This is a genomic window from Xylanibacter brevis P6B11, from assembly GCF_000621825.1.
Classification (GTDB): Bacteria; Bacteroidota; Bacteroidia; order Bacteroidales; family Bacteroidaceae; genus Prevotella; species Prevotella brevis.
This window is the reverse complement of the sequence record NZ_KK211353.1, coordinates 1-57,671: the sequence shown is the minus strand read 5'-3', so window position 1 is coordinate 57,671 and position 57,671 is coordinate 1. Positions and strand designations below refer to the sequence as shown.

45 protein-coding genes are annotated in these 57,671 nt (G+C 50.2%); 20 read left to right on the top strand and 25 right to left on the bottom strand.

What is annotated here, in order from left to right; genetic code table 11:
- The first annotated feature begins 39 nt into the window (after positions 1–39).
- Positions 40–864 carry a sensor histidine kinase gene (locus T496_RS0111735; protein ID WP_081783650.1) on the top strand — a complete coding sequence of 275 codons (825 nt, stop codon included), beginning with the start codon at positions 40–42 and terminating at the stop codon, positions 862–864.
- 247 nt (positions 865–1,111) lie between these two features.
- The gene (locus T496_RS0111730; RefSeq protein ID WP_027450923.1) at positions 1,112–3,046 is read left to right on the top strand and encodes a polysaccharide biosynthesis protein; all 1,935 of its coding nucleotides are present in this window, start codon (positions 1,112–1,114) and stop codon (positions 3,044–3,046) included.
- Positions 3,047–3,300: 254 nt separating this feature from the next.
- Here the strand turns inward: T496_RS0111730 and T496_RS0111725 are convergent, their stop codons facing one another.
- Both T496_RS0111725 and T496_RS0111720 read right to left on the bottom strand, forming a co-directional pair.
- Entirely contained in the window at positions 3,301–4,551 is a 1,251-nt protein-coding gene (locus T496_RS0111725; RefSeq protein ID WP_027450922.1) for an L-rhamnose isomerase, read from the bottom strand.
- 86 nt (positions 4,552–4,637) lie between these two features.
- A complete protein-coding gene (locus T496_RS0111720; protein WP_027450921.1) occupies positions 4,638–6,122 on the bottom strand; it encodes a rhamnulokinase in 1,485 nt (494 codons plus the stop codon).
- Between the two features lie 191 nt (positions 6,123–6,313).
- Here T496_RS0111720 and nhaD point away from each other — a divergent pair, with 191 nt between their 5' ends.
- Positions 6,314–7,651: a sodium:proton antiporter NhaD gene (gene nhaD, locus T496_RS0111715; RefSeq protein ID WP_027450920.1), complete on the top strand. Its 1,338-nt coding sequence runs from the start codon at positions 6,314–6,316 to the stop codon at positions 7,649–7,651.
- 194 nt (positions 7,652–7,845) lie between these two features.
- Here the strand turns inward: nhaD and T496_RS0111710 are convergent, their stop codons facing one another.
- From T496_RS0111710 to T496_RS0111695, 4 genes are read right to left on the bottom strand one after another with little or no spacing between them, the layout of a single operon-like run.
- Entirely contained in the window at positions 7,846–8,718 is an 873-nt protein-coding gene (locus T496_RS0111710; protein WP_027450919.1) for an AraC family transcriptional regulator, read from the bottom strand.
- A 35-nt stretch (positions 8,719–8,753) separates the two neighbouring features.
- The gene (locus tag T496_RS14550; protein ID WP_052342222.1) at positions 8,754–10,475 is read right to left on the bottom strand and encodes a PAS domain-containing sensor histidine kinase; all 1,722 of its coding nucleotides are present in this window, start codon (positions 10,473–10,475) and stop codon (positions 8,754–8,756) included.
- On the bottom strand, positions 10,472–12,454 hold the full coding sequence (locus T496_RS0111700; RefSeq protein ID WP_155808890.1) for a PAS domain-containing sensor histidine kinase: 1,983 nt from the start codon (positions 12,452–12,454) through the stop codon (positions 10,472–10,474). Before T496_RS0111700 ends, T496_RS14550 begins: the two co-directional genes overlap by 4 nt.
- A 25-nt stretch (positions 12,455–12,479) precedes the next feature.
- Complete coding sequence (locus tag T496_RS0111695) at positions 12,480–12,938, bottom strand: T9SS type A sorting domain-containing protein (protein WP_027450917.1); 459 nt, start codon at positions 12,936–12,938, stop codon at positions 12,480–12,482.
- 147 nt (positions 12,939–13,085) lie between these two features.
- On the opposite strand from T496_RS0111695, the gene frr reads away from it, so the two are divergent.
- From frr to T496_RS0111655, 8 genes are all read left to right on the top strand, one after another.
- Complete coding sequence (frr, locus tag T496_RS0111690; RefSeq protein WP_027450916.1) at positions 13,086–13,646, top strand: ribosome recycling factor; 561 nt, start codon at positions 13,086–13,088, stop codon at positions 13,644–13,646.
- The gene (gene rsgA / locus T496_RS0111685) at positions 13,646–14,566 is read left to right on the top strand and encodes a ribosome small subunit-dependent GTPase A (protein WP_027450915.1); all 921 of its coding nucleotides are present in this window, start codon (positions 13,646–13,648) and stop codon (positions 14,564–14,566) included. Before frr ends, rsgA begins: the two co-directional genes overlap by 1 nt.
- Before the next feature lie 260 nt (positions 14,567–14,826).
- Entirely contained in the window at positions 14,827–15,249 is a 423-nt protein-coding gene (locus tag T496_RS0111680) for a GxxExxY protein (protein ID WP_027450914.1), read from the top strand.
- 292 nt (positions 15,250–15,541) lie between these two features.
- Entirely contained in the window at positions 15,542–16,333 is a 792-nt protein-coding gene (locus tag T496_RS0111675) for a TrmH family RNA methyltransferase (protein ID WP_027450913.1), read from the top strand.
- A gap of 93 nt (positions 16,334–16,426) precedes the next feature.
- Entirely contained in the window at positions 16,427–19,363 is a 2,937-nt protein-coding gene (locus T496_RS0111670) for a glycoside hydrolase family 2 protein (RefSeq protein WP_027450912.1), read from the top strand.
- A gap of 60 nt (positions 19,364–19,423) precedes the next feature.
- A complete protein-coding gene (locus tag T496_RS0111665) occupies positions 19,424–21,868 on the top strand; it encodes an alpha/beta hydrolase family protein (protein WP_052342221.1) in 2,445 nt (814 codons plus the stop codon).
- 239 nt (positions 21,869–22,107) lie between these two features.
- Positions 22,108–22,302, top strand: coding sequence for a type II toxin-antitoxin system HicA family toxin (locus tag T496_RS0111660; protein WP_027450910.1), 195 nt, complete (start codon positions 22,108–22,110; stop codon positions 22,300–22,302).
- A gap of 16 nt (positions 22,303–22,318) precedes the next feature.
- The gene (locus T496_RS0111655; protein WP_027450909.1) at positions 22,319–22,729 is read left to right on the top strand and encodes a hypothetical protein; all 411 of its coding nucleotides are present in this window, start codon (positions 22,319–22,321) and stop codon (positions 22,727–22,729) included.
- 104 nt (positions 22,730–22,833) lie between these two features.
- Here the strand turns inward: T496_RS0111655 and T496_RS15395 are convergent, their stop codons facing one another.
- Positions 22,834–22,983: a type IIL restriction-modification enzyme MmeI gene (locus T496_RS15395; RefSeq protein ID WP_394331351.1), complete on the bottom strand. Its 150-nt coding sequence runs from the start codon at positions 22,981–22,983 to the stop codon at positions 22,834–22,836.
- Between the two features lie 402 nt (positions 22,984–23,385).
- On the opposite strand from T496_RS15395, the gene mnmA reads away from it, so the two are divergent.
- The gene (mnmA, locus tag T496_RS0111650; protein WP_027450908.1) at positions 23,386–24,480 is read left to right on the top strand and encodes a tRNA 2-thiouridine(34) synthase MnmA; all 1,095 of its coding nucleotides are present in this window, start codon (positions 23,386–23,388) and stop codon (positions 24,478–24,480) included.
- 85 nt (positions 24,481–24,565) lie between these two features.
- Here the strand turns inward: mnmA and T496_RS0111645 are convergent, their stop codons facing one another.
- The 6 genes from T496_RS0111645 to T496_RS14135 all read right to left on the bottom strand — a co-directional run bounded on the left by T496_RS0111645 (position 24,566) and on the right by T496_RS14135 (position 32,475).
- A complete protein-coding gene (locus T496_RS0111645) occupies positions 24,566–25,177 on the bottom strand; it encodes a polysaccharide deacetylase family protein (protein ID WP_027450907.1) in 612 nt (203 codons plus the stop codon).
- Positions 25,178–25,194: 17 nt separating this feature from the next.
- A complete protein-coding gene (locus tag T496_RS0111640; RefSeq protein ID WP_027450906.1) occupies positions 25,195–28,545 on the bottom strand; it encodes a protein O-mannosyl-transferase family in 3,351 nt (1,116 codons plus the stop codon).
- 277 nt (positions 28,546–28,822) lie between these two features.
- Positions 28,823–29,281, bottom strand: a complete 459-nt coding sequence (locus T496_RS0111635; RefSeq protein WP_027450905.1) for a YqaA family protein — start codon at positions 29,279–29,281, stop codon at positions 28,823–28,825.
- On the bottom strand, positions 29,269–30,240 hold the full coding sequence (locus T496_RS0111630) for a hypothetical protein (RefSeq protein WP_027450904.1): 972 nt from the start codon (positions 30,238–30,240) through the stop codon (positions 29,269–29,271). Before T496_RS0111630 ends, T496_RS0111635 begins: the two co-directional genes overlap by 13 nt.
- Before the next feature lie 12 nt (positions 30,241–30,252).
- Positions 30,253–31,521 (bottom strand): phosphoribosylamine--glycine ligase, encoded by a 1,269-nt coding sequence (gene purD / locus T496_RS0111625; protein ID WP_027450903.1) that lies wholly within the window; start codon positions 31,519–31,521, stop codon positions 30,253–30,255.
- Between the two features lie 99 nt (positions 31,522–31,620).
- Positions 31,621–32,475 carry a helix-turn-helix domain-containing protein gene (locus tag T496_RS14135; RefSeq protein ID WP_052342220.1) on the bottom strand — a complete coding sequence of 285 codons (855 nt, stop codon included), beginning with the start codon at positions 32,473–32,475 and terminating at the stop codon, positions 31,621–31,623.
- Between the two features lie 94 nt (positions 32,476–32,569).
- Between T496_RS14135 and T496_RS0111615 the strand changes: the two genes are divergently transcribed.
- The 3 genes from T496_RS0111615 to T496_RS0111605 all read left to right on the top strand — a co-directional run bounded on the left by T496_RS0111615 (position 32,570) and on the right by T496_RS0111605 (position 36,647).
- Entirely contained in the window at positions 32,570–33,883 is a 1,314-nt protein-coding gene (locus T496_RS0111615; RefSeq protein ID WP_027450902.1) for an OmpP1/FadL family transporter, read from the top strand.
- 125 nt (positions 33,884–34,008) lie between these two features.
- Positions 34,009–35,106 (top strand): porin family protein, encoded by a 1,098-nt coding sequence (locus T496_RS0111610; RefSeq protein ID WP_044111244.1) that lies wholly within the window; start codon positions 34,009–34,011, stop codon positions 35,104–35,106.
- Positions 35,107–35,129: 23 nt separating this feature from the next.
- Positions 35,130–36,647 carry a sodium:solute symporter family protein gene (locus T496_RS0111605; protein WP_027450900.1) on the top strand — a complete coding sequence of 506 codons (1,518 nt, stop codon included), beginning with the start codon at positions 35,130–35,132 and terminating at the stop codon, positions 36,645–36,647.
- Positions 36,648–36,669: 22 nt separating this feature from the next.
- Here the strand turns inward: T496_RS0111605 and T496_RS0111600 are convergent, their stop codons facing one another.
- Both T496_RS0111600 and T496_RS0111595 read right to left on the bottom strand, forming a co-directional pair.
- A complete protein-coding gene (locus T496_RS0111600; RefSeq protein WP_027450899.1) occupies positions 36,670–38,787 on the bottom strand; it encodes a S9 family peptidase in 2,118 nt (705 codons plus the stop codon).
- The gene (locus T496_RS0111595; protein ID WP_027450898.1) at positions 38,774–40,300 is read right to left on the bottom strand and encodes a THUMP domain-containing class I SAM-dependent RNA methyltransferase; all 1,527 of its coding nucleotides are present in this window, start codon (positions 40,298–40,300) and stop codon (positions 38,774–38,776) included. The genes T496_RS0111600 and T496_RS0111595 overlap by 14 nt, the downstream gene beginning before the upstream one ends.
- Before the next feature lie 109 nt (positions 40,301–40,409).
- Here T496_RS0111595 and T496_RS14130 point away from each other — a divergent pair, with 109 nt between their 5' ends.
- A complete protein-coding gene (locus tag T496_RS14130; protein WP_052342218.1) occupies positions 40,410–41,657 on the top strand; it encodes a sensor histidine kinase in 1,248 nt (415 codons plus the stop codon).
- 175 nt (positions 41,658–41,832) lie between these two features.
- Here T496_RS14130 and T496_RS0111585 read toward each other — a convergent pair whose 3' ends face one another.
- Genes T496_RS0111585 through T496_RS0111570 form a run of 4 tightly spaced genes read right to left on the bottom strand, consistent with a single transcriptional unit; the run spans position 41,833 to position 44,338 of the window.
- On the bottom strand, positions 41,833–42,798 hold the full coding sequence (locus tag T496_RS0111585) for a phosphatase PAP2 family protein (protein ID WP_044111242.1): 966 nt from the start codon (positions 42,796–42,798) through the stop codon (positions 41,833–41,835).
- A complete protein-coding gene (locus T496_RS0111580; protein ID WP_027450896.1) occupies positions 42,785–43,447 on the bottom strand; it encodes a CDP-alcohol phosphatidyltransferase family protein in 663 nt (220 codons plus the stop codon). Before T496_RS0111580 ends, T496_RS0111585 begins: the two co-directional genes overlap by 14 nt.
- A 16-nt stretch (positions 43,448–43,463) precedes the next feature.
- A complete protein-coding gene (locus T496_RS0111575) occupies positions 43,464–43,871 on the bottom strand; it encodes a GtrA family protein (protein ID WP_027450895.1) in 408 nt (135 codons plus the stop codon).
- Positions 43,859–44,338, bottom strand: coding sequence for a phosphatidylglycerophosphatase A family protein (locus tag T496_RS0111570; RefSeq protein ID WP_027450894.1), 480 nt, complete (start codon positions 44,336–44,338; stop codon positions 43,859–43,861). The genes T496_RS0111575 and T496_RS0111570 overlap by 13 nt, the downstream gene beginning before the upstream one ends.
- A 126-nt stretch (positions 44,339–44,464) precedes the next feature.
- Between T496_RS0111570 and T496_RS0111565 the strand changes: the two genes are divergently transcribed.
- The 4 genes from T496_RS0111565 to T496_RS0111550 all read left to right on the top strand — a co-directional run bounded on the left by T496_RS0111565 (position 44,465) and on the right by T496_RS0111550 (position 49,008).
- Entirely contained in the window at positions 44,465–46,975 is a 2,511-nt protein-coding gene (locus tag T496_RS0111565) for a DUF5686 family protein (protein WP_044111289.1), read from the top strand.
- Between the two features lie 14 nt (positions 46,976–46,989).
- Positions 46,990–47,670 carry a tRNA (N6-threonylcarbamoyladenosine(37)-N6)-methyltransferase TrmO gene (gene tsaA / locus T496_RS0111560; protein WP_027450892.1) on the top strand — a complete coding sequence of 227 codons (681 nt, stop codon included), beginning with the start codon at positions 46,990–46,992 and terminating at the stop codon, positions 47,668–47,670.
- A 103-nt stretch (positions 47,671–47,773) separates the two neighbouring features.
- Positions 47,774–48,241, top strand: a complete 468-nt coding sequence (locus tag T496_RS0111555; protein ID WP_081783649.1) for a DUF4890 domain-containing protein — start codon at positions 47,774–47,776, stop codon at positions 48,239–48,241.
- A 212-nt stretch (positions 48,242–48,453) separates the two neighbouring features.
- Positions 48,454–49,008: a DUF4738 domain-containing protein gene (locus tag T496_RS0111550; RefSeq protein ID WP_197018962.1), complete on the top strand. Its 555-nt coding sequence runs from the start codon at positions 48,454–48,456 to the stop codon at positions 49,006–49,008.
- A 24-nt stretch (positions 49,009–49,032) separates the two neighbouring features.
- Here T496_RS0111550 and T496_RS0111545 read toward each other — a convergent pair whose 3' ends face one another.
- Genes T496_RS0111545 through T496_RS0111520 form a run of 6 tightly spaced genes read right to left on the bottom strand, consistent with a single transcriptional unit; the run spans position 49,033 to position 57,375 of the window.
- Positions 49,033–49,746, bottom strand: coding sequence for an HAD family hydrolase (locus tag T496_RS0111545; RefSeq protein WP_027450889.1), 714 nt, complete (start codon positions 49,744–49,746; stop codon positions 49,033–49,035).
- Positions 49,747–49,751: 5 nt separating this feature from the next.
- The gene (locus T496_RS0111540; RefSeq protein WP_027450888.1) at positions 49,752–51,107 is read right to left on the bottom strand and encodes a glucose-6-phosphate isomerase; all 1,356 of its coding nucleotides are present in this window, start codon (positions 51,105–51,107) and stop codon (positions 49,752–49,754) included.
- A 39-nt stretch (positions 51,108–51,146) separates the two neighbouring features.
- Positions 51,147–52,142 (bottom strand): NAD(P)H-dependent glycerol-3-phosphate dehydrogenase, encoded by a 996-nt coding sequence (locus T496_RS0111535; RefSeq protein ID WP_027450887.1) that lies wholly within the window; start codon positions 52,140–52,142, stop codon positions 51,147–51,149.
- 21 nt (positions 52,143–52,163) lie between these two features.
- A complete protein-coding gene (gene lysS / locus T496_RS0111530; protein ID WP_027450886.1) occupies positions 52,164–53,951 on the bottom strand; it encodes a lysine--tRNA ligase in 1,788 nt (595 codons plus the stop codon).
- 60 nt (positions 53,952–54,011) lie between these two features.
- Positions 54,012–55,088, bottom strand: a complete 1,077-nt coding sequence (locus tag T496_RS0111525; protein WP_027450885.1) for an acyltransferase family protein — start codon at positions 55,086–55,088, stop codon at positions 54,012–54,014.
- Complete coding sequence (locus tag T496_RS0111520) at positions 55,078–57,375, bottom strand: alpha-N-acetylglucosaminidase (RefSeq protein ID WP_027450884.1); 2,298 nt, start codon at positions 57,373–57,375, stop codon at positions 55,078–55,080. Before T496_RS0111520 ends, T496_RS0111525 begins: the two co-directional genes overlap by 11 nt.
- Positions 57,376–57,671: the final 296 nt, after the last annotated feature.

Sequence of the window (57,671 nt, the reverse complement as noted above, 5' to 3'; positions counted from 1 at the left end):
TTAAATCTTAACACATTAATTAATTATTTCGGGATAACTATGAGCACAGTCCTTGTTATTGCCTTTATTTTGTTGGTAACCAATGCGTTAGCGTTCTATTTCGTGCGTCGCTATTATCAGCGTCTGCTCAAGCGTGAACTCGGCAAAGCACAAAAAAGCGAACGCCTGAAGTCTGTCTTCCTGGCCAATGTGAGTCGTTCGCTGCGTAAGCCGCTTAATGCCATCCTTGGCTACAGTAACATCATTCTGGCAGAAGAGAATAAAGACCTGCATGCTTCGCAGGTGAGAGACCTGGTGTCGTTGATCAATGCAGACAGTCAGCAGTTGCTTGGCTTTATCGGCCAGCTTCTGGAGTTGTCAAACTATGAGGGAAGCATGCCTTCGTTCACGCTGATTGAAGTCAACCTGGCCGAACTGATGGCCTCCTATCGTCGTGAGGCTATGAATGTGACCCGTCCCGATGTATCTGTGGTTCTTCGCAGCGACTTGTCGCCCCACTGCAAAGCCACCCTCGACACCAACTTCATGCACCAGCTGATGATGCATCTGCTGACCGAGGCTGCCAAGAACACGATGAAGGGTGATATCATGGTTAACTTTAAGTATGAGCGTCACGGTCTGAAGGTGGCCATCACCTATGGCGGGGTAGGAAAGACCGACCTGCTGACCGAGGATATCTACTCATTCCTGCAGAAAGAGGATGCCATGATGCTGACCAAAGACAACTCCCGATTCGGACTCTCCATCTGCAAGGCCATCATTGATGCTTTGGGTGGCGAACTCGATTTTGAGACGGGCAATGGCTCAAAGACGGTTGCCTCGTTCTGGTTTCCCTGTAAGATGCGCGACAAACATAAACGATAATCATCGTTACTTTCCCCCAAAAAACTTCGAGCAGAACGTCTCGAAGTTTTTTTTTATTTAATCCGTTCCAAGTGCCGTTTTTAGGCTAATATGTTTATAAACACCTTTGAAATTGTTTAGTTTTACGGAAATTATAGGCTAAAAAGGGAAAAATGTATTAAAAGATAGACATACATTCAAAAAAAATGTTTATTTTTGCACCGACAAATAAACCTGATTTAATTATATCGCTTAGGAAAGTCGGATTATGATAACGATTAATAAGATACTCAATTGGTATTTTAATAAGAAGTCTTTACCTTATTGGTGTATGCTTTTGCTGGATGCACTGATTTTGTTTATATCTGGAATATTTTCTTTCTGGCTGTACCGCAAGACCAACTTGCTCGTAGAAGACCGTTTCCAGGTGTTCTACACCATGCTGGTGTTCACCCTGTTTGGTTGCATCGGCTTCCGTATGTTCCGCACCTATTCTGGTATTGTAAGATACAGTAGCTTTGTGGATCTGTCGCGTGTGGCCTACGGCAACCTGCTGGCCATGGCGCTGTCGTTTGGATATACGCTGCTGATACATTGTTGTGGCTTCAACGATTTTGCAGTGTTCAACAAGACCGAGATTCTGCTCACGTTCGTGATAGCCACCGTCCTGATGTGGGCCATCCGTATTCTGGTGAAGAACCTCTACAACATTGCCATCACCGACAAGGGTGCCATGAGGGTGCTGATATTCGGTGCACTGAAGGGTGGCGTCGGTCTGGCCAAGAATATCAATACCGAGCGTCCTAAGCGCTTCAACCTGCGTGGCTTTATCTCGCACGACAGTCGTGCGCATCAGATTCAGTTGATGGGACTCAACGTGTATCATATATCCGATGATCTTGAAGAAATCATCAAGCACGAAGGCATCGGGGGTATCCTGGTGTCGCCACTGCGTGTCAAGGAATTCCGCGATGATACCGCCCTCCAGGACCGTCTGATTAAGGCTGGTTGTAAGATCTTTATGGCAGAGCCTGCCAAGGAGATGGACGAGATAGAGATGACTGAAGACGATATCCAACGCATGCAGTTGCGCGAGGTCCAGGTGGAAGACCTGTTGCCCCGTCAGGAAATCAAGGTAGATATGGACTCTGTGGGTGCCTTGCTGGCAGGAAAGACAGTGCTGATCACCGGTTCGGCGGGCAGTATCGGTTCGGAGATGGTGCGCCAGATAGCCATCTACAAGCCCGCCAAGATGGTGCTGATAGACCAGGCCGAGACGCCCGAGCACGACATCCGACTGATGATGGCGCACGACTATCCCAACGTGGACGCCGAGACCATCGTGACCAGCATCTGTAAGGCTGACCGTATGGAACAAATCTTCGAGGCGTTTAAGCCCGACTACGTGTTCCACGCCGCCGCCTATAAGCATGTGCCTATGATGGAGAACAACCCCAGCGAGGCCGTGCAGAACAACATCTATGGCACGAAGGTGATTGCCGATCTGAGTGTGAAGTATGGCGTCAAGAAGTTTGTGATGGTCTCTACCGATAAGGCTGTGAACCCCACCAATGTGATGGGTTGCTCAAAGCGCATCTGCGAGATCTACGTGCAGTCGCTCAACAACTCGCAGGCGGTGACCCAGTTTGTGACCACCCGTTTCGGCAATGTGCTGGGCTCTAACGGTTCGGTGATTCCTCTGTTCCGCGAGCAGATCAAGAATGGTGGCCCCGTGACGGTGACTGACGAGCGCATCGTGCGTTTCTTCATGCTGATACCCGAGGCCTGTAAGCTGGTGCTGGAAGCAGGTACCAAGGGACATGGTGGCGAGATCTTCGTCTTCGACATGGGTAAGCCGGTGAAGATTGCCGACCTGGCTAAGCGCATGATAGCCCTGAGTGGCGCGAAGAACGTGGAAATCAAGTTCACGGGTCTGCGCCCTGGCGAGAAACTCTATGAGGAAGTGCTCAACGAGCTGGAGGGCACCAAGCCATCGTTCCACGAGAAGATACGTATTGCCGAGGTGCGTGAGTACGACTATCAGGAGGTGAACAAGGAAATCTGTGAGTTGATAGACCTCTCCAAGCAGTATGACGATATGGCCACGGTGGCTAAGATGAAGCATATTGTGCCAGAGTATAAGAGCAACAACTCCATCTATGAGAAGTTAGACAGTGCGCCTTTGGCGCAAAGTGAGAAGTGAGAAGTGAGAAGTGAGAAGTGAGAGGTGAGAGGTGAGTGCGCCTTTGGCGCAAGATGAGAGATGAGAGATGAGAGATGGTGCGGCAGAGCCGCAAAGTGAGAAGTGAGAAGTGAGAAGTGAGAAGTGAGTGCGCCTTTGGCGCAACCTCAACGATGAGACTAAAAACGCCCCTCCATTACAGGGAGGGGTTGGGGGTGGGTCCATAAGCGGCACTATTCATTGCGAATAGTGCCGCTCTTTTTTATCTAATCCTTTTAGCGTTTGCTGGTAACGTCTTTCTCGTACTGCTGGATGGCAGCGATGTATTCCTCGCCAACAGGCACGTTGTTCTTCAGGTTGAAGTAGTCGAACACAGCACCGAAAGGCATAGACTTGGCCTCTTCCATCAGTGCCAGACGCTCGAAGTACTGACCGTTGTCCTCGTACTTGCGCAGCAGTGCCTTGGGTTCGAGCAGGGCCTGCAGGATGCACTTCTGAGTGGCACGTGTACCTACGATGTAAGCACCGATGCGGTTGATAGAAGCATCGAAGTAGTCGAGACCCACATGAGCGCGATCCAGAGCATCGCAGCGTACCAGTTCCTTGAACAGATCCAGTGTCTGATCGTTCATGATGGTCACGTGGTCAGAGTCCCAGCGCACGGGGCGGCTCACGTGGAGCATCAGCTCGGGCACGTACATCAGCAGCGTGCTGACGAAGTCGCTCACGTTCTCGGTCTGCTCGTAGTGGCCGGTGTCCAGAGTGTACATCTGCTTGCGGGTAGCGCAGTAGGCTGTGTAGAAGTCGTGTGAGCCCACGGTGTAGCTCTCCAGACCGATACCAAACAGCTTAGCCTCGAAGCAGTTCTTCACGCCGTCCAGCTTCTCTTCCATGATCTCGTCAAGAGAAGCAGCCAGGATCTCACGATATTTCTGACGCTGCACGGGCATGTCCTTGCTACCATCATGCACCCAGATGTTCATGATACAGGGATCGTTCTGTGCCTTACCCATGGCGTCGGCAATGCGACGACAGCGCTTGGTGTGCTCAATCCAGAAGTCACGGATAGACTTATCGGGGTTGCTCAGTGACAGGTCGCCACTCTTGGGATGCGAGAATGAGGTAGAGTTGAAGTCCAACTTCATGTTGTTCTCCTTGGCCCAGTCAATCCAGCTCTGGAAGTGCTTAACCTCCACTTGGTCGCGATCCACGAACTTGCCCTGGAAGTCGCCATAGATCTCGTGCAGGTTCAGACGGTGGTTACCAGCCAGCAGTGTCTTGACAAACTCAATGTCCTGACGCACCTCGTCGATGTTGCGTGCACGACCGGGGTAGTTACCTGTGGTCTGAATACCACCACTCAATGCTTCGTTGCGCTCGAAACCAACTACGTCGTCGGTCTGCCAGCAGTGCAGCGAGATCTGCTGCTTCTGCAGGAGGTCGAGCACTGCATCTGTGTCAACGCCAATGGCAGCGTAGCGGTCTTTTGCCACGGCATAGGCTTTTTCAATTAGTTCAGCTTTCATTTTCTTTCGTTGTTTTTAGAGTTATAATTATTTTTATAATGTCGTTATAGGGGGGACACAGCGTTGAACCTTATGCCAAGAGGCGTTTAGGCCTGTGCTGTGATGCCGAGGAACTTCTCGTAGGCCTTGTCCCAGATGGCCTTGTCCTGTGGCTCATACTTCACCATAGCTGTAGAGTTGGCGATGATGTTGCGCATCTGCCAGATGTCCTTCACCAGGGCCGATGCCTTGGCCTGCAACATGATGTTGCCAATGGCCGTGCATTCCTGTGGGCCAGCCAGCACGGTGGCACCGGTGGCATTGGCCGTGAACTGGTTGAGGTATTTGTTCAGGCTGCCACCGCCGATGATGTGCAGCGTGTTGAGGCGGACGTCAGTGAATTCCTGAAGCCATGTGAACACCTGACGATAGCGCAGAGCCAGCGAGTCGAAGATGCAACGACAGATCTCGGCAGGCGTCTCGGGAACAGGCTGATGGGTGTTACGGCAGTACTGCTGAATGGCTCCAATCATGCTCGATGGTGCAGCAAACACCGCGTCGTCGGGGTTGATGATAGAGCGGAAAGCCTCCACCTGCATGGCCGAACCCTGCAGTTCGGGGTGGGAGAGACGGCGCACCTCCTCGGGCCACTCCAGTCGGCAGCGCTCGTAGAGCCACATGCCGCAGATGTTCTTCAGGAAGCGGGTGGTTCCCTCGATGCCTCCCTCGTTGGTGAAGTTGCGCTCGTAGCTCAAGTCGTTGATAATGGCATCCTTGGTCTCGATGCCCATCAGGCTCCAAGTGCCGCTAGAGAGGTAGGCAAACTGCTCGTCCTTGGCAGGTACGGCAGCCACAGCCGAGCCCGTATCGTGACCAGCCACTGCAACGACAGGGATGGCACCCAGTCCGGTGAGGCGCTGCACCTCTTCGGTCAGCGTGCCAATCACGGTGCCGGGCTGCACCATACGTCCGAACTTAGAACGCTGCAAGCCAATGGAGCTGAGCAGTTTCTCGTCGAGCTCCTTGGTGCGAGGATCCAGCAACTGCGATGTAGAGGCGATGGTGTATTCACAAACCATCTCGCCGGTCAGCATCCATGACAGTGCATCGGGGATGAACAGGATCTTCTCAGCATGCTTCAGGGCCGAGTTGTTCTCGCGCTGCATGGCATAGAGCTGGAAGATAGAGTTGAAGTTCATGAACTGAATGCCGGTCACATCATACACCTCGCGCTTGGGCAATACGTTCTTCAGGTAGTCGTCCATAGCCTCGAAGGTGATGGGGTCGCGGTAGGCACGTGGGTTGCGCAGAATGGCACCGTCCTCGCCGATGCACACAAAGTCAACACCCCAGGTGTCAATGCCGATTGATGTGATATTGATATGGCGGGTGGCTACCTCTTTCAAGCCACGGATCATCTCGAAGTAAAGTGCGTGTATATCCCAGTAGTAGTGACCTCCCTGCTCAATCAGGTTGTTGGGGAAACGTGTCACCTCTTCCAGGTCAATCTTGCCATTGTCAATCTTGCCGATGATGGTGCGTCCGCTTGTGGCACCAAGGTCCACGGCAAAGAAATAATTCTCGTTTTCCATTGATTTGTTTTAGTTGTTTTTAGCGTTCGCATGCAAAGATACTAAGAATAACACTTTTGCTGGCCGTATTTTTTGATTTTCTCACTAAGAAAAATGATTTTCTCAAAATAAATGTTTAACTTTGCAAACCGAAAAGATAAAGGGTAAACAGGCAACAACTAAAATCTATATTAAGTAATATTCAAAATCCAATGTCAACATTAACCGTTTTCATTGTCGCAGTCTTCTGTATAGGCTATCTCTGCATAGCGCTGGAGAGTGTGACAAAAGTCAACAAAGCAGCTATTGCGCTGCTGATGTGTGTAGGCTGTTGGACACTCCTCATGGTGGCACCTGGTGCCTACTATCCCGAGTTGCCAGCAGACAGTGTAGTGCACCATATCAGTGAGGTCATTGAGCACCACCTGGGCGATGCTGCAGGTACGTTGTTCTTCCTCATGGGTGCGATGACCATTGTGGAGATTGTAGATTCCAATGGCGGCTTTAACTTTGTGCGCGACACGCTGAAGACCAGTTCCAAGCGCAAGTTGCTGTGGCGTATGGCCTTTATGACCTTCTTCCTGTCGGCCATCCTCGACAATCTGACCACCAGTATTGTGATGGTGATGGTGCTGCGCAAGTTGGTGCAGAACCGCGAGGAACGTCTCATCTATGCTGCACTGATCATCATCTCTGCCAATAGCGGTGGCGCTTTCTCGCCGATTGGCGATGTCACCACCATCATGTTGTGGATCAAGGGTGTGGTAACCACCCAGGGTGTGTTGACCGAGATTTTCGTGCCTTCGCTGGTTTCAATGGTTATTCCTGCCGTCATCCTGTCGTTCTCGCTGAAAGGACGTTTCGATAAGAGTCAGAACCTGCCAAAGTCAGAGGTCAGCCAGTTCTCTAAGACCCAGCGCAACATCATCTTTTGGTTGGGGGTAGGCGGTCTGATGTTTGTGCCTGTGTTCAAGACGCTGACCCATCTGCCACCGTTCATGGGTATCCTGCTGGTGTTGGGCGTGCTGTGGACCGTGACCGAGGTGTTCCATTACAACACCGCTGAAGACGACACCATGGCTAAGCGTGTGAGCGACCTGCTGTCGCGTATCGACCTCTCAACCATCATGTTCTTCCTCGGCATCCTGATGGCTGTTGCCGTGCTGCAGGAGGTTCAGGTGCTGGCTGCTATGGGTACCGGTCTGACAGAGGCTTTCTCAGGCAACTATTACCTCATCAACGGCATCATCGGTGTGCTGTCTTCTATTGTTGACAATGTGCCCCTGGTGGCTGGTTGCATGCACATGTATCCCGTCAGTGAAGTGGCTGGCGATGCCATGGCCGTGGACGGCATCTTCTGGCAGCTCCTAGCCTATTGTGCCGGTGTGGGCGGTTCGATGCTGATCATCGGTTCGGCTGCAGGTGTCGTGGTGATGGGCCTGGAGAAGATTACCTTCGGTTGGTATCTGAAGCGCATCACGTGGATCGTGTTCGTAGGCTATCTGGCTGGTATCGGTTGCTACTGGCTGGAGAAGGCGCTGCTCTTTTAAAGAAGTAAAAAAAGAACTGCCGGCATTGCTGGCAGTTCTTTTTTTTTGCGGCCTGGCGGCTGGCGGCTGGCGGCCGGGAGATTTTGTCGAGATATCGATATATCGATATGACGATATTTCGACGCGGCCGCCATTCGATATCTCGATATTTCGATATATCGATATATCGACATTCTTTTTGCGGCCGCCGGCGGCTATTTATTTCTAAGTTCGCTGGGCTTACGACCTATCTTGGCTTTGAACTTGGCCGAGAAATAGTCGGGCGACTCAAAGTTTAAGCGATAGGCAATCTCCTTGATGCTGAGGTCGGTGGAACTGAGCAACTCTTTGGCACGCTGCAGTCGCAGGTCTTGCTGGTAAATGGCAGGCGACAGTCCCGTATGCTCTTTAAACAGTTTTCGGAAGTTGCTGTAGCTGACCCCCATGTCCTCGGCAATCTGCTGGATGGTGAGCGGACTCTCGAGCGATTCACGGATGCGCATACGTGCCCTGCTGATCATGTCCACGTGTGCCTCGTTGCGCGTCTTCAACTGGATGTTGCGCTCCAGCGAGTACATCATGCCAATCAGGTGGTTCACGATGCCCGCCAAAAGCTGTTGGGAGTAGGCCGCCTCTTCCACGGCCGTCTCGTAGGCTTGTTTGTAGAGCGTTTCGATATCCGACGAGTATCCCACATGATAAATAGGTTTCGAAGGAGAGATAAAGCCAGCTCTCACACGCTCGTTCATGTTGTTGCCCTTGAATCCAATCCAATAGCACTTCCATCCCTTTTCGCGTGATGGACAGTAAGTGTGCCATTCGCCAGGAAACAAGATGAAGATGTCGCCCTCTTTAAGCACGGTCTCCCTTTGTGATTCGCTGCGGAACACCCCTTCACCTTCTATAACATATTGTAACTGATATTCCTGAAGTGTGCGTCCTTTATGACAGTCGAAATAGTATCCATCGGCATGTCCGCGTGTAGGGTATTCTTCGTTGGGGGCTATCTCCTCGTAACCCACAGTGGTAACGGTCAGGCCCCATTGTTTGTCTCGTTCGCTGGCGAGAAGGTATCTGCTTTTTTGCATAGTTTAATCAAAAAACTCTTTCATTATTACTGTAGTCATCCTTTCAACTGACAGGGTATCCAAAGCCAGAACGTAGAGCCGTGGCCCTCGCCCTCGCTGGTGACACCAATATCTCCGTTACAACGCTCGGCAATGCTCTTGCTGATGCTCAGTCCCAGTCCGGTACCCTGAACAAAGTCGTTGAGCTTCACGAAGCGTTTGAAAACATCTGCTTGTTTGTCTTTCGGGATGCCAGCGCCAGTGTCTTCACAATAGATGTAAAGACCCTTCTCGCTGTCGGATGGTCTGTTGGGACAGGTGGTGTATTGATAGCCCACCTTGATATGTCCCTCCTTTGTATATTTCACAGCGTTGGTCACGAAGTTGGTGACCACCTGCTGGATGCGTCCTTTGTCTATGCAGGTGTTGAACGACTGATAAGTGTTTTCAGCGATGAACGTTACGTTAGGATCCTGCACGCGCTGTCGCAAGGTCTCACAGATATCGTTGAATGCCACGGCGAAGTCCACATCTTCCGGATGGATAGACTGTGGTCCCTGGTTCATATCGGAAGCTTCGAGGATGTCGTCGATGAGTCTCATCAGCATATCGCAGTTGTTACGGATGATGCGGATGAACTCCTGTCGGTCCTCGGGCACATCGACCATCTGCAGCAGGTCAGAGAAGCCCACGATGGCATTCAGCGGTGTGCGTATTTCGTGGGTCATGTTGGCTAGGAAGGCACTCTTCAGTCGGCCCGAATTCTCGGCGCGCTGCGTCTCCTCCTTCAGTTTCTCCTGTGCTTCCATCAGTTCGCTGACATCCTTCACGATGCCCATGTAGCCCGTCTTCTTTCCGTCTTCATTATGGAAAGGAACACCGCTGATCAGGTACCACCCAGACTGGTCGTCGAGGAAGGTGCGGTCGAAGAGGTGCACCGTGTTGAGAGGCTTGTTGCTGCTCAGCAGTTCGCGCAAAGCTTGAGCTGCCTGTTGACGCTGCGAAATGTTGATGGAAGAGAGATACTCCTCGAAAGTCTCTGTATAGCCCTTGTCGCGCAGCGACTGTGAGAAGTGTATGATACCCTCTTTGTCGATGGTGTGCCATACAAACATCTTGCTGCTCTCCAGCAGGTAGTGCAGTTCACTCTCGTATTTCAAAATGGTGCTGTTGGCATCCTGCAGCTCTTTGTCGCGGTGCTGCTGTTCCAGATACGTCTTGCGCTCGTCGGTGATGTCGCGTGCTGCAAACATATAGAAGGCTCGGTTGCCCTCGTTGTCGAAGACAGGACGTATCTTGGCCTCGATAAACTGGTCAATGCCTATCTCCGGCTGATACATGTGCTGGCAGACGTGGAATTCTTCAGTCCTGTCGCGTTCGAAGTCTTTCTCCAGATGCGGCGTGTCAAACATGTTGACGTTGAGGTAGTATGTGTCGCCTTTATCGTCGAAATTACAAAGTTTGCGCATGGCTGGGTTCACATCTATCAAGGTGCCGTCGGGGGTGTAGAACGACATGGCAGATAGCGTACTCTCGAAAGCCCTTTTGTAGTTTTTGCCAAGTTCCGTCAGTTGGGCATCGGGCTGTTCCTCCTCATTGTTAATCTCATGGTGCTCCACGTAGTGGGTGATGGCCTTGAGCAGTCGGTTCTTTGACGTTGTGATGGCCAACTGCCTGTTCACTATGAAGAAAGCCACGGTCAGGATGATCCCCATCCCGACGATGACCAGGATGTTGATGGTGATGAATGATGCAAAGATCGTGTTCAGCAGTATCATAGTGAAGCCTTTCTTTCAATTGTTATTGCACTACATGGCAGGGTGATAACCACGGCTGTGCCCTTTCCTTCCTCCGAGTACACACTGATGGTGCCACCCATCTGCTGGAGTAGTTCCTTGCAGATGGCCAGTTCCAGACCCGTACCCTTGTTCATGCCCGATACGAAGCGTTCGAAGATGTGGGGCAGATTCTCCTTCTTGATGCCACATCCCGTATCTTCGATGGAGATAAACAGCTTTCCGTCGATATAGTCGTAGCGCGCATTGATAGAGCCCTGGTCCGTATAGGTGGCTGCGTTCTCAATGATTTGGCGGATGACATAGCCCACATGTGTGTCGTCGATTTCCACGAAGAGCTGGTTGTAGGGCTGTTCGATGTTGAGTTTCACGCCCTCTTTCTCGTGCTCTTCCCATCCCTTCTGGCAGTGGTTCACGAACGACTTACAGAAGTCTGTGGCTTTGGGATTGATTTCAATCATCTGTGCATCCAGTCGCGAAAGGAACAGGATGTCGTTGATGAGTCGCAGCAAGTGCGCTGAGTTGTTTTTGATCTCCTCGATGAACACCTGCTCGTCCTCTGGTGATGCCGCCTCGTCAAACAGTTCGGCAAAGCCGACAACGGTGTTCAGTGGCGTGCGAATCTCGTGACTCATATTGCGCAGGAACGTGTTCTTAATGCTCTCCACTTCTTGTGCGCGTGCCGTCTCGATGGCTAGCAGATGCTCGGTCCATTTTGTCTGGCTCACATCTCGGCAGATGCCAAAGTAAGACATCACCTGGCCTTGTTCATCGAAGACCGGCAGCAGGTCGAACTGCAGGTAAAGCACCTCTGTTCCTTTGTTACGGATGATGGTCTTGATATTGGTGGTGATGGGGTTCGATGTCCTGTTGTCCAGCAGTTTGAAAGTGTGTGTGAGCGTGTGCTTATAGGCATCGTCCACAAACACCATGCATCGTGCCTGGGTCAGCGTGTGGAGTTCCTTGTGGTTGCCATCAAAGATAGTCAGGTCGTGGGTGGTAGGTGAATACTTGATGATGCGCAGCCCGCCCACCTGTAGGATATAGTCGATGTTGTTGATATAGCTTGTGATTTCCTTGTTGACAACATCCAGTTGACGCGTGCCCTCTTTCAGTTTGCGGAAGGCATGGACAAACTCGCCCATGTCTCGCCCTGTGCTAAAGATATATTCCAACTTACCGTTCTCGTCGAAGACAGGCTTAAGCTGCATCTCGATATACACTGGTGGTTGGTCGGGTTGAGGCATGGCGGTGGTGCAGATATACACCTCGCGCTTTTTCATCTCCTCGATGATCGACTCGTCAAAGCTGTTGGATAGGGTGATGTTGCTGGCAATCAGTTCTTCGCGCGTCATGCGCAGAATCTTGGCCGACTCCTCGTTGACGTCGAGCATGGTGCCGTCGGGGGCAAAGATGGCCAGACCGGCAAAAGAAGAATCAAAGATGTTCTGGTAGCGCAGCAGCACATCTTTCTCTTGACTGATGCGCTGATGCTCTTTGGTGATGTCACGGCGAGCACCAAAGATCAAATACGGTTTACCGTTGGGACGGCGGTATAACGACAAGTCCAGACTGAAGTAGCGTGTCTCGTGCTTCTCGTTGGTCTCGTCTTCGTCCTGGATGAGCAGTGTCACCTTCTCCTCCTGGTTGTTGATCAGTCGGCCGAAGGCCTCGTTGACACGTGTGAAGTCGCCGTGCAAGTAATTGCGTGCAAACTCCAGTGCCCTCATCGTCTTGCAGGGGCGCCCATCATCATCAATCCACGAAAACGTCTGTCGGTCCACGTGATACACCCAAATCTTCATGTTCAGGGGTGCAATGATTTGCGACAACTTGCTCGACATCCTGGCGTTCTCCTGCCTTTTCTTCACCTCTTTGCGGTGCACATAGAAAAGGTAGCCTCCTGTTGAAAAGAACAGGAGCAAACAGATGACGTTGATGATGAAAGGTGTTAGTAGCAAGGCTTTTTAGTTATTTAGCGTTGTCTTACTTGTTGAGAATCTTTTTGACCTCGTTACCAATTTTCACGAGATAGACGCCTTTTTTCAGCGAGTTAGCACTGAGTGTGACAGACTCATTGGCTTTAAAAATCTCCTCGCCTTTCAGGTCGTATATGGTGCAGCGCTCGCCTTTGGCAATCTCAATGCGCAGCACACCATCGCGCAACTCAAACTTCGAAGCCATGTTCTGAGAGGTAATGCTTGTGAGGTCGCCAGCAGAGAAAAACATCTTCGACAGGCCAGAGAGAGGCAGACGCTGGGTGGTGCCATCGGTCATGGAGAGAATCATGTCGGAAGCATCGAACGTGATCTTGTTGATCTTGCTCACCTCAAAATTGCAGGCAGCGCCATCCTGACTGACGGTCAGATAGGCAAAATTATCGGCCATCATTTGGGTGCTGACTGTGAACAGCAGTGCTGTGATTAAACTTCTTAAAACCTTCATACATTTATAATAATTTTGTGGCAAAGATATAAATTATTTTGGAAAAAGTGAGCATTTCCTTTGTTTTTTTACAAAAAAAAATCCTTTTTGTTGCTCAATCAAAATAAAACCACTAAATTTGTCAACAGAAAATTAAATCACATTATTATGATAGACGTTAAAGAGACATTAAGTAAAAGTGAAGAGCGCATGGAGATGGCCGCTATGTACCTGGAGGAAGAGCTGAGCCGCATCCGTGCCGGACGTGCCAACGTGGCCATCCTCGATGGTGTGCGCGTGGAGTCATACGGAAGCAGAGTGCCCCTGAATCAGGTGGCTACGGTGAACTGTCCCGATGCGCGTACCATCGCCATCAAGCCTTGGGACAAGAAGCAGATTCGCGATATTGAAAAGGCCATCATGGACAGCGATGTAGGCATCACCCCCGAGAACAATGGCGAGGTGATCCGCTTGGCGCTGCCTCAGCCCACCGAGGAGCGTCGTCGTGACCTGGTGAAGCAGTGCAACAAGATTGCCGAGAAGGCTAAGGTTGAGGTGCGCAACGTGCGTTCTGACGTGAAAGACAAGCTGAAGAAGGCCATCAAAGACGGTCTGAGCGAGGACAACGAGAAGGATGCCGAGGCCGAGTTGCAGAAGTTGCACGACAAGTACATCAAGAAGCTCGACGAGCTGATTGAGGCCAAGAACAAGGAGATTATGACGGTTTAATGAAAGGACTGGTCATTAAGAATACAGGCAGCTGGTACACCGTCCGCATGGACGATGGCCAGCTGCTTGATTGTAAGATAAAGGGTAACTTCCGTCTGAAGGGCATTCGCACCACCAACCCCGTGGCCGTTGGCGACCGTGTGGAGGTGAATGGCGAAGGCTGGATTGTGGAGATAGAAGATCGCCGTAACTATATTATCCGAAAGAGTATCAACCTGTCGAAGCAGAGTCATATCCTGGCGGCTAATGTGGATCAGGCTTTCCTTGTTGTAACTATCAGTAAGCCAGAAACTTCAACTACGTTTATTGATCGTTTTCTTGCGTCGGCCGAGGCCTATCGTGTTCCCGTGGTGTTGGTGTTCAACAAGACCGACCTGCTGGATGCCGACGAGCTGCGCTACCAACAGATGATGGTGACACTCTATGAGACCATCGGTTATGAGTGTCGACAGATCTCTGCCAGCACGGGTGAGGGCGTGGACGCCCTGCGACAGATGCTGGAAGGCAAGGTGACTTTGCTGAGCGGCAACAGTGGCGTGGGCAAGTCAACACTGATCAACCGATTGGCGCCCCATGCTAATCTGCGCACTTCTGAGATTAGCGATGCCCACAACACGGGTATGCACACCACGACATTCAGTGAGATGATACCCATCGAACCTTCTGGCTACCTCATTGACACGCCGGGTATCAAGGGTTTTGGTACCTTCGACATGGAGCCTGAAGAGATCACGGGGTATTTCAAGGAGATCTTCCGTTTTTCTCGGGATTGTAAGTTTTCTAATTGTACGCACACGCATGAGCCTGGCTGTGCTGTGCTCAAGGCTCTGGAGAACCACTATATTTCTGCCAGTCGTTATCAGTCTTACCTCTCCATGCTGAATGACAAGGAAGAGGGAAAATACCGCGAGGGATTCTAGGTAGGCTTGTGATTGTCGGATATACGGCACGCTGTCGCGTGGAAATTATACAAAATTGGATTCATAATTTCTCAGGTTATAAAAAATATCATGTAGAATTTTTGATCAGATTTTGAAAAATTTTCCTGCGTAGCAGGCTTGAGATAGAAGAGATACGGCACGCTGTCGCGTGGAAATTATACAAAATTGAGTTCAGAATTTCTCAGGATTTCCCTGCGTAGCAGGCTTGGCAACATTATAAAAACATAGAAATTAAATAGATGAACTTAATAGAAGAGCATAATAAGCGCTATGAGTTCTTTCGGGAAATTACGGGCGAAGCAATGCTCGTACATAGGAAATATAAATCAGGCCTTTTGGAGTCTGCATATGAGGCAGCTCTTAAGTATCTGTTGGAACAGAAAGAACGTAAAGTAGAACGACAGGTTTTTCTCCCAATATACTGGGATAATGTACAGCTTGATCAGACTTATCGAATGGACTTAGTTGTTGATGACCAGATTATTGTGGAACTGAAAGCTGTATCGCATATTGAAACGGCTCATAGAAAACAATTATGGAACTATATGAATCTGACTCATATGCCTTATGGTATGTTAATCAACTTTGGTTCTGATCGTTTGTATTCTGAGTGGTATCAGCGTTGTTCTAACGGAACAATAGAAAAGATTAGGCTGTTGTGATGTGCTAGGCTTGAGATTGTCGGATAGACGGCACGCTACCGCGTGGAAATTATACAAAAATGAGTTCAGAATTTCTCAGGTTTTAAAAAAATATCATGTAGAATTTTGGATTAGATTTTGAAAAATTTTCCTGCGTAGCAGGCTTGAGATAGAAGAGATACGGCACGCTGTCGCGTGGAAATTATACAAAATTGAGTTCAGAATATCTCAGGTTATAAAAAAAATATCATGTAAAATTTTGGATCAGATTTTGAAAAATTTCCCTGCGTAGCAGGCTTAAAATAAAGAACAAATGATTATAGAAGTTACATCGTTGGCACAGGAGGGACTGGAGGTCTTTGGGAAATTGACCGAAGCACAGTTGAGAAATGCACTTGACCCCGAGAAAGGAATATTTATTGCAGAGAGTCCGAAAGTGATTCGGGTGGCTCTGGATGCTGGATATGTGCCTGTGTCACTGCTCTGCGAACGTAAGCATATTTCTGGCGATGCTGCTGATATCATTCAACGTTGTGGCGATATTCCAGTATATACCGGTGAACGTGAGCTGCTGGCACAACTGACTGGCTATACCCTGACACGAGGAGTGCTCTGTGCCATGCACCGTCCGCAGACTAAACCCTTGCATGATATTATTGGTGGCGCACGCCGTATCGTCGTCATTGATGGGGTGGTGGATACAACTAATATTGGTGCCATCTTCCGTTCTGCAGCTGCTTTGGGTATCGATGCCGTGCTGCTGACAAAGAATGCCTGCGACCCACTGAACCGACGGGCTGTTCGCGTGTCGATGGGTTCGGTGTTTCTGGTGCCCTGGACCTGGTTGGATAGTTACGACGAACTGACCGCGCTGGGCTTCAAGACCGTGGCAATGGCACTGACCGACAAGTCGATAGCTCTCGACGACCCCGTGCTGAAAGCCGAGCCTCGACTGGCCATCGTGATGGGCACCGAGGGCAACGGACTGCCTAAGGACACCATTGCCAGCACCGACTATGTGGTGCGCATCCCCATGGCTCATGGCGTTGACTCCCTCAATGTGGCGGCAGCAGCTGCTGTGGCTTTTTGGGAACTGGGAAAATAAAATGATGAGAAAAAGATAGGATTCACTACATTCCTGTCTTTTTTTTCTTATCTTTGCCCTCACAAACCAATTACTAATTTACAAAACTAATCAATGAAATCTGAATTTTGCGCTTTAATGGCACTTTTGCTGATGCTCGCTGGTAGCATGAATGCAGCGGAGCGACAGAAACTGTGTTTTAATGACGACTGGCGACTGACAGTAGGCGATTTCGTGGAAGCAAGCCTGCCAGACTTTGATGATAGTCAGTGGCAGCGGGTGACGCTGCCTTATGCATTCAATGGCGAAGAGGCCTTTCGCAAGGATATTGTGGACTTGACCGATACCATTTGCTGGTATCGCAAGACGTTCACCTTGACCCATGCTGATGTGCATGGAAAAGTATTCGTCGAGTTCGAAGGCGCCCGTCAGGGAGCTGATGTGTGGGTGAACGGTCAGAAGGTCGGATTCTCGGACAATGGTGTGATGGCTTTTGGCTTTGATATCACGCCGTTTGTCAAGGTGGGCAGCAACGTGATGGCCGTACGCTGCGACAACAGTTGGACGTATCGCGACCGCACTTTGAACAGTCGCTACCAGTGGAATGATAAGAATTTTAATGCCAACTATGGTGGTCTGCCAAAGAATGTGTGGCTACATATCACGGACAAGCTCTATCAGACATTGCCGCTCTACTCGAACCTCGGCACGACAGGAACCTATATCTATGCTACCGATTTCGATATCCCCAATCACCAAGCAACGATACACGTCGAATCGCAGATTCGCAACGAGGATGTCAAGCCCCGTTCGTTTATATTCTTAGCCAAAGTGCTTGACGTGGAAGGTAAAGAGGTCGCTAATTTTAATAGCGAGCGTCTGACAATGCAGCCTGGCGAAACACGTACTGTAAGAATACAGCAGCCTGTTAACAATCTGCATTTCTGGTCGTGGGGCTACGGCTATCTTTATACGGTGAAAACGGAACTGGTGGCCGATGGTGAAACCGTTGACAACGTCATGACCCGTACTGGTTTCCGCAAGACCCGTTTCGGTGATGGTAAGCTATGGCTGAACGACCGCGTGATGATGGTGCATGGTTATGCACAGCGTACCTCGAACGAATGGCCTGGTGTCGGTGTCAGTGTGCCGGCATGGCTGAGCGACTACTCAAACGCGCTGATGGTGGAGAGTGGGGCGAACATGGTACGCTGGATGCATGTGACGCCATGGAAACAAGATGTTGAGAGTTGCGACCGCGTGGGATTGCCACAGGCCATGCCTGCCGGTGATGCCGAGAAAGATGTGGACGGTGCCCGTTGGCAACAGCGCACCGCACTGATGCGTGATGCCATCGTCTATAACCGCAACAACCCCTCAATCCTGTTTTATGAAAGTGGCAACGAGAGTATCAGTCGTGAACATATGTTAGAGATGAAAGCCCTTCGCAATCAGTACGACCCCTATGGCGGACGAGCTATCGGTAGTCGTGAGATGCTTGACATCGATGAGGCAGAATATGGTGGTGAGATGCTGTATATCAACAAGAGCAAGAAACACCCGATGTGGGCGATGGAATACTGTCGTGACGAGGGCTTGCGCAAATACTGGGATGAGCAGAGCTACCCCTACCACAAGGAGGGTGACGGTCCGCTGTACCGTGGTAAACCAGCGAATGAATACAACCATAACATGGATGCGTTTGCCGTGGAGATGGTGCGCCGCTGGTATGACTACTGGCGAGAACGTCCCGGAACAGGCACACGGGTGTCGGCTGGCGGTGTGAAGATCGTGTTCAGCGATACGAACACCCATCACCGCGGCGAGAAGCACTACCGTACCAGTGGTGTTGTTGACGCCATGCGTATTCCCAAGGATGCTTTCTATGCCCACCAGGTGATGTGGAACGGATGGGTGGAGCCAGAGACAGCAAAGACCTATATCGTGGGACATTGGAGCCTCTGCCCCAGTCCATCTACAAAGGGAGAGGGGAGTGGTCTTGTTAAACCCGTCTATGTAGTATCGACGGCCGACAGCGTTGAGCTGTTCCTGAACGGACGGTCGCTCGGCCAGGGTAAGCAGAGCTATCGCTACCTCTTTACCTTCGATCATGTGCCCTTTGAACCCGGAACATTGGAGGCTGTAGGTTCAGACGGAAGTCGGTATCAACTGGAGACAGCGGGTGAACCCTACCAGCTGAAGCTTACTACAATAGCGAATCCGCAGGGCATCAAGGCCGACGGTGCCGATATGGTGTTGGTACAAGTAGAGGTGGTCGATAAACAGGGACGTCGCTGTCCGCTGGATGATAGAAAGGTACATTTCTCATTATGGGGAGAAGCCCGATGGATTGGCAGCATCGAGTCTGCCGCCATGTCGGTGCCGATAGTATGTGGTGTGAACAGGGTGCTGGTGCGAACAACCACGAATGCTGGCGAGATCAATCTTTCTGCCTATGCCGAGGGACTGAAACCCGCCTATGTGTCGATGAACAGCGTAAAAACCCATTGTCATGCTTCGCTGCTTCCCGGACTATTCAACCGAGGCGAGACACCGCTGACCCCTTCCTATACACCACAGTCACGCGGCATAGAGATTGTGTCGGCCAAGGCCGGTTATGATGGTCAGCACGCTGTTTGTAGCTATGATGACAATGAGTTGTCGGAATGGAAAAACGACGGACGACTCGCTACGGCATGGATTACCTATCGGTTGGCGAAGAAAGCCGTGGTAGATGATATCTGTCTGAAACTGACCGGGTGGCGTCTGCGCAGTTATCCAATAGAAGTGTATGCTGGTAAGACCCTGATATGGAGCGGTGAGACCGAACGTAGCCTGGGGTATATCCATCTGACGCCGACCAAGCGTGTGAAGACCAATGAGATAACCATCCGACTGAAAGGTGCCGGTAAGGATCAAGATGCATTTGGCGGTATTGTAGAGGTTGCAGAACCTGCTGCCGGCGAGCTTGACCTGTTTAAAGCTAGAAATGGCGGAGAGACAAAAAATGAGTTGCGCATCGTGGAAATAGAATTTATAGAACGGATATAGTTAGAGAGTCATTTTTTTTTCGTACTTTTGCACCTCGTAACTAGACCATTAAAAAAAACAATGATGAATCGCAAGATTTTCTTTGCGATGTCGCTATTGGCTATGGCGGCATCGGCACAGGTGAAGACCGATGTGAAGGTCTTTAATCTGGCAGGTCCGTATGCGGTGAAGACACCACAGCAGATGGACTCTGTGAACGTGAAAGGTGATAAGTTTGACGAGAAAAGTCTGCTTGGCGACCTGGCCCTGAGCAGTCAGCCACAGACCACCTTCGAGGGTTGTGTGTTGCCTTCGCTGGCCGACAGCAAGAGCGTGGGTGTGCTGAGCTTTTATGTGAACAACAGTGATTTCACGAAGGGTACTATCAGCGTGAAAGGTCCTAAGAACTGCAAGGTTTATGTGGATGGACAAGAGGTGATGGGCGAAGTGAAGCTGGCTCCCGAACACCACGAGGTGGCCATCCGCTTCCTGGCTCAGCCCTCGGATAGCGACAGCGTTCGGGTGACCATGGATATGACACGTGCATTAACGCCCGTTGTCACCAAGCAGCACCCCTATATGGTGCACGACCTGACCGACGGAAAACGCGTACGTAACATCTCGCTGTCGGCCGATGGAAAGTATGTGATGGTGGCTTATCAGACCACAGCCCGTGGTGGCAAGAGCCAGTGGAGCTACGAGTTGCGAGACGTGAAGAGTCAGCGCCTGCTGGCACGCCCCGCGGCGATGGCCGAATGGATGCCCCGCAGTTGTGCCTATATCGAAGAGGAATATCTGGGCGACAAGCGTGTGCTCTACAAGGTGGACCCTGTGACGGGCCAGCGCACGCAGTGGGCCTATGATGTGCCTCGCGAGGGCTATACCATCAGTCCTACGGAAGACTATATCATCTTTACAGGCACGGAGGAAGGCCCCAAAGAGGATGCCGACGTCTATCAGGTGCTGGAGATGGACGACCGTCAGCCGGGCTGGCGTTCGCGCTACTACCTGAAGCGCTACGACATTGCCACCGGCCTGTGCCAGCGCATCACCTTCGGACGTCAGACCACCTATCTCTCGGACATTTCGCAGGACGGTAAGAAGTTGCTGGTGGTTTCGTCATACTCTCGTTTGGCCAAGCGCCCCACAGAGGTGCAGGATGTGTTTATCATCGATGCCCAGACACTGAAGACCGACACGCTGATGCAGTGTGCGGGATTCCTGGGCGGCGGCACTTTCTCGCCCGACGGCAGTCAGATCATCTTCACGGGTACGCCCGAGGCCTTCGACCGCATCGGTTGTCAGTTGGCTGCCGACGTGACACCCAGCATGACCGAAAACGAGCTGTTCCTCTATGACATCGCCACAAAGCAGGTGAAGCCCCTGACCAAGGACTTCGATCCCTCGCTGACGGGCGGCGTGAATTGGTCGGCAGCCGATGGCATGGTCTATTTCCGTGCTGAGTGTCGCGACTATGTCTATCTGTATCAGCTCAATCCAAAGAACGGTAGGATCCAGCGCCTGCCCGTGAATGGCGACAATATCTACCGCCTGGACATGGCTTCGCATGCCGGCACCGTGGCTTATCTCTCTTATAAAACCATGGAGCCAGCCTCTGCCTATGTGACCACCAACCCCGCCAAGAAAGGCAGCGAGGTGCTGTTGTTTGATGGTTGTAAAGCCCTGGGCGATGCCGAGCTGGGCACCTGCGAGGACTGGAACTTCACCAACTCGAAGGGTGACACCGTCTATGGACGCCTCTATCTGCCAAAAGACTTTGATGCGACGAAGAAATATCCCATGATTGTTTATTACTATGGCGGTTGCTCGCCCACCAGTCGTTATTTCGAGTCACCCTATGCCCCTCAGTATTGGAACTCGTTGGGCTATGTGGCCTATATCATCGAACCCAGTGGTGCCACCGGCTTCGGTCAGGAGTGGGCTTCGCGCCACGTGAACACCGCCGGTCGCGGACCTGCTGAGGATATCATCGAGGGCACGAAGAAGATCTGTGAGGCTCATCCCTTTATTAATAAGGAGAAAATCGGTTGTATGGGTGCATCGTATGGCGGTTTCATGACGCAGTATCTGCAGACACAGACCGATATCTTTGCTGCAGCCGTGAGTCATGCAGGCATTGCCAACCACACCAGCTACTGGGGACAGGGCTATTGGGGCTATAACTACAGTGAGGTGTCGATGGCCAACAGCTATCCTTGGAGCCATCGCGACCTCTACGTCAACCAGTCGCCTCTGTTCAATGCCGACAAGATTCACACGCCGCTGCTTCTGCTGCATGGCGATGCCGACACCAACGTGCCTCTGGTAGAGAGTCTGCAGATGTTTACGGCCTTGAAGCTCCTCGGTCGCGAGGTAGCTCTGGTGCAGGTGAAGGGTGAGAATCATCACATCCTTGACTACTCTAAGAAAGAGAAATGGTTGGCCACACAGATGGCATGGTTCGCCCGTTGGCTGAAGGATGATCCTAGTTGGTGGGATGCGCTTTATCCTGCAAAAGGCCTGTAATAGGTCGCCAGTTGCAGAGGAGGTTCCTTTGCAAGATTTATATACGGAATAGTAAAGAGGTCGTGTCAATAGTAACAGACACGACCTCTTTTCGGTACAGAATAGAACAGGTACCCGTCCCTGGGGTTCACTGCGGATCATTTTTTTCTTAAAGAGTATTAAAAAGAATACTTTTTTGATGCTTTTATTTGCTAAATGGTATTCTTTTTATTACCTTTGCGCCAACATTAAGTATAAACATGAAAGCATATAAGGTTATTGAAGTCATCAAAATGCTTGAAGCTGACGGATGGGTCCTTGTAGCCACCAAAGGTGACCATCGACAATATAAGCATCCTCAGAAGAAAGGCAAGGTGACTATCAGAGGACATAAAAATGAGGTGTTAAGCCAATTTCTCTTGAATAGTATTTGGAAACAGGCAGGTTGGAAATAATAAAAAAGTAATGGAGATGGAAAAAATTATTGTAAATGTATCTTGGTGTAACAAGAATTATGGTGCAGCTCTGAGCGAGAACGTGCCTGGTGCAGTGGTTGTTACTGCCAAAACGTACAACGAACTTATTGATGAAGTACGCAACACACTCAACTTCCATGTAGAAGGAATGATTGCAGATGGCGATGATGTTCCCCAGTGGCTTCGCGATGGCGACTACAAATTCGAGTATCATCTGGATGCTGCAGCCTTGCTGCAAATGTGCTCTCCTTATGCCTCCATTGCTGCAATCAGCCGTGTTTCAGGTATCAATCAGCACCAGCTGAGCCACTATGCCAACGGTATTAAAAAGCCTCGTCCAGAACAGCGCCGTCGCATCGTTGAAGGTCTGCACAAAATAGGCCGTGAACTTATTGCTGTGGAATAACACTTTTTTATAGATGCACAACGGCAGGTATCATGTTGATGACCTGCCGTAGAGATTACGTTCAAGTTCATAACTTCCAATTCTTTTGTTATTTTTCGCTGCCGTCATCTTTTCATAGAGTTTGGAGTCTCTAGCCTACCACATAAAGTTTTCGTCCATAAAAGATGAATAGCACTTGAAACAACACCAAACAACCATATAGGAGCACCATAAATAGCAAAAACTCGATTCGTAAATACAATTTCTTTCGTCATATAGTCAATGGAACAGGTACCCGTCCCTGCGGTTTACCTGCGGTTCATGTCACTGATACGGCCTCTTTTGCTATGGAATAGTGGCGCTATTATTTGCTTAAAGTGGCACTTTTGTGGTGCAAAAGTGGTTGTTTTGGTCTGATTCTAGACTCTAGAATGTGCATTTCTAGAGTCTAGAAACCACCTTTCTAGACTCTAGATTTATCATTTCTAAAGTCTAGAATGTTTTTGTTTAGAGTTTAGGATGGTCTTTATAGTTTAGAAATGATGTTTCAAAAGCTCAGCTTTTTGCGCAATATACCGCCGTTTTAAGCTGTTGTTTTGGGCTGTCTTTCTGGAGCTAACAAACTGAAAAAACGTTTTTTATTTTGTTCTTTACTCACTTATTCGTAACTTTGCAGCATGAATATAGATGAATTAAAGGATAAACGCATCGCTGTGCTCTTGTCGGGTGGCGTGGATAGCAGTGTGGTGGTGTATGAGTTTGCACGACTGGGCCTGCAGCCTGACTGCTTCTATATCAAGATAGGTCCCGAGGAGGAAGAGGAGTGGGACTGCTCGAGCGAGGAAGATCTGGAAATGGCTACCGCCGTGGCCCGTAAGTATGGCTGCAAGTTGGAAGTGGTGGATTGTCATCAGGAATACTGGAACCAGGTGACGGCCTACACCATGGATAAGGTGAAGGCGGGACTGACTCCCAATCCCGATGTGATGTGCAACCGACTGATTAAGTTTGGTGCCTTCCACGAGAAGCGTGGACACGACTACGACCTGATTGCCACCGGCCACTATGCGCAAAAGGAAACCTCCCCAAGCCCCTCCCAAGGAGGGGTTGTCTCATGGCTCTGCACTAGTCCTGACCCGGTGAAGGATCAGACCGACTTCCTGGCACAGATATACGACTGGCAGTTGGAAAAAGCGATCTTTCCCATCGGTCACTATGTGAAGGACGAGGTGCGCACCATTGCTGAGCGCGAACATCTGGTGAACGCCAAGCGTCGTGACTCACAAGGCATCTGCTTTCTGGGAAAGATCAACTATACGGACTATATAAAAAGGTACGTGGGCGAACAGCAGGGCGACGTGCTGGAGCTGGAGACGGGCAAGCTGATCGGTAAGCACAACGGCCACTGGTTCTACACCATCGGACAGCGTAAAGGCTTAGGCTTTGGCGGCGGCCCCTGGTTCATCGTGAAGAAAGATGTGGCGCAGAACCTGCTATATGTGTCGCATGGTTACGATCCTGAGACTGCCTATAAGCAGGACTTCCCCATACATGGATTTCACAGCATCAATGGCGAGATGCCAGGCGAACAGATCACGTTCAAGATTCGTCATACGCCAGAGTTCCATGAGGCCACACTGGAAAAGACCGGCGAGGGAAGTTTCATCGTACACTCGAAAGATCCGATCCACGGCGTGGCACCGGGACAGTTCTGCGTGGTGTATGATGCCGAGCATCACCGTTGCTACGGATCGGCAGAGATTACAATATAACCCCCTCTAAATCTCCCCAAGGGGAGACTTTTTACGAACTCCTCCTTCTTTTCTCCTCCCGAAGGAGGGAGAAAAGAAGGAGGGGTTATTTGAATATCTTAAACTCATAGCCTTGCTCTTTCAGCCATTTGATGCTGGCGGGCAACGCTGTCTTCAGCTTCTCGATGGACTTCAGAGAGTCGTGAAACGTGATGATAGACCCGTTGCGCGCATAGCGCTTCACGTTGTTGAGGATATCCTCGGCCGTCATCCATTTAGAATAGTCGCGCGTCACGAGGTCCCACATCACCACCTTATACTTTCTGCTGAGCCACGCATACTGGTCCAGACGCATCCACCCATGGGGTGGGCGCATGAAGTGGCTGTGGATATAGGCGTTGGCCTTCTCCACGTTATAGCTATAGTCGTGGAGCGAATGGCGGAAACCGCTGATATGATTATGGGTGTGATTGCCCACCTGATGACCCTCGTCTAGTATCTGTTGAAACAGCTCTGGATATTTCCTCACGTTGTCGCCCACCATGAAGAAAGTGGCCTTGATGCCCTCTTTGCGCAAGATATCCAGGATGAAAGGTGTGGACTCTGGGATGGGACCGTCGTCGAACGTCAGATAGACTGAACGTTCGTGACGGTCCATTCGCCATAATGCTTTAGGATAAAGCCATCTCAGATAGACGGCGGGTTGTTCAATAATCATTTAAATAAGGGTGCGGTTTAGCGTAGCTTGCCGCCTTTGCTTACAAATGTGTTCATGAATTGCTGCCACTCGGCTGTGTAGTTGGCTGCGAGTGCAGGGTCAACATCCTCGGCAATCGAGATGAGGCTCTGCATGATATAGAACTGAATGCGGCAATCGCTGGCAGACATCAAGAACAGGTTCTTGTCGAGTGAGAGATAGAACTCTACATACTGCTTGTCACGGTTCCATACCTGAGACAACAGATCCTTTGCCTTTGCCTTGTTGCCAATCAGCGAATAGGCCAGCGCCATGTCGAGTGAGCCGCCCTGGTACTCATGAGGAATATTGCGGGCAGGCAGCATCTCTTCAGACTTAGCCAGCACCTTGGCAGCCTTGTCGTTCTCGCCCTTGTAGGCCAGCTCTGTAGCCAACTTAGCCAGCAGACGACGGTGGGTGTAGCACATGCGCATGACGGTCTCGTCGAGATAGATGCGCTCGGCATTGACATTACCATATTTAAAGCGGTTCATCACATTGTCGTAGGTCTTGTCGGTATCGAAGTCGGTCATGCCTTCCAGCGGACGACCATTCACGTTGGTAGTGAACGGTGTGATGCGGTTGGCCAGACCCTCCTGTACGAAGTTGTCGCCCAGATTCATGTAGTTCTCCTGACCGACGGTGTAGGCCACGTAGAGAGGACGCTCCCAGTTGCAGTTGGCCAACAGCTCCAGCATCATCAGCTTGCTCTTGTCCAGAGAGTTGAGACCCTTTAGCGAGATGACCATGCGGTCGGGGATAGAGTCGCCCTGCATCAGCATGCCACTACGCTTCACAGCCTCCTTGTCGATAGTCATATAGAGCGTGTCGGTGGGGATGACCTGCAGTTCGGGATTCTTAGAGCGCACCCAGTATTTCAGTACGTTCTTCAGTTCGAACGGCTCGTCGCCGAAGTTCTGGCGTGCAGCCTCAGGATCCTGCTTGTAGTAGTTCAGCACCTCCTTTTTGAAGTTGGGCTCGATGTGGATATACTCGTTGGTGCCAGAGCAATACTCCAGACGGCTCCATGAGATGGGCAGTGCGGGAGAGTCGAAGGCGGGTCGAATCATCTGGTCGATATACCAGTCGGTCTGCAGATAAGAGAGGTTGCAGACACGCGCGTCGGTGCGAACGCCCTCCACATCCTGGTTGTACCACAAGGGGAAGGTGTCGTTATCGCCATTGGTGAAGATGATAGGATTGCCCTCGGCCTGCATCGACATGAGGTAGTTCTGTCCGAAGTCGCGACAGGTGTAGCGACCAGAGCGGTCGTGGTCGTCCCAGGTCTGCGAGGCCATCTGAATGGGGATCAGCACCGTTACGGCAGCGACACCGGCAGCGATGGCCACGGGGTTGACGTTCTTCAGCTTCTTGAGCAGCAGGTCGTAGATAGCCACTACGCCCAGACCGCACCAGATAGCATAAGCATAGAACGAACCAGCATAAGCATAGTCACGTTCGCGTGGCTGCTCGGGTGTCTGGTTCAGGTAGATGACGATGGCCAGACCTGTCATGAAGAACAGGAAGAAGACCACCCAGAACTGCTTGACGCCTTTCTGTCCGCGTGCCATGATCTGCCAGAAGAGACCTATCAGACCCAGAATCAGAGGCAGACAGTAGAACACGTTATGACCCTTGTTGTTCTTCAGGTCGTCGGGCAGTTTAGACTGGTCGCCCAGACGTGCATTATCGATGAATGGGATACCACTCAGCCAGTTGCCCTTCTCTACACCGCCATGACCCTGGATGTCGTTCTGACGACCTGCAAAGTTCCACAGGAAGTAGCGCCAGTACATCCAGTTGCACTGGTAGGAGATGAAGAAGCGCAGGTTCTCGAGCATGGTGGGAATCTTCACCGTCTCGCCCTCGCGATAGTTAGAAGGCATCTGTCGTCCCTCGACGCCTCCCAGCCAACTCTCGTAGGCATCGATATGGCGAGGACTGTTAGAATACATGCGTGGGAAGAACATGTTCTGCGCATAGATGGGCTTGTCCTTGGTGCTGACCACAAAGTAGCGGTCGGGCTCGTCGGCACTGGCCTTCTCTTTGCGCTGGTACATGGGAGCGCCCTGATCCATCTTCACACGTCCGTCTTTGCCAACGGCATATTCAGAGTTGTAGGCTTGACCGTAGAGCAGTGGGCGATAGCCATACTGGTCGCGGCTCAGGTAGTTGCCCAGCGTGAAGATATCCTCAGGAGAATTCTGGTCCATGGGTGGGTTGGCCGATGAGCGGATGACGATGACGGCATAGGTAGAATAGCCAATCATCAGCATGAGCATGCTCAGCAGCATGGTGTTCTTCAAACGTGCAGAAACCAGTGGCTGTGACTGGCCGTTGCTCTTTCTTCTGTAGATCAAGATGAACCACAGGGCAACGAGGGCGATGATGCCAATGATGGCAGCCGACCATCCGTAGCCGTAGAAGGGAATGCCCAGCATGCCTACAGAAAGTAGGAAGGCACAGTTCTGACGAATCCAGCTGCTGCGGGTGTCCTTGGCATTCTGAGTCTCGTAGATGGCCCAGATGACGATGCCAACCAAGAGGATCAAGTAGATATACTCACCGGTGTTGAACGGACAACCCAGCGTGTTGACAAAAAAGAGCTCAAACCATCCGCCTACGGTGATGATGCCAGGCACTACGCCATAGAGCACGGCAGCCAGGATGATGACTGACACACCCAGTGCTACAAATGAGCCCAGCGCATTGGCGTTGGGGAAGCGCTTGTAATAGTAAACCAGCACAATGGCAGGCAGACACAGCAGGTTCAGCAGATGGACACCAATGCTGAGGCCCACCATATACATTATAAGTACCAGCCAACGGTCTGCATGGGGTTCGTCGGCATGGTCTTCCCATTTCAGTATCAGCCAGAATACCACGGCGGTGAAGGCCGATGAGTAGGCATATACCTCGCCCTCGACAGCAGAGAACCAGAAGGTGTCACTGAAGGTATAGATGAGCGCACCCACCAGACCAGAAGCCTCGATGGCGATGGTCTTGGCCAGTGTCAGCTCGCTCCATTGGTTGATGACCAGACGGCGAGACAGGTGCGTGATGCTCCAAAAGAGGAACAATATGCAGACGGCCGACAGCAACGCACTCATCATGTTGACCATGTAGGCCACGTGCGATGGATCGCTGGTGAACTGTGAGAAGAGGTTAGCAGTCAACATGAAGAATGGTGCACCGGGTGGGTGACCAATTTCCAATTTGTAGCCTGTCGTAATAAACTCAGGACAGTCCCAGAAAGAGGCTGTCGGCTCGATGGTTGAACAATATACAACGGCAGCAATCAAGAAGGTTAGCCAGCCAACAATATTGTCCACGAGACGAAATTGTTTCATTGTTAATGAGTAATTTTTTAACGTTAAAATACAAATGATAGCTTCTATATAACTAAGGTTACTGACCCCACCTCCTGCCCCTCCCCTACAAGGGAGGGGAGAGAGGCGGCTTCCTCTGCGGTTCTCCCCTCCCTTGTAGGGGAGGGGCAGGGGGTGGGGGCAGTATTGTTATTATTCATGTCTGCTTTCGTCTATTCGAAAAGTTTGCTGCAAAGGTAGTAATTTTAGTGAAAAGAGCGATGTGAAAAGATAAGAAAATGCGCCTGTTGCACAATTATTAACAGAATAAACGCTCTGCACCATAGACCAATAGCCAGTAGCGCAGGAATTTCCCAATGGCGATGCTGATAAACGAAATGACAACGTTGGAACGTAGAAATCCCAGCGTGACGGTGATGGCACTGCCCAATACGGGCAGGAAGGCAAAGAAGCCCATCCATGCCCCGCGGCCGGCCATGAAGCGCTCGGCCCGGTCCATCTTCTCTTTCTTGATCTTTAGGTATTTCTCAATCCATTCCAGTTTGCCCATACGCCCGATGCCATAGTTGAAGAAGGAGCCCAGCACATTGCCAATGGTGCCATAGACAACCAGTGTCCAGGAGTCGATGCCCGGTGTTGCCATCAGTCCCAGCATGACGGCCTCGCTGGAAAACGGGAACACGCTGCCAGCCAGGAATGCCGCCACCAGCATGCCCATATAGCCATAGCTCGTGAGGAGGTCAATTATCCATTCCATATCTCGAGAAGCTTCAGGTTGACGATTTCTGTCAGCGACTCGTTGACGCTGATGACAGAAAGGATGATCATGAAGGCTAAGGTGATGAAGAATAGATAGTTGGTGATCTTAGAATTGTTGAGTGTGAAGAAATGGGCGGCAAAAGGACAGGCGCAGATGATGATGACACGGATGAGCATGTCGTAATACTGCGGCTGTAACAGCACGAAGATGCCGAGCGCCAATACCATCCACTGCAGGAAACCGTAGTATTGGCGTGTGCGGATGCGCTCTTCGTAGCTCTTGCTCCAGAAATTGATAGCACCTAGCACGAAGAGGATGGCAATGATGAGGAAGATAACGACACGGATGGGTGTTAGGAGTTGATCTTCTGTAGGTGCCTGCCAGTTGAATAGGGGTTCGAAGTTCGCGGTAAGAACATTGAATTCCTGATTGTAGATAAGCCAGGAACCTATCAGCCAATAGGGTGTGATGGTGCCTAGAATCGAGGCGAGCCAGGTGTGGAAGCTCAATGACTGAAGCATCAGGAGCGTCAAGAGCCACATCAAAGGTATGAAATAGAGTGCCTTGACAAAGAAAAGACTGGCAATGCCCAAGACGACGTAGGCGAAGAACGTGTGGCCTACGTCTTGCGGATTCTGATAGGTGGATAACAGCAGGAAGATGGTCACCACGGCACAGATGCCAATGATGCCTGCACTCGTAGAATGGTAGTTGAATGCGCAGCAGGATGATAACATCATAAGTGCCGATGTGACCATCCAGCTGCGCAAGCGTAGGAATATCAGATGCTTGCTCATCTCTACCATCAGGTAGCATGTAGCAGCCATCAACGCCATCTGTAACCATAGATGATGCGTGAACAGACCGGCAGCAATCCATGTGATGAAACAATAGATGGCACTGCTGTAAAGGGTCAGTATGCTCTCGCTGATATGGTTATGTAGGCGTTTCTCCATATCAATGTGTTATTATAGGTCGGCGCCTATGTCACGACGGAAATACTGGTCGGTGAACTTGATCTTCTGGGCTTCGGTGAACGACTTCTTGAGCGCCTCTTCCTTGTTGGCACCATAAGAAGAAACGGCAATGACACGACCACCATTGGTGACAACCTGTCCGTCTTTCAGTGCTGTTCCTGCGTGGAAGACGATGCTGCCCTCTACCTGTTCGATGCCTGTGATGGGGTAGCCCTTCTTGTAAGCCTCGGGATAACCGCCAGAAACCAGCATGACGCAAACGGCTGCACGCTCGTCGAACACGATGGAACGCTGATCGAGATTGCCTTCAGCAACGCCTTCAAACAGGTCAACGATGTCGCTCTTCAAGCGGAGCATGACGCTCTCGGTCTCGGGGTCGCCCATACGACAGTTGTACTCGATGACCATGGGTTCGCCTTTGACGTTGATAAGACCGAAGAAGATAAAACCTTTATAGTCGATGCCTTCTGCTTTCAGACCTTCTACTGTGGGACGGATGATGCGGTCCTCAACCTTCTGCATCCACTCTTTGGTGGCAAAAGGAACGGGCGAAACACTACCCATACCACCGGTGTTCAGACCTGTGTCGCCCTCGCCGATGCGCTTGTAGTCCTTGGCCTCGGGCAGAATCTTATAGTGGTCGCCGTCTGTGAGGACGAATACAGAACACTCGATGCCGCTGAGGAACTCCTCAATCACCACACGACTGGATGCGTTGCCAAACATGCCGCCAAGCATCTCTTTCAATTCCTTCTGGGCCTCCTCCAGGGTGGGGAGAATCAGCACACCCTTACCGGCACAAAGGCCGTCGGCCTTCAGCACATAGGGAGCCTCTAATGTCTCAAGGAACTTCAGTCCTTCCTCCAGGTGCTCACCGTCGAATGTGGCATATTTAGCTGTGGGAATGTTGTGGCGCATCATGAATGCCTTAGCGAAGTCTTTAGAGCCTTCCAGCACTGCACCAGCCTTTGAAGGACCGACAACGGGGATGTTCTTGGTGCGGGGATCGTTCTTCAAATCGTCATAGATACCCTTTACCAAGGGATCCTCAGGACCAACAACGACCATGTTCACCTGGTTCTCGACCACAAAAGCCTTGATGGCCTCGAAATCGTCAGCCTTGATGTTGACATTGGTGCCAACATTAGCAGTACCGGCATTGCCTGGTGCAATAAAAAGTTTCTCAACACGCTCACTTTGAGCAATCTTCCAAGCCAAGGCGTGCTCACGGCCGCCACTTCCTAACAATAAAATCTTCATACTCTGTGTGGTTGATTGAAAAATCGAGTGCAAAGTTACGCTTTTTAATTGAAAAAGTAAGGTTTTTGCATGAGAATTATTTATTTTGCCCTACATAAATTAATGTTCGGAGTCGATAGGTCTCATTTCGCGGTATTCCATTGGCGTCATGCCAGTTTCGCGTTTGAAGAATTTTGAGAGCGAGGCAGGACAGGAGAAGTGCATGCGTGAGGATATCTGTGCGATGTTTTCGTCGCTATAGGCCAGCCATACCTTTATTTCTTTAATAGCCGTCTGATTGATCCATTGCATGGCGGTCTTGCCGCTTACCTGTTTGATGAGTGTGCTGAGGTAGTGGTGCTCAATACACAGTTGATTGGCATAAAACGGGATGTTGCGTTCCTGTGTGGCATACTGGCTGACGAGGTTCAGAAAACGTCGCACGGTGTCTTCTCGTCTGCTCAGTGGACGGTTGACAATACGCAAGCCAATGTGTTGCCGGATGTAGTGCATCAGTGACTGCGTCAGCAGTTGCACGTTGTCGCGAGGGTAGGGCGTCTCGTGCACGATATCCCATAAGAGTGACATGTGCTGTTCTACGATGGGGCGCGTTTGCTCGTTCAGTCTGAGGTGAATGAAGGGCTCTCCTGGCGTGGCGTCGAATGAGAAGGCATCAAACTCAAAATCGCCAGAGATGCCCTCTTTCTCGACCAGTGTGTCGGAAAGGAACACCACCAGGTCGCCAGCCTCGAAGTGCTGGTCGGTGAGGTTGAATTTATAGTGCGCATGTCCTTTTTTAACCAGCACGACACGTGCTTCCTGCAACTTGTATGGTTGAGTGGGCATGAGAAAATTTCGACTGCTGAAGTGAAAGTTACGAAGGAAAAAGTGACCTTCGAACAGAAACAGTTCTCCACTCTGACGCCAGAAATCTGGGTTTCTGAATAGTTCGTTGTTAATGGTGTCTTTAAGCATAATCTTAGGATTTGGCAATTAAATCAACGAAATAGCTAACGAATTATTGTGGAAAAGTGACTAATTTTGCAGCCGTTTAATTTTAAGTATAGAAATGAAAAGATTTTTTTTATTTGTTGTTGCCGCCTCTATGTCTTTGTTGGCTGAGGCTGGTGGATTGATGACCAACACGAATTATCACATTGCCTTTGACCGTATGTTTGCCCGTGGTGCTACGTCAGAGATTGATGCCACCTACAGTAACCCAGCCGGTTTGGTATGGGGACGCGAGGGCTTGCAATTGTCTCTTAACTTCCAGAAACCCTGGCAGAATCGCGACATCGAAGCCAATGTTCCCGCTTTAGGCCTGAACAAGACTTATAAAGGAGAGGCTTCAGCTCCTGTTGTGCCCGCCTTGTTTGCTGTCTATAAGCAGGATCGCTGGGCTGTATCAACGATGATTGGTATTGTAGGTAGTGGTGGCTTCGTGAAATATGACGAGGGCGTACCTATGTTTACTGCACCTATCATGGCAAGACTGGCAGCTGGGGGATTGCAACCTGGCACTTATGACCTGGATGCTCAGATGAAAGGTAAACAATATATATATGGTGGTCAGGTGAACTTTTCTTATAAGTTGACCGATTACCTTTCTGCTGCCGTAGGTCTCAGAGCCAACTATTATGACGGCTATTATCGTGGACACGTAGTTGCACAGGGTGGTCCCGTGAAGTATGTCAACCTGCAGCTTGACTGCTCTCAGAAGGGTTGGGGCTTCAACCCACTGGTAAGTGTGAACTACCACCAGGATAAGCTGTCGTTGGCTGCCCGTTATGAGTTCCGTACTAAAATCAATGTACCCAACGACACCAAGGAACTCAGTGCTGACGTAGTTGGTATGTCACCCCAGCAGGTTCAAGCTGCTTTCGGAGATAAGATTGCTGCCTATCAGGATGGTGTGAAGACACGTTACGATATGCCTTCACTCTTGGTTCTGGCTGCTCAGTATGAGTTCACACCGAAATTGCGTGCAGCAGCAGAATATCACTTCTACGATGATAAGAATGCAAAGATGTCGGGCAACAGACAGGAGAATCTGGAGCATGGCACACATGAGGTGCTGCTCGGTGCTGAGTATGATATCAATGATCGCTTCACCGTCAGTCTGGGTGGACAGCGTACGGACTATGGTCTGGCAGATGATTATCAGACGCACACCTCGTTTGCTTGCGATAGCTACAGTCTGGGATGTGGTGCTGCTGTTAATTTGACTAAGAATGTCCGCTTGAACGTCAGCTACTTCTGCACACTGTATAGCGATTACAAGAAAGAACAGGCTAACTATCAGGGACTTCCTGGTGTGGCCGGAAGTGATACCTTTAGCCGTACCAATCATGTGATTGGTCTGGGTTTGGACTATAAGTTCTAACACAATTACTTAAAATATATAACTCAATTTCAATATTGTGACAGTTTTTCTTGGCTGTCACAATTTTTTTATTTATTTTTGCCGCGATTTATTAACGCAAAGACCTTAATTAGATTATTTTTCTTATGATTACCAAACAAAGATTACTATTGGCTGCAATCCCTCTTTTGATGCATACTGCGGCCATAGCACAGACCGGAAGTAATGAGGACTGGATGAAAGACCTGACGTCTCGCATCACATTCAATGGCTATGCTCAGGCTGGTTGGTCGTATCAGGACCCTGGGACTACAGACGGAGCTAAGCGACGAGACAAAACCAATTCCTACAACTTGAAACGTACGTTGCTTTGGGCCAAAGCCCGAATTACCGACCGCTGGTCGTTCTTGTTTATGCACGACTTTAACAGTGTGGTTCAGGAGTTCTATACCGACTATCGCATCACCAACAACAATGCTTTGACTGTCAGGTTTGGACAGTTCAAACATTCCTATTCGATGGAAAACCCACTGTCGCCCACGCAATTGGAACTGATCGATGTCTATTCACAGGCAGTGCTTTATCTGGCTGGTGAGGGACCTGATCCGTTGAACGGTGTCAACTACGGACGTGATCAGGGCTTGATGGTCTATGGTGACTTGTTGCAGAAGAAGTTGCACTACGAACTGGCGTTGATGAGCGGACAGGGCATCAATCGCAAGGATGGAAACAATCAGAAAGATTTTATCGCCAAACTCGAAGTACGCCCTGTTGATGGCCTGCGTCTTGCTGGTTCCGGCTATCTGGGTACGGGCCATGCAGTGGGTACGGCTGACTGGAACCCAACCATTAAGGAGGGCGATAACTACAAGCGTAATCGCTATAGCGTTGGTGCTGAATATAAGACATTACCCTATTCTAAAGGACAATACAAAGAGGCACGGCCAGCCAGTCTGCGAGCCGAATGGCTGGGAGGTAAGGATGGCGACGTCGATAGCCGTGGTGGCTATGTCACCACTTGCATCCCCGTATATGATGCCCTCGATATTGTAGCTTCGGGTGAGACCTTCGATAGAAACACCAAAGTGGAGGGGTGGGACCAGACCAACCTGACACTGGGCGTGCAGTATTGGTTCTATAAGAAGTGCCGTGTACAGTTGCAATATACCCGTTGCTTATGTGGTGACAATATTTCATCAAAGGATTTTAACTGGTTGCAGGCTCAGGTGCAAGTGGCGTTTTAAGTAATTGAAAATTTGAATTAGAAATGATTATAAAGATTCTTTTAACGATTGTTTTTCTGGTCGTGATGGTTGGCGTGGGACTTTACTCGCGCAAGCAGGCCAGAAGTGTAGATGGATTCGTGTTGGGTGGTCGATCGGTAGGCCCTTGGCTGACGGCTTTCGCCTTTGGCACCTCTTATTTCTCGGCAGTGGTCTTTGTGGGCTATGCCGGACAGTTTGGATGGAAATATGGGCTCTCCTCTGCATGGATTGGTGTGGGCAATGCCGTGATAGGTTCGTTGCTCGCGTGGTTGTTGTTGGGGCGCAGAACCAAGTTGATGACACAACATATAGAGAGTAGGACCATGCCCGATTTCTTTGGCACCCGTTTTGACAGTCAGGGGTTGCGTGTGACGGCTTCTGTCATTGCCTTTGTCTTCCTGATTCCTTATACAGCAGGTGTCTATAAGGGCATCTCAACGTTGTTTGAGATGGGTTTTGGCATTCCTTATGAATATTGTGTCATTCTGATGGCTATCCTCACCGCTGTCTATGTGATTCTTGGTGGCTATAAGGCAACAGCGATGAACGACTTTATTCAAGGCATCATCATGATCTTTGGCATCGTTGCTGTCATTGCCGCTGTATTGGCAGCACAAGGTGGTCTTACGGAAGCCGTGGCGAAATTGGCTGCGCTTCCTGGTGACGACGGACAGCAAGGTATGTTCGCTACGTGGTTCGGTCCCGATCCCTGGGGACTGTTGGGCGTGGTTGTGCTGACCAGTCTTGGCACGATGGGATTGCCTCAGATGGTGGGTAAGTTCTATAGTATCTCTGACGAGAGTGCGATCCGTAGAGGTACCGTTATCAGCACGGTCTTTGCCTTCATCGTGGCTGGTGGCTGTTATTTCCTGGGTGGCTTTGGACGTCTGTATGATCCGGTGATCGCCGACAACGGAAAGATTGCCTTTGACTCGATCGTTCCTGCCATGCTGGTTCAGTTGTCGCCAGCATTGATTGCGCTCGTGGTCTTGTTGGTACTCTCTGCCTCTATGTCCACACTGGCCTCACTCGTACTGACCTCTTCGAGTACGATGACCCTCGACCTGATATACCGCGACAAGAAATCATTGCCTGGCGAGGTGGAGGATGGCAGCATCGATGATGTTGTGGCCGAGAGAATAGAACGTCGTAAGGTGGTGGTGATGCGTGTGCTGATTGTGTTCTTTATCGCTATCTCGTTGTTGATAGCTTTGAATCCTCCCACATTCATTGCTCAGCTGATGGGTATTTCGTGGGGCGCACTGGCAGGTGCCTTCCTGGCTCCATTCATGTTGGGACTGTACTGGCGTGGTGTGACAACCGCCTCTGTATGGGCTTGTTTCGTATGGGGTGTAGGTCTGACGGTGGTCAACATGTTGCTGGGCAATCCTATCAATCCCATCAACTGTGGCGCTATTGCTATGGTAGGAGGTTTCCCTGTGGTTTGGCTCGTTAGTCTGGTGACGCCAAAGATGCCAAAGGTATTGATAAAAAGTATATTCGACTGCTATAAGAAGTAGCAGTCGAATATACCATCTTTATTTATTTCAAATAATCCTCGAAGTATTGAGTGATACGCTCGTGTAGATGTACACTGGCGTGTCCTCTCATGTTGTGGCCTTCGCCGGGATATGCGAAGAAGTCGGGTTGCGTGCCTGCCTCAGCACATGCTTTCAGGAACGACAGCGTGTGTTGTGGTACACAAGTGGGGTCGTTGTAGCCAATGATGATCTGCAACTTGCCTTTCAACTGGTCGGCCTTGTTGATGAGGCTTGTCTTGGCATAACCCTCAGGATTGCTCTGTGGCGTATCCATGTAGCGCTCGCCATACATCACCTCATACCATTTCCAGTCGATGACAGGACCACCGGCGACTCCCACTTTGAAGACGTCGGGATAGTTGGTCATCAGCGAGATGGTCATAAAGCCGCCAAAGCTCCAGCCATGCACACCCAGTCGGTCCATGTCAACATAGGGGAGTGTCTTCAGGTAGTCCACACCCTTCATCTGATCCTGCATCTCAATCTGGCCCAACTGGCGGAATGTGCTCTGCTCGAACTCGAGGCCGCGATTCTCTGAACCACGATTGTCGAGGATGAAGACGATGTAGCCTTTCTGTGCCATGTAGGTCTCCCACGAACGACTTGACCAGTGCCATGAAGCGTCCACGTTGTGTGCATGAGGTCCGCCATAGACATAAACCACGGTGGGATATTTCTTCGTAGCATCAAAATCGGCTGGTTTTACCATGCGATAGTACAGATCAGTGATGCCATCGGCAGCTTTGATGGTGCCACACTCAAACTGAGGCGTCACGTATTCGCTCCAAGGATCTTTGGCCAACAGCAGCTGGTGAGACTTCTTGGGGCCTTCGGTCACATTAATAGCGTTGGGGATGGATGGTGTGGTGTATTTGTCAATGAGCTTCACGCCTGTGGCTGACAGGGTGCCCTGATGTACGCCTTCACCATTGTCCATAGGTGTGCGCTTGCCCGTTTTCGCATTGACGCTGTAGATGTTGCGCTGCAACGGATGTTTCTCGTTGGAAGCGATGATGACTGACTGGCTCTTCTCGTTGAATCCAAGCACGTCGAGTACCACCCATGAGCCCTGTGTCAACTGCTTGATGATCTCGCCTTTGACGGAACACAGATACAAGTGGTTGAAACCATCCTTCTGACTCTGCATGATGAAGCGAGTCTGGTCCCAAGGCAGGAACTGGATGGGGTGCATAGGCTCTACATACTTCTCGCTGGTCTCGCGGTTCAGCATATATAGATATTTGCCTGTAACGGCATCATAGCACTTCAGTTTGCAGTCATTCTGATCGCGGTTCAGCTCGAACATGAACACCTCCTTGGTGTCTGGGCTCCAAGCAATGTTGGTGAGGTAGGTGCCGTTGGCATCCAGGTAGGTCACCTTCTGACTCTTCATATCGTAGATACCTACTTTGACCTCATGAGATGTCATGCCAGCCATCGGATACTTGTCGGGCTCCAATTCTGCGACGCGTGGGTCGATGTTCACCTGTGGATAGTCGGTCACCATTGACTGGTCCATGCGATAGAAGGCAAACTTCATACCATCGGGACTCCAGAAAATACCTTCGTTGATACCGAACTCGTTGCGGTGAACAGCTTCTCCATAGACAATCTCACGTGAACCGTCTGTTGTGATCTGAGTCTCTTTGCCTTCAGCATCTCTCACAAACAGCTGATAGTTGCGGGTGAATGCCACAGCCTTTGACTGCTTGTTCCAATGCTGGTTGGCCTCACCCTGTTTGATAGACTGTTGCCAAACGATCTTTTTTGTCTTGAAATTAAACAGTATGCGGCACTTGCCGTTGCTTAGCAATACCAAGGGCTTGTCGGCATACGGATATTTGGCATTCATCGCTGAGTGGAAGTCGGTTCCCACTTCTTTCAGTTGGAACACAGCTTTCTTGTTACCCTTGTTATCGATTGTTCCACCTTCTTCCGCATCCTGATACATCAGCTGATCGCCCCACCAGGTGAGGAACATGTTCTCTGGTCGTAGGTTGTGGTAGTTCTTACCGCCAAAGTTCAAGTCTTCCAGTGTGAACAGCTTCTGTTGAGCCATGATGGTTAAAGATGAAAAAACGAGCAGTAGTGCGGTGATGAAAGGTTTAATCCTCGTCATAGCGGTCGCGCTTAAAAGATTTCTTACCACCCTTGCTGCGGTCGAAACGCTCGTGTCCGCCACGATTACGATTCTCTTTGCCGCCTTTGAAGTCTCTGTCGCCTTTGAAGTCTCTGTCGCCCTTGAAGTCCTTGCCTCCTTTGCGGTCTCTGCCACCCTTGAAGTCGCGACTGCCTTTGAAGTCCTTGTTGCTCTTTACTTCGTGACGGTGGAAGGTGAACGAACGGATGTCGCTTTCTTCGTTCTCTCCCTGCTCATCGAGGCGCTGCTTGAACTCGCGGTTTTTCTTGAAACGATGCTTCTCGCTCATCTGGCGCTTCTCTTCCTCAGACTTCACAACACCACCTTCTTTGCGGAACTCCTTCAGTTTGCCATCGAAAATCTGGTACTTGCGGAACTCGCATTCCAAAGAGCCGTTGAATACGGGTATCTTGATAGAGGGCTTCAGGCCAATCTGCTCGAAGCATTCCTCGCGGTAAGACAAGATCCATGCGTCGTTGTTCAGGAACTGATGCTTCAGACGTTCGCCAATCATGCGATAGGTGCCCAGCAGGTCGGGCGTAGAAATACGTTCGCCATAGGGAGGGTTGCACACCAGGATGCTCTTCTCCTTGGGCTGTACGAAGTCCTTGAAGTCGCGCTGCTCCACGGTGATGTCGGCCGTCAGACCTGCAGCCTTGGCATTCAGACGAGCCGTGTTGACAGCCTTCATGTCGATGTCGTAGCCGTAGATATGATGTTTGAACTCACGTTCCTGAGAGTCGTCGTTATAGATGCGGTCAAAGAGCTCGGCATCGAAGTCGGGCCATTTCTCGAAGGCATATTCCTTGCGGAACAAGCCAGGAGCCATGTTGCGAGCAATGAGCGCTGCTTCTACCAGCAAGGTACCGCTGCCACACATGGGGTCAATAAAGTCGGTTTCGCCCTGCCAACCGGTCATCAGGATCATACCGGCTGCCAGCACTTCGTTCAGAGGTGCCTCAACGCTTTCCTGACGGTAGCCACGACGGTGCAGCGACTCGCCGCTGGAGTCGAGACACAGGGTGCACTCGCTCTTACCAGGAGCCACGTCGGCAATATGGATGTGAAGACGCAGGTCGGGGTTGGCCACCGAGATGTTGGGGCGCTTGCCCGTCTTCTCGCGGAACTGGTCCACGATGGCATCTTTCACTTTATAGCTTACAAATTTAGAGTGACGGAATTCCTCAGAGAATACCACAGAATCGACCGCAAACGTGTGGTCGTTGTCAAGGTATTCGCTCCAATCAATTTTCTTAATAGCTTCGTAAACGTCGTCGGCGCTTTGTGCTTTGAAATGTTGAATCGGCTTCAAAATTTTGATAGCGGTATGCAGCGAGAAGTTCGCACGATACATCATTTCTTTATCACCTGTAAACGACACCATGCGTCTACCAATCTGTACATTATTTGCCCCCAGCAGGGTCAGTTCTTTCGCCAGCACAGGTTCCAGTCCCATGAACGTTTTGGCGATGAGTTCGAATTCTTGGTTCATTGAATTTAAAAAAGTTTCAAGGTGCAAAGTTAATGTAACTTAGGCTAAAAACAAAATATTTTTGCATTTTTATTTCTTTATTAGAAATTAATTCGTAATTTTGCAAAATATGGAGGAAATACTGCTTTACGTCAATCATCAATCGAGCATGTCGAGCATCTTCCTATGGGCCGGACTCATAGGCGCTATTCTGTTGTCGATATGGTTGCTTTACTATCAGCATGGCATTACGAAGAATCTTGACTATGAACTGAAACAGCTGGACAAGGTCAAGAAGCATAATGTGGAATACGAGTTGATACTTAAAGCGATGCACCTGTCCACCTGGCATTTGGATGTCAGACAGCGCCAGATTACCTTCGATAATGATTTCCGTGAAGGTAGTGATTGCTATGCACCGCTTCCCGGTACGCCTCTTGAAGAAGTCTTTTCTGTAATTGAAGAGCCAGGACGGCAGCTTGTGATCAAGAACTTTGAAGACCTTGTCAACGGACGTTTGGAGTTGGGTAGGGCGCAGTACAAGGTGAAAGTGCCTCACTCAAAAGATACTTACTGGGCTGATAGCTACGCAACGATTGCCGAGCGCGATGTGGATGGAAAACCTATCACCATTGCTGGTGCTACGATGCGTATTGACGAGCAGAAAAGTATTGAGACCGAGCTGATTACAGCCCGCAACCGAGCAGAAGAAAGTGACCGTCTGAAGACGGCTTTTGTGGCCAATATCAGTCATGAGATACGTACACCTTTGAACGCCATTGTGGGCTTTACGGGTATCTTGCCTGATGTGACAGACGAGGAGGAGCGCAAGAGCTTGCTGGCATTGGTGAATGAGAACACCACCAAGCTGTTGCGCATCATCGATGATGTGGTAAGTATTTCGAAGATTGAAGCTGGCGAGGATGAACTGGTGATGACCAACTTTGAGTTGGGCATGATTCTGTCGGAGCATGTGGACAGTTGTCAGCACGACTGTAAGCCTGGTGTCACGATGACTACTCAGTTTGCCTGTGAGGCACAGATGGTTACATCCGACCTGAACCGTGTCTGCGAAATTCTGAAACACCTCTTGAACAATGCAGTTAAGTTTACCGATGCCGGCAGCATTGTGGTGGGATATGACGCTCCCGTAGATGGTCGTATCCGTGTCTGGGTGCGCGATACTGGTAAGGGTATTGCACCCGAAAACCAGGAGCGCATCTTCGAGCGCTTCTTCAAAGTCGATGAGTTTATACCGGGTGCCGGCCTCGGCTTGAGTCTTTGTCGCACCTTGGCCTACAGTCTGGGTGGACAGGTAGGCGTGGAATCGGTATTGAACGAAGGCTCCACCTTCTGGTTTGAAATACCTATTCAGTAGTGTGATGGCTGCAGCATAGGACGTAGGCATAAGCTTTTCTTTTTCTTTCTTCAAGTGCAACAGCAACTTTATTCTTGCTGTTTGATCAGCTTATGGTGCCACTATTGCATGATGAAAGTGCCACTATTGCATAAGAAAAGTGCCACTTTAGCCTTCGCAAAGTGGCACTTTTGTATTATCCCCGTACGGAGTTTTCACCAATGTATCTCGAATAGGCATTGAAGAACCGCGAGAAGACGCTCCACCTCATTAACAGCTTCTCAAACAGTGCTACGCCTATGCAGGCTGTGGCTATGCCTAGAAGCACATCGATGATGTAGTGGTGGCAGGAATAAACCGCTGTCCACCAGATGCCCACGGTGACAATGGCAAAGACGGTGGTGCAGAACCACGAACGACGACTAATCACACTATAGATAGTGGCGATGAGCATATAGGCCGCATGAAGTGAGGGTACTGCTGCAAAGATGTTGGAATTGTTCACGTAGATACTTTGGAACACGGGAATGCCAATCATCTCGTCAAAGCGTATCAATCCTGCCACATTGCCTGGGGTGCTGAAATCGGGGGTGAAACCATACTGAAGCACGTACCAAGGTGGCGCTGTGGGGTGAATGTAATAGCCAATAAATCCCACCCAGTTTACAAAAAGAAAAGCCAGTGCAAAGCGCAGATAGTCGCGGCGTCTGCCTTTGATAAACAGATAGAGTCCGAAGGCAATGGGGAGTGGAACCCAACACAGGTAGAAGATGCCAGCCATGAAGTCGGCCACGGCATGGTTGTGGTTCATGAAGAACTCGCCGGGGATGATGCTTTTGGCGCCATCGCTGATGCCAAATAGCTGTTTTTCAGTCTCGTAGATGGCCTGAGTGTCAACCTCGTTCACCAGATAGTTGGGATAAAGGCGCATCCAGTCGTAGCTAATCTCGAATGCGACAAATGGCAGCAGAGCCACCGCCATCTTCCTGGTGTAGTCGTGTGCAAAGTAGAGTAGGAGAAACAGCGCCACCATCACAATCTGTGCGGGGATGAGTCCTACAACGATTCCCTGCAGCAACAGGAAAATCAAACAGCACACGAGGACCAGAATGATCTCGCGACGTGACAAGCCTTCAAGAGAGAATAGCTTACTTCCCTTCATCTTTCTTCTTCAGTTCCTTGTAACAATGAGCGATGCGCCAGAAGGCAGTGATGTTGGCCAGTACAGCAATGAGGATCATGCCGCCAGCCAGCCACCAGAGGTTCAGGGTGCAACCCGTGATGATGGCCACCACGGCAGTGACAACCACACGTTCTGGGCGCTGCATCAGTCCCACCTTGCATTCGATGTTGAGACCTTCAGCACGTGCACGAACGTAGCTCACCATCACCGAACCAACCATGGCAGCAAAGGTGGTGACGCCCATCCAGAACCAGTCATCGCCAGCTTTGATAAACAGCAGGCAGATGCCAAAGAGGGTCACCAGCTCGCTATAGCGGTCGAGTGTAGAATCCCAAAGTGCGCCAAAGGTGGAAGACATGTTGCCCATACGTGCCAGTCGTCCGTCCATCATGTCGAACAAACCGGCAAAAAGGATGATGCCGCCGCCCCATGCAATGAAGGGATAGGCTTTGCAGTCTTCATAGGGGAAGGCGAGGGAAGCCTTGATAAACAAATAAGTGGCCACCAGATTGCCAACGAATCCCAGTGCAGTTACGATATTAGGTGTCAACCCGATGCGAATCATTCCTTTGATGATAGGGTTGATAATGACGTAGATAACCTTTTGTAGAAAATCTCTGTAGTTCATATTACTTGTTGTGAATTTATTCTTTTAGTGACGATTTATAGACGAAGAGCCGTTGCAGCTGGTAGTTCCAGAACACGGCAACCACCACCGACACGATGGCCTTGGTGATGATGAAGTAGTAGCGGGAGAACTCTGTGAGGGCGTAGGTGCCGAGGGTGTTCAGCAGAATGCTGCCAATCCATACGATGGTATAGCGGAAGGCCACCTTCTTCTTCTTCAATCCTTCATTGTCGAACACCCAACGGTAGTTGAATACACAGTTGCAAACGCCGCCTGTGAGCGCACCGATAAACGTGGCATAGAGATACCAGAGGCCTGCCACCTCTGCAAGAAAGATAGAAATGCCAAAGTCGATGAGCGTGGCAGCCTGGGCGGAAAGCTGTGCTTTGCAGAAGGTCCATAGTTCGTGTTTTATCTTGCCCATGCGTCTGAGAAAAAGATGATGACAGCCAGCACAATGGCAGAGTAGATGCCAGCCAACAGGTCGTCGGCCATCACCCAGAAAGCACCTTTACGTCTGTCGAGAGAACGGATGCCCAATGGTTTCACGATATCGAAGAAACGAAACAAGAGCAGTGCTACCAGCGCCGTCCACCAGTTGCATGCCAGCAACAGCGGCACCCACACCCCAATCATCTCGTCGATGACCACTCTGCTGGGGTCATCGCCCCAATAGGGTGCCAATCTGTCTGTAGCCCATGTGCCCAACCACGTAAACAGCAGGATGAGACCAGCAGTGATGAGCATGACGATAGTTGGTGTCAACAATTGTGACAACGCCAACCAGATGACCGTAGCCAACACCGCACCAGCAGTGCCAGGTCCCCAAGGCCAGAAGCCAGCGCCCAGGCCTGTGGCTATGATGGTAGGAATGAAGGGTACTCTTTTCATTGTTGCGTGCAAAAGTAAATATTTTATTTGATATTACGAAATTATTTCGTAACTTTGCACTGTTTAATTGTTAAAAACTACTATAGCTTGAAACGTCGTATATTACTGTTTTCTCTCCTTCTGCTGATGGTGCAGGCGGCATTGGCACAGATAACCGGCGAGGTTATCGATGCTCATGACGGAGGTCCTGTGCCTTATGCCAGCGTCAAGTATAGTGGAAACAGTGTGGCTGTCTCGTGCGACGGAGAGGGGCGGTTCACCATTCCCCGACATATTGGTTGGGCTTTGAGTATCAGTTCGGTGGGGTACGTGACGCATGTGGTCAATGTGACCTCGTCCACACCAAAACACCTGGTGATACGTCTTTCGGCCGAGTCGCAACAGATACAGGAGGTTACGATCAAGTCAAAGCGTGCGAGGTATAGTAGAAAGAACAACCCTGCCGTGGAACTGATGCGGAAGGTGATAGCCCATCGTCGTCATAACAGGTTGAAGAGTCACGACTATTATCAGTACTGCAACTACCAGAAAATCATGCTGGGACTGAACGACCTGACACCTAAGACTATCGACCACGGCATGTTCAAAAAACATGCATGGCTGCTGAATCAGGTGGAGGTGTCGCCCTACAACAATAAGCTGGTGCTGCCGGTATCGCTCGAGGAAACCGTGACGAAGGAATATTACAGAAAACAGCCAGAGACAGAGCGACAGGTGGTGATTGGGCAGACGTCAAATGGTGTCAACGACCTGTTCCAGACGGGCGATATCCTGACGGCAGTGATGAAAGACGTGTTTGCCGATGTGGATATCTACGACGACCAGATACAGATACTCCGACAGTCGTTCACCAGTCCTATAGGTCGGAATGCCATTGCTTTCTATCGCTATTACATCACAGACACCGTGTATGTGGGTAATGATCTCTGTTATCATCTTGACTTTACACCTAACAACCAACAGGATGTTGGTTTTCGCGGACAACTCTATGTGTTGGCAGACTCGTCTTACCAGGTGCGCCGTTGCGAACTGACCGTTCCCAGTTCCAGTGAACTGAACTGGGTAGAGAACATGCAGTGCCTGCAAGAGTTTGTGCAGCTGGATAATGGCGAGTGGGTGTTGGGCATCGATGATATGATTGTGGAACTGATGGTTTCCGATTTCGTCCAGAAGATGATGGTGGTGAGAAACACCCGTCGTAGCGACTTCTCGTTTGATGTCTTGCCTGACCATCTGTTGGGTGGAAACAAGAAACAGACAAAAGCACCCGATGCTGAGCGGCGTGATGAGGCCTTCTGGCATCAATATCGACAGGTGGAGTTGACCCGCAGCGAAGCCTCGATGAGTCAGTTTGTGAAAGGCATGCAACAGATGAAGGGCTTCCAATATATCATGTTTGGCTTGAAGGCGCTCTTCGAGAACTATTTAGAGACGGGCACCAAGGAGCATCCCAGCAAGGTTGATATTGGTCCTATCAACACGATTGTGTCGCAGAACTTCTACGACAAGTGGCGTCTAAGAGCTAGTGCACAGACCACCGCCAATCTTCATCCACACTTGTTCCTGAAGGGCTATTATGCCCGTGGCATAAAGTCTAAGCAGAACTACTATAGTGGTGAGGTGACCTATACCTTCAATCGTCCGGAGTACCTACCTCGAGAGTTTCCGAAGCAGGCCATCACCTTCCAGTCGTTGCGCGATGTGGCCATGCCTAGCGATAAGTTCCTGACTACCGACAAGGACAACGTGTTCACGTCGTTCAAGGTGACGGATGTGGACAAGATGTTCCTCTATAATACCCAGTCGCTGAAGTTTGAATACGAGAAAGAGTGGGGCATCAAGTATTTGCTAGAGGCAAAGACCGAGAAGGTGACATCTATTGGCAGCATGGAGATGAAAAGGCTCCGTGACCAACAGTTGCTGACGTCGCTACGCTATACGGAAGCTACCGTCGGTATCCGTCTGTCGCCAGGCGAGACCTATGTGAACACCAAGCAGCGACGTCATGTGCTGAACAAGGAGATTAACGTCTTGGAGTTGAAACATACGATGGGCTTCGATGGCGTGCTGGGTGGACACTATAACTATAACTTCACGGAAGCGCAGTTCTCTAATCGTTTCTGGTTGCCAATGGCATGGGGACGTGTGGATACCTATCTCAAGGTGGGTGCCCAGTGGAACCAGGTTCCTTATCCGCTACTGATCATGCCAGCAGCCAACTTGAGTTATGTGTTGCAGCGTGAGTCGTTTAACTTATTGAACAATATGGAGTTCTTGAACGACCGCTATGCTTCGCTGATGATCGACTGGAACATGAATGGCAAGATTTTCAACCGTATCCCGTTGCTGCGTCATCTGAAATGGCGTGAATGGGTAGGCGTGAAGTGCTTGTGGGGTAGTCTGACAGATAAAAACAACCCTTGTTTGGCTGAGAATGCGCAGAGCGACATCCTAATGGCTTTCCCTGATGGCGCCTACAATGTGATGGATGGTCATAAACCCTACTGGGAACTGTCTGTTGGTGTTCACAACATATTCAAGATATTACAGGTACAGTATGTGAGACGTCTGTCGTACCTGAACAACCCCGGCGTCAGCAAACAGGGCATACGCATCTTGTTGCGTGCCACTTTCTAAATCGTTTCGTAAAGATGAACATTGAACCTATAGCCTATTTCCATTCGCCCATGACCTCTAAGTTTGGCATTCCTCGACAAAGTGGATTGATGAACGACTTGCAGGGCACCATCGTTTTTGTACCAGAGTTTCAGAATCCCGATGCGATACGTGGACTTGACCAGTTCGACTACCTTTGGTTGATATGGGAGTTCAGCGGCAATCGCGTGGAGAATGCTAACCTGACGGTGCGCCCACCACGACTGGGAGGTAACGAGCGAGTGGGGGTGTTCGCCTCGCGTTCACCCTTTCGGCCCAACCGTCTGGGACTTTCGTGCGTATATATAAATAAGGTGGAGATAAACACTCTGGATGGTCCGGTGATACATGTGGCTGGTGCCGACCTGATGGATGGAACGCCTATCTATGATATTAAACCTTATGTGGTGTATGCCGACAGTCGTCCTGATGCACGTAGTGGTTTCGTGGATAGGGTGGAGTGGCAACCACTCACCGTACAACTGCCCGACGCCTTGGCCTCGCAGTTTTCTGAGGTTGAACTGAAGGGACTGCGTCAGGTGCTCTCTCAAGATCCACGTCCTCGCTATCATCACGATGAATCGCGTGTCTATGGAATGCCATTTGCTGGTAGGGATGTTCGTTTCAAAGTGGAAAATGGGGTCTTGACAGTACTCGAGATTGCTAAAATTCATTAATATATCTTTCATTGTTAAACCTTTCTTGTATGGTTGCATCAAAGAAACAGTTGCAACTGTTAAACCATAGTATTAACAAACAAAAAGAAAGAGGAAAAAGACAATGAAAAAGATAGTTTTAGCTTTGGTCGCCATGATGACCATCAGTATGAGTGCAGTAGCTCAAGATTCAACTCGTGTGAAGCAGAACCGTAGACAGTTTAATCCTACTGAGATGATTAATCAGCGCACCAAGAAGATGGCGGAGAGCTATGGACTTAACGAGGAACAAACGGCTAAGTTGAAAGAACTGAACACAAAGTATGCCAAGAATATGCGTGGCGAGCGCGGCATGCGTGGCGGACGTCATGGTGGTATGCAGCGCAATGGTGGTCAGCAGATGAGACAGCACTTATCGCAGGCTAACAGAGATTCTATCCGCCAGGCAATGCGCAAGAATCAAGAGGCGTATGAGGCTGAGCTGAAGACCATTTTTACTGAGAAACAGTACAAGGCATATACTGAAGACGTGAAGAAGATGATGCGACAGAATCCTCGTTTTAACGGAGATCGTCGCCCTAAAAAGGATTAAGATTGTAAATTAGGATAAAAGAGAAACGCAATGAGCTCACGATGCTCTTTGCGTTTTTTTTGTTGATTTCTTCTTTATTCCTTTTGCACTTTTCTCAACTTTTCGTAACTCTGCAACAAAAGTTGCGAAGTTACTGCGTTTCGGAAATAAAAAAGAAAATTGTTTCTTTTCTTTTTGTATTTCTCTCAACTTTTCGTAACTTTGCCCCCACTATGAGATATTTGCTACCAATCATGCTGGTTGTCGGCATCATGATGCTTGGCGCCTGTAAGGAGAAAAAGAAACAAGAAGATATCATAACGACAAAGTATGTGCCTAAACGTCCACAGGCTCCTATCGCTATGAACGACGAACATTTGTCGGACACTGTTCGCTGGAAGAATGCTGTTTATTATGTCAAGATAGACCGCACAGCAAGCGACAGTCTGCCGATGCTCTCTGACGAGATAGGACAAAAGTATAAAGATAACTATGTGACGTTGACTGTGTTGAGAAGTGACCAGTCGGTTTTCTTCCACAAGAAATTCTCGAAAAGCACGTTCGCTTCTTATCTGAATGCCGACTATCAGCGCAACGGTCTGTTGTCAAGCATGCGTTTCAACGAGGTGGATAATGGCGAACTGGAGTTCTCTGTAGCAATAGCCCACCCCGATGCGTTGGATGATGAATATCTTCCACTCGAGTTGACCATCAATGCTCAGCAGGGGATGGCCATCAAGGTGGATAATGATATGTTAGATGAATTTGACGATGACGCTGAAGATTGAGGGCAATAACTGATTAGTAGTATTTTAAATTGCCCAGTGTTCTGCCAACGATACCATCGTTGGGAATACCAGATTAGCTCCTGCGTTTTTCAGAATATCGTCTTCAAGCGGCCCCGTATTTACGGCAATAGTGAATATGCGGGCCGCTACTCCTGCTTTCACGCCTAAGGGCGCATTCTCTACAACGATAGCTTCCCATGGTTTCAGATAGCCTGCTTTCTCGAGTCCCATCAGATAAGGATCGGGATTGGGCTTCCCTCGTTTCACGTCGTAGGCAGTGACGATGCGACTCTCGTCCAGGTAGTCACTGAAATCGTGTAGCAGGCGTTCTATCAAAGGCCGCTGTCCGCTGCCTGTAACCACACCGATAGACAATCCATCTGCATGTATCTTCTTCATTAGATCCTGTATGCCAGGCATCATCTTGGCTTCAGGCATCAGATGAAACAGACGGGTCTTCTCGTCGTACATGCGTTGAGCTTCTTCCAACGAGATATCGCGTCCTTGTTGTTGTTTCACCATCATACGTATGGTGTCGATGCCACGTGCACCTTCAGTGGCGTAGGCATCGTTGGCTGTCATGTGTATGCCGAAGGTTTTCATCGACTCCTGCCAAGCAACGGCATGGTTAGGCATCGAGTCGTAGAGTACCCCGTCCATATCAAAAAGCACGGCTTTCGGGCTAAACTGCCCGAAGCCGTGTTTCTCTAAGTATCCTTGAATAACTTGTTCTGTCATTTCTTTTATTTCTCACTTTCAAGGCGAGCCTTGATAGCCTTTGTCTCAGCCTCATAGCCAGGCTTCTCGAGCAGGGCAAACATGTTCTTCTTGTATGCCTCTACACCAGGCTGGTTGAATGGGTTCACCTCAAGGATGTTGCCACTGATACCGCAGGCGATCTCGAAGAAGTAGATGAGCTGACCGATGTAGTACTCGTTGAGCTGTGGAACGCTGATGCGCATGTTGGGCACACCGCCATCCACGTGAGCCAGACGTGTACCCAGCTCAGCCATCTTGTTGACCTCGTCAACACGCTTGCCGGCCAGGAAGTTCAGACCATCCAGGTTCTCCTCATCCTCGGGGAAGAGCAGCTTTTTCTCAGGCTCCTCAACAGAGATGACTGTCTCGAAGATGGTGCGCTCGCCTTCCTGAATCCACTGACCCATAGAGTGCAGGTCGGTGGTGAAGTCAACGCTTGCAGGGAAGATGCCCTTGCCGTCCTTACCCTCTGACTCGCCATAGAGCTGCTTCCACCATTCAGAGAAGAAGTGCAGCTTTGGCTGGTAGTTCACCATGATCTCAATCTTCTTGCCGTTCTGATAGAGACCGTTACGTACGGCAGCATACTGTGCAGCGAGGTTCTGCTCGAAGGGAACATCCTTGCCACAAGCCTTCTCCATATCCTGAGCACCAGAAACAAGTGCCTTTACATCGAAACCAGCACAAGCAATAGGCAGTAGACCTACAGGAGTCAGCACAGAGAAACGACCACCCACGTTGTCGGGGATGATGAAGCTCTTGTAGCCTTCCTTATCAGCACAGGTACGTGCAGCACCGCGCTTAGCGTCGGTAACAGCCACGATCACCTTCTTTGCCTCTTCCTTACCACGCTGAGCCTCGCACTGCTTCTTCAGCAGACGGAAGGTCAGAGCAGTCTCGGTGGTGGTACCACTCTTAGAGATGTTGATGACGCCGAATTTCTTTCCTTTCAGGTATTCTGTCAGTTCGAACAGATAGTCTTCACCGATGTTATTGCCTGCAAAGAGGATGGTGGGGTTCTTCTTGTCCTGGATGAGCCAGGTGAACGAGTTGCTCAGCGACTCGATGACGGCGCGTGCGCCCAGGTATGAACCACCGATACCAGCTACGACGATAGCCTCGCAGTTCTCGCGAAGCACGTTGGCTGTGGCCTGAATCTCGTCGAGGAAAGCGGGTGTGATAGATGAGGGCAGGTGCAACCAGCCGAGGAAGTCGTTGCCAGGGCATGTGCCGTTCTCTAAAGCCTCTTGTGCGGCTTTCACTTTAGGCTCGAAAGCCTTCACTGCGCCTGCTTCAAGAAAGCAAGCTGCCTTTGTGATGTCAAGACTAATACTTTTCATTTCTTACTATATAAAGTGTTGTTGTATGTTTACTATTTGTTATCTGAATGAATCTGTCAGCAACTTAATCTCGATCTGCGGCGTGATGCGCTCGTATAGGATGTTATAGACAGCATCGAGAATAGGCATGTTGACATGCCAGTGGCGGTTGATTTCCTTCATGCACTTGGTACCGAAGTAGCCCTCGGCAATCATTTCCATCTCCATCTGTGCGCTCTTCACCGAATAGCCCTTACCAATCATAGTACCGAAAACGCGGTTGCGCGAGAAGTTTGAATAGCCTGTCACCAGCAGGTCGCCCAGATAGGCTGAGTCGCACACGTTGCGCTCGATGGGGTGTACAGCTTGTAGGAAGCGCGCCATCTCCTGTACCGAGTTAGCCATCAGCACAGCTTGGAAGTTGTCGCCAAACTTCAGTCCGTTGCAGATGCCGGCAGCGATGGCATATACGTTTTTCAGCACCGAAGAGTATTCAATGCCGATGACGTCGGTCGATGTCTTGGTCTTGATAAACTGGCTGGTCAGCACGTCGGCAAAGGCTTGCGCTTTTTCCAGGTTGGCGCATCCCACGGTGAGGTAGCTCAGTCGTTCCAATGCCACCTCTTCAGCATGCGAGGGACCTCCCAAACAAGCCAGGTTGTCGTGTGACACGTCGAACACCTGATGGAAATACTCCGAACAGATGAGGTTCTCGTCGGGCACGATACCCTTGATGGCTGTTACAATGAACTTATCCTTGAGACGTGTCTTCAGCTTTCTCAGGTGATTCTTCAGATAGGGCGATGGTACCACAAATACCAGTGTGTCGTACTTCTCTACAATCTTGTTGAGGTCGCTATCGAACTCAATCTCGTTGATGTTGAAGTGAACACCGGTCAGGTATCTTGGGTTGTGGTTCAGTCGCTTGAAATCTTCTATCTGATCATCGCGACGCATATACCAACCTATGTGGTGCGTATGGCTCACCACAATCTTGGCTATAGCTGTTGCCCAGCTGCCACCACCGATGATTGCTATTTTTCCGCAGTCGAACATGAGACTAATTGCTAATTGAAATTAGGCTTGTGCCTTTTCAATCCAAGCTGCTACCTCGTCAACACTTGGCTTCTGCAGGTCGAGCTTGTATTTCTTGACGATGTCGCCGATCTTCTGCTGCAAGCCCTGAGGCTTCTCGTTCTTGATATCTTGAATCAAATAGAAACCAGCCTTACGCAGTACATAGACCCAATCCTCGGCTACGCCAATTGCGGCCCACTCCTGGATGCTGCTCTGAGGTGCTTTCTTCTCAGGTTTCATCTGTGGGAACAGCATCACCTCGCCGATGGCAAACTTACCAGTGAGCAACATCACCAGACGGTCGATACCGATACCGATACCGAAGGTTGGTGGCATACCGTACTGCAGTGCACGCAAGAAGTCGTGGTCGATAATCATAGCCTCGTCGTCGCCCTTGTCGGCCAGTCGCATCTGCTCCTTGAAGCGCTCCTCCTGGTCGATGGGGTCGTTCAACTCAGAGTAGGCATTGGCCAACTCCTTACCATTCACCATCAGCTCGAAACGCTCGGTAAGGCCGGGCTTAGAACGGTGCATCTTGGTCAGGGGCGACATCTCCACGGGATAGTCGGTGATGAAGGTGGGCTGAATAAAGCTGCCTTCGCAGAACTCGCCAAAGAGTTCGTCGATGAGCTTACCCTTACCCATGGTCTCGTCAACCTCCATGCCCTTTGAGAGGCAGAACTGACGAATCTCGTCCTCGCTCTTGCCGTCGCAGTCGAAACCAGTCTTTTCTTTGATAGCATCGAGGATAGGCAGACGGCGGAAGGGAGCCTTGAATGAGATAACCTTACCATCGATCTCAACCTCAGGCTTACCGTTTACGGCTGTACAAATCTCCTCCAGCATCTTCTCTGTGAAGGTCATACCCCACAGCAGGTCCTTGTAGCTCACATAGAGCTCCATGCAGGTGAACTCCGGGTTGTGGGTCTTGTCCATACCCTCGTTGCGGAAGTTCTTGCCCATCTCATAGACACCCTCGAAGCCACCCACAATGAGGCGCTTCAGATAGAGCTCTGTGGCAATACGCATATACATGTCCTGATTCAGGGCATTGAAGTGTGTGATGAACGGACGAGCCGATGCACCACCAGCGATGTTCTGCAAGATAGGTGTATCCACCTCGGTGTAGCCAGCATTGTCCAGAATGCTACGCATGGTGCGAATGATGGTGGCACGCTTGAGGAACGTATCTTTTACGCCTGCATTTACAATCAAGTCAACGTAGCGCTGACGATAACGAAGCTCGGGATCGTCGAAGGCGTCGTAAACCTTTCCGTCGGCATCGGTTTTCACCACGGGCAGTGGCTTCAGACTCTTGCTCAGTACGGTCATCTCCATGACGTGAACACTGATTTCGCCCGTCTTAGTACGGAATACGTAGCCCTTTACGCCGATGAAGTCGCCCAAATCCAGTAACTTCTTGAACACGATGTTGTAGAGGTCTTTATTCTCATCGGGACAGATAGAGTCGCGCTGCACATACACCTGTATGCGCCCCTTAGAGTCCTGCAGTTTGGCAAAGGCAGCCTTACCCATGATGCTCTTGCTCATGATACGGCCTGCGATGCTCACCATGCGGCTGTTCTCAGGTGTGGCAGTCTCGCGCACGTCGTTGCCTTCTTCATCCTTACCGATGACTGGCAGATCCTCGAAGTTTTCAATGATATCTGTGCTCCATGCATTTACGGAATACTCTGCAGCAGGGTAGGGGTTGATGCCCATCTTGCGCAGTTCGTCGAGCGACTGTCGGCGAAGAATTTCTTGTTCACTCAGTTCAAGTACGTTCATATCTTTATATTCGAATATATTCTTTTAGGCCGCAAAGTTACTAAAAAAAAATGATACTGTTTATAATTTAATATAAATTTGCTTTCTGTAGAGTGCGTAACCAATAGCATAGTTTAGCGCAACGAAAGTGAGTGCGTAGGCCAATGAAGCCCATTTAAGTGGAATGATAAACGTGTGTAATGCGTTGTAAACTAGGTCGTTAATACCAGTTTGATTGAAAATGATGGAGAGTAACTCACTTGCCACGTAGAGAGCCAGCGCATTCATTCCAAAGACTCGGAAAGGCTCAGACCATCTGTTTTTTTGACGAATGTCAATCAGCCACATCAACAGGGCTTGCAGCAAGGCTGCCAGCGCACAGGTTACCAACACGTATGAGGGGCTCCAGATGCGTTTGTTCAGTGGCAGTCCGAAGCTCAACAGATAGCCTGCCACCAGACATACGGTGCCAATGACGAAGAGTCCCATTACCTTGTGTTCCACGCTTTTAGCCATGTAGATGGACTTGCCGCAGTAGAAGCCTATCAGGACGTGGGCAATGCTGGAGATGGTGCCCAGCAGTCCTTCGGGATCCACAGGACTCTTGTGGTAGAGATGGGCGTAGCCAAACAGGCTCCTGTCGGCCCGTGCCAGTATGTTCTGTGTGGCATCCTCGCTATAGCCATTGCCCCATATTATTAATAATGTATATCCGCTCAAAAGCGCTATGACAAGAGGCACGATGTAACGATGATTCATGTATAGCGCGATGAGTGATACAGCGCCATAACATAGGGCTATTCGTTGCATCACCGCCCACAGACGCAGGTGGTCGAATCCTAGAGGGTCGCCTTTCAGGGCATCATGAAACCAATTGATGGCCAGGCCTATCACGAAGAGTAATATCGTACGCTTGGCAATGTGTCGCAGTGTTTGTGGGGTGGGGGTGAATCCTCCTTTAGCCAGTGACAGATAACAAGCAATGCCAACGATGAAAAGAAAGAACGGGAAAACCAGGTCGCAGGGCGTCAGTCCGTTCCATCGAGAGTGTCCCAGCATGGTGAACGATTCGCCGTAGCCATTGTTTACTAATATCATGCCAGCTACGGTCATGCCGCGCAGGATGTCCAGCGACAGCAGTCTTTGTTTATTTTCCATAGAGAAATTTCATGATTTTTTGTGCCACCTGAAGCGTGTTACCTTCGGGTTCTGCAGAGTAAATGTTATGAGCCTTTGTCCATGGTTCTTCCATGGCATACCAGTCGATGACTACCTCTTGTGGCAGAGCCATTGCAAAGAGTTCGGCAGCAGTCTTGTTGGCGTTCGGTCCGCCACCTAACAGTTCGGGTTGCGGGTGTAGCTGAGCTTCCATTTGCGCCAGCAACGCATCGAAATAAGTTTTCCAACGGGGATAATAGAAATCCTTCAGTAGTCCCTGCCACTCCTTGTGCGCATAGTCGCGCAGTCCGCCTGTGTCGGCACAGTAGCGATTTCCCCACGTGGTGATCTGCACACGTGCATTCCATTCGTAGAGCTGTTGCTCTTCGGTGGTGGTACCACAGCGTTTGGCAGCCTCCAGCCAGTGGCCCAGTCGGAACTCTCGGCAGGTGCCAAGCAGTTCGTCTTGTAGCAGTAGCATCTCGAGGAAACGCTGACTGTCGCGGCGGAAAGCATCAATGTCGAAGGCCTTATAGTCAGCAATGGTGTGCTGATATTGCACGCGAGCCTGGTCGGCCAGCGCCTGGCGGGTGATGTCAACCAGGTCGAAAGCAGCTCGCTCGCAGCCGGTCGGTGAAATGGCCTTGCTGTCATCGCTGTTCGCAAGTATCGGTGTGACGCCCTCTAGGAAAAGTCGTGCTGCCTCCAGTGTAGAGGCGGGCGTGTAGTAGTTCTTCATCTTCGACCATGATGAAGCCTGGAAATTGTTTTGTGACGGACGACCGCAGAAGATGCTCTCGTGAGGGCCCTGCTGGTTGTTGCCTGCCGGACAGTTGTAGATGGTACGGGCAAGAAGAAGCCAAGCATCTTCTAAGTGAGAAGTGAGAAGTGAGAGGTGAGAGGTGTTGTCGGCATTCTTTCCTTTCTCATCGGTGGTTGTTGGAAGGCCGTATCTCGCCTTCACATAGCCTTTGACCCACTGCTCTTTTTCGAACTTTTGGGGGCGCCAGGGCAGCTCGCTCATCAGTTCAAACATCACGGGGTTGTTCTCTGTGCCCTCCATGGTGAAACCAATGCCCTTCATGGTGGGCTGGTTCACGTTGTAGAAATTGTCCAGTAATTGATCCATACGTCCATGCAAACCTACGTTGGCGCCAAAGTTCTGGAGTAAGCAGAACAGCCATTGGTGTTGTTTGTAACCATCCTTACGACGCCAAATTGATGGAGCTCCATACATGGGGCGACATTCCGAGAATAAGTCCAATATAAGCAGGTCGCCCGGTTTCAATGCATCAATCATCTCAGGTCGAGGATTCTCGGTCCAACCCTGAATCACCCATGTGGCCCGTGGGTTTACCCTTTTCATGGCCGTCATGAGTTTACGTCCAGCTTCAGCATAATCAATAGAAGCATCGTCGCTGCTCTCATGGAATGGGTCCATCGAGTAGTAGTCGGCCTTACCGTAGAGCCGTGTCAGCTCGTCGTAGTATAACTTGCTGATTTCGTCGAAGCGTGGATCTGTGGTGGGAACATTGGACGGACGTGTAAAACCATTCCACAGCACCTTCTTGTCGTTGGTATAATCTGAGGGCATCATACCGCAATAGCCTGGCAATACAGGGTGCATGCCCAGTTCTTTCATACGTTTCAGTATCTGTCGCTGAAGCCGTGCTTGGCGGTCATACCACGAGCGTGGCAGTGGTCCGCCCCATCCTTCCAGGTTGTTCATCTCCCACCACGCCAAGAAAGCCGGTCCGGCAATGAATCGTCCTATCTGTTCCTCGCTGTATCCCAGCTTCAGCAGCATCTCGCGCCACACGCATTCTTCACCCACAATAGCCAGTGGCATGTTGACACCGTGCAGCGCCAGCCAGTCAATCTCCTGTTGCCAGCGCTCCCAGTCCCAGAAGGCCATGGAGTAAGAAAACGTACAGTAGTTATATGCATAGCGCAACGTCAGGGGCGTGTCATGACGTTCACGTTTCTCGACGCGTGGCAGTATCTTTGGCAGCTGAGCTGTCATGTGGTTCCATGTCAGGTGTATTCCAGCATAGTACTTCAGATACCAGTTGATGCCCACGGCGATGTTCACCCACGAGTTGCCCCTTACCACTACGCGCTGTCCCTGCTGGTCCAGTTCGAAGAAGTCGTGGTCGGCACTTTTCAGTTCCACCTTGAATTTCCGTGATGCTCCCTTGTCTATACGTTCCAGCAGGTCGTCGATGGGTGTGGCGCCTACGTGCAGACATGCGATAAACAGGGCGATCGTTATTAGTAGCTTGCGCATTGTTTTTTCTCGTTTGTTTTCCATGCTGCAAAGATATATAAAATAAACGTAGTGTCCAAAGGTTCGTCTAAAAAAATAGGAGCCCATAGTGAAGTGGCTCCTAATTTCTAGTTCATACAACTAGCTTCCTTAGTTTGAACCTTGCGCAGCCCCTCCCCTCCCATGTAGGGGAGGGGTTGGGGGTGGGGTCAGTGTTGTTCTAACTGCCAATGGAGATACAGACCCCACCCCTGCCCCTCCCCTTCTTGCGTCCCTTCGGTAGCAAGCGAGCAGAGCTCGAGCGGAAGGGAGGGGAG

Coding starts and splice junctions, on each gene's coding strand:
- T496_RS0111735 (WP_081783650.1), top strand. CDS start 40: ATGAGCACAGTCCTTGTTATTGCCTTTATTTTGTTGGTAACCAATGCG.
- T496_RS0111730 (WP_027450923.1), top strand. CDS start 1,112: ATGATAACGATTAATAAGATACTCAATTGGTATTTTAATAAGAAGTCT.
- T496_RS0111725 (WP_027450922.1), bottom strand. CDS start 4,551: ATGAAAGCTGAACTAATTGAAAAAGCCTATGCCGTGGCAAAAGACCGC.
- T496_RS0111720 (WP_027450921.1), bottom strand. CDS start 6,122: ATGGAAAACGAGAATTATTTCTTTGCCGTGGACCTTGGTGCCACAAGC.
- nhaD (WP_027450920.1), top strand. CDS start 6,314: ATGTCAACATTAACCGTTTTCATTGTCGCAGTCTTCTGTATAGGCTAT.
- T496_RS0111710 (WP_027450919.1), bottom strand. CDS start 8,718: ATGCAAAAAAGCAGATACCTTCTCGCCAGCGAACGAGACAAACAATGG.
- T496_RS14550 (WP_052342222.1), bottom strand. CDS start 10,475: ATGATACTGCTGAACACGATCTTTGCATCATTCATCACCATCAACATC.
- T496_RS0111695 (WP_027450917.1), bottom strand. CDS start 12,938: ATGAAGGTTTTAAGAAGTTTAATCACAGCACTGCTGTTCACAGTCAGC.
- frr (WP_027450916.1), top strand. CDS start 13,086: ATGATAGACGTTAAAGAGACATTAAGTAAAAGTGAAGAGCGCATGGAG.
- rsgA (WP_027450915.1), top strand. CDS start 13,646: ATGAAAGGACTGGTCATTAAGAATACAGGCAGCTGGTACACCGTCCGC.
- T496_RS0111680 (WP_027450914.1), top strand. CDS start 14,827: ATGAACTTAATAGAAGAGCATAATAAGCGCTATGAGTTCTTTCGGGAA.
- T496_RS0111675 (WP_027450913.1), top strand. CDS start 15,542: ATGATTATAGAAGTTACATCGTTGGCACAGGAGGGACTGGAGGTCTTT.
- T496_RS0111670 (WP_027450912.1), top strand. CDS start 16,427: ATGAAATCTGAATTTTGCGCTTTAATGGCACTTTTGCTGATGCTCGCT.
- T496_RS0111665 (WP_052342221.1), top strand. CDS start 19,424: ATGATGAATCGCAAGATTTTCTTTGCGATGTCGCTATTGGCTATGGCG.
- T496_RS0111660 (WP_027450910.1), top strand. CDS start 22,108: ATGAAAGCATATAAGGTTATTGAAGTCATCAAAATGCTTGAAGCTGAC.
- T496_RS0111655 (WP_027450909.1), top strand. CDS start 22,319: ATGGAAAAAATTATTGTAAATGTATCTTGGTGTAACAAGAATTATGGT.
- T496_RS15395 (WP_394331351.1), bottom strand. CDS start 22,983: ATGACGAAAGAAATTGTATTTACGAATCGAGTTTTTGCTATTTATGGT.
- mnmA (WP_027450908.1), top strand. CDS start 23,386: ATGAATATAGATGAATTAAAGGATAAACGCATCGCTGTGCTCTTGTCG.
- T496_RS0111645 (WP_027450907.1), bottom strand. CDS start 25,177: ATGATTATTGAACAACCCGCCGTCTATCTGAGATGGCTTTATCCTAAA.
- T496_RS0111640 (WP_027450906.1), bottom strand. CDS start 28,545: ATGAAACAATTTCGTCTCGTGGACAATATTGTTGGCTGGCTAACCTTC.
- T496_RS0111635 (WP_027450905.1), bottom strand. CDS start 29,281: ATGGAATGGATAATTGACCTCCTCACGAGCTATGGCTATATGGGCATG.
- T496_RS0111630 (WP_027450904.1), bottom strand. CDS start 30,240: ATGGAGAAACGCCTACATAACCATATCAGCGAGAGCATACTGACCCTT.
- purD (WP_027450903.1), bottom strand. CDS start 31,521: ATGAAGATTTTATTGTTAGGAAGTGGCGGCCGTGAGCACGCCTTGGCT.
- T496_RS14135 (WP_052342220.1), bottom strand. CDS start 32,475: ATGCTTAAAGACACCATTAACAACGAACTATTCAGAAACCCAGATTTC.
- T496_RS0111615 (WP_027450902.1), top strand. CDS start 32,570: ATGAAAAGATTTTTTTTATTTGTTGTTGCCGCCTCTATGTCTTTGTTG.
- T496_RS0111610 (WP_044111244.1), top strand. CDS start 34,009: ATGATTACCAAACAAAGATTACTATTGGCTGCAATCCCTCTTTTGATG.
- T496_RS0111605 (WP_027450900.1), top strand. CDS start 35,130: ATGATTATAAAGATTCTTTTAACGATTGTTTTTCTGGTCGTGATGGTT.
- T496_RS0111600 (WP_027450899.1), bottom strand. CDS start 38,787: ATGACGAGGATTAAACCTTTCATCACCGCACTACTGCTCGTTTTTTCA.
- T496_RS0111595 (WP_027450898.1), bottom strand. CDS start 40,300: ATGAACCAAGAATTCGAACTCATCGCCAAAACGTTCATGGGACTGGAA.
- T496_RS14130 (WP_052342218.1), top strand. CDS start 40,410: ATGGAGGAAATACTGCTTTACGTCAATCATCAATCGAGCATGTCGAGC.
- T496_RS0111585 (WP_044111242.1), bottom strand. CDS start 42,798: ATGAAGGGAAGTAAGCTATTCTCTCTTGAAGGCTTGTCACGTCGCGAG.
- T496_RS0111580 (WP_027450896.1), bottom strand. CDS start 43,447: ATGAACTACAGAGATTTTCTACAAAAGGTTATCTACGTCATTATCAAC.
- T496_RS0111575 (WP_027450895.1), bottom strand. CDS start 43,871: ATGGGCAAGATAAAACACGAACTATGGACCTTCTGCAAAGCACAGCTT.
- T496_RS0111570 (WP_027450894.1), bottom strand. CDS start 44,338: ATGAAAAGAGTACCCTTCATTCCTACCATCATAGCCACAGGCCTGGGC.
- T496_RS0111565 (WP_044111289.1), top strand. CDS start 44,465: ATGGTGCAGGCGGCATTGGCACAGATAACCGGCGAGGTTATCGATGCT.
- tsaA (WP_027450892.1), top strand. CDS start 46,990: ATGAACATTGAACCTATAGCCTATTTCCATTCGCCCATGACCTCTAAG.
- T496_RS0111555 (WP_081783649.1), top strand. CDS start 47,774: ATGAAAAAGATAGTTTTAGCTTTGGTCGCCATGATGACCATCAGTATG.
- T496_RS0111550 (WP_197018962.1), top strand. CDS start 48,454: ATGAGATATTTGCTACCAATCATGCTGGTTGTCGGCATCATGATGCTT.
- T496_RS0111545 (WP_027450889.1), bottom strand. CDS start 49,746: ATGACAGAACAAGTTATTCAAGGATACTTAGAGAAACACGGCTTCGGG.
- T496_RS0111540 (WP_027450888.1), bottom strand. CDS start 51,107: ATGAAAAGTATTAGTCTTGACATCACAAAGGCAGCTTGCTTTCTTGAA.
- T496_RS0111535 (WP_027450887.1), bottom strand. CDS start 52,142: ATGTTCGACTGCGGAAAAATAGCAATCATCGGTGGTGGCAGCTGGGCA.
- lysS (WP_027450886.1), bottom strand. CDS start 53,951: ATGAACGTACTTGAACTGAGTGAACAAGAAATTCTTCGCCGACAGTCG.
- T496_RS0111525 (WP_027450885.1), bottom strand. CDS start 55,088: ATGGAAAATAAACAAAGACTGCTGTCGCTGGACATCCTGCGCGGCATG.
- T496_RS0111520 (WP_027450884.1), bottom strand. CDS start 57,375: ATGCGCAAGCTACTAATAACGATCGCCCTGTTTATCGCATGTCTGCAC.